Annotated in this window: 54 protein-coding genes (1 of these 54 running past the window's edge); 24 read left to right on the plus strand and 30 right to left on the minus strand. The window is 36.3% G+C overall.

What is annotated here, in order from left to right; genetic code table 11:
* The 4 genes from mrdA to VCM44_RS11360 form a co-directional block, all read left to right on the plus strand.
* A protein-coding gene (mrdA, locus tag VCM44_RS11345) for a penicillin-binding protein 2 (protein ID WP_334678831.1) crosses the window boundary here: on the plus strand, positions 1-122 show its final stretch. It extends 1,897 nt beyond the left edge of the window; only the last 122 of its 2,019 coding nucleotides appear in the window; the start codon falls outside the window, past its left edge; its stop codon occupies positions 120-122.
* Between the two features lie 2 nt (positions 123-124).
* The gene (gene rodA, locus VCM44_RS11350; protein WP_115361782.1) at positions 125-1,237 is read left to right on the plus strand and encodes a rod shape-determining protein RodA; all 1,113 of its coding nucleotides are present in this window, start codon (positions 125-127) and stop codon (positions 1,235-1,237) included.
* Between the two features lie 64 nt (positions 1,238-1,301).
* Positions 1,302-1,595 carry a hypothetical protein gene (locus VCM44_RS11355; protein WP_115361780.1) on the plus strand — a complete coding sequence of 98 codons (294 nt, stop codon included), beginning with the start codon at positions 1,302-1,304 and terminating at the stop codon, positions 1,593-1,595.
* 78 nt (positions 1,596-1,673) lie between these two features.
* Positions 1,674-2,159 (plus strand): MarR family winged helix-turn-helix transcriptional regulator, encoded by a 486-nt coding sequence (locus VCM44_RS11360; RefSeq protein WP_115361778.1) that lies wholly within the window; start codon positions 1,674-1,676, stop codon positions 2,157-2,159.
* A 6-nt stretch (positions 2,160-2,165) separates the two neighbouring features.
* Here VCM44_RS11360 and VCM44_RS11365 read toward each other — a convergent pair whose 3' ends face one another.
* The 7 genes from VCM44_RS11365 to VCM44_RS11395 all read right to left on the minus strand — a co-directional run bounded on the left by VCM44_RS11365 (position 2,166) and on the right by VCM44_RS11395 (position 9,825).
* Complete coding sequence (locus VCM44_RS11365; protein WP_115361776.1) at positions 2,166-2,672, minus strand: rhodanese-like domain-containing protein; 507 nt, start codon at positions 2,670-2,672, stop codon at positions 2,166-2,168.
* Between the two features lie 67 nt (positions 2,673-2,739).
* Complete coding sequence (locus tag VCM44_RS11370) at positions 2,740-3,645, minus strand: DUF350 domain-containing protein (RefSeq protein ID WP_115361774.1); 906 nt, start codon at positions 3,643-3,645, stop codon at positions 2,740-2,742.
* Complete coding sequence (locus VCM44_RS11375; protein ID WP_334678832.1) at positions 3,638-4,312, minus strand: hypothetical protein; 675 nt, start codon at positions 4,310-4,312, stop codon at positions 3,638-3,640. The genes VCM44_RS11370 and VCM44_RS11375 overlap by 8 nt, the downstream gene beginning before the upstream one ends.
* 50 nt (positions 4,313-4,362) lie before the next feature.
* Positions 4,363-5,673, minus strand: coding sequence for an HD domain-containing protein (locus VCM44_RS11380; protein ID WP_115361770.1), 1,311 nt, complete (start codon positions 5,671-5,673; stop codon positions 4,363-4,365).
* Between the two features lie 18 nt (positions 5,674-5,691).
* Complete coding sequence (locus VCM44_RS11385; RefSeq protein ID WP_158536864.1) at positions 5,692-5,934, minus strand: glutaredoxin family protein; 243 nt, start codon at positions 5,932-5,934, stop codon at positions 5,692-5,694.
* Between the two features lie 68 nt (positions 5,935-6,002).
* On the minus strand, positions 6,003-6,968 hold the full coding sequence (locus VCM44_RS11390; protein ID WP_334678833.1) for a histone protein: 966 nt from the start codon (positions 6,966-6,968) through the stop codon (positions 6,003-6,005).
* A gap of 124 nt (positions 6,969-7,092) precedes the next feature.
* Complete coding sequence (locus VCM44_RS11395) at positions 7,093-9,825, minus strand: Tad domain-containing protein (RefSeq protein ID WP_115361764.1); 2,733 nt, start codon at positions 9,823-9,825, stop codon at positions 7,093-7,095.
* A gap of 385 nt (positions 9,826-10,210) precedes the next feature.
* Between VCM44_RS11395 and VCM44_RS11400 the strand changes: the two genes are divergently transcribed.
* The 3 genes from VCM44_RS11400 (at position 10,211) to VCM44_RS11410 (ending at position 12,102) form a co-directional block, all read left to right on the plus strand.
* Positions 10,211-10,636, plus strand: coding sequence for a hypothetical protein (locus VCM44_RS11400; RefSeq protein ID WP_334678834.1), 426 nt, complete (start codon positions 10,211-10,213; stop codon positions 10,634-10,636).
* Positions 10,637-10,846: 210 nt separating this feature from the next.
* The gene (locus tag VCM44_RS11405; protein WP_115361760.1) at positions 10,847-11,317 is read left to right on the plus strand and encodes a single-stranded DNA-binding protein; all 471 of its coding nucleotides are present in this window, start codon (positions 10,847-10,849) and stop codon (positions 11,315-11,317) included.
* A 92-nt stretch (positions 11,318-11,409) separates the two neighbouring features.
* Entirely contained in the window at positions 11,410-12,102 is a 693-nt protein-coding gene (locus tag VCM44_RS11410) for an ankyrin repeat domain-containing protein (RefSeq protein WP_334678835.1), read from the plus strand.
* A gap of 49 nt (positions 12,103-12,151) precedes the next feature.
* Here the strand turns inward: VCM44_RS11410 and secG are convergent, their stop codons facing one another.
* Positions 12,152-12,496 carry a preprotein translocase subunit SecG gene (gene secG / locus VCM44_RS11415; protein ID WP_115361756.1) on the minus strand — a complete coding sequence of 115 codons (345 nt, stop codon included), beginning with the start codon at positions 12,494-12,496 and terminating at the stop codon, positions 12,152-12,154.
* 130 nt (positions 12,497-12,626) lie between these two features.
* Positions 12,627-14,066, minus strand: coding sequence for a phospholipase D-like domain-containing protein (locus tag VCM44_RS11420; RefSeq protein ID WP_334678836.1), 1,440 nt, complete (start codon positions 14,064-14,066; stop codon positions 12,627-12,629).
* Between the two features lie 161 nt (positions 14,067-14,227).
* On the opposite strand from VCM44_RS11420, the gene VCM44_RS11425 reads away from it, so the two are divergent.
* Together VCM44_RS11425 and VCM44_RS11430 are read left to right on the plus strand one after the other, a co-directional pair.
* The gene (locus VCM44_RS11425; RefSeq protein WP_115361752.1) at positions 14,228-15,115 is read left to right on the plus strand and encodes an endonuclease/exonuclease/phosphatase family protein; all 888 of its coding nucleotides are present in this window, start codon (positions 14,228-14,230) and stop codon (positions 15,113-15,115) included.
* Between the two features lie 90 nt (positions 15,116-15,205).
* On the plus strand, positions 15,206-16,312 hold the full coding sequence (locus tag VCM44_RS11430) for a hypothetical protein (RefSeq protein ID WP_334678837.1): 1,107 nt from the start codon (positions 15,206-15,208) through the stop codon (positions 16,310-16,312).
* Positions 16,313-16,324: 12 nt separating this feature from the next.
* On the opposite strand, the gene tpiA is transcribed toward VCM44_RS11430, so the two are convergent.
* Genes tpiA through gap form a run of 3 tightly spaced genes read right to left on the minus strand, consistent with a single transcriptional unit; the run spans position 16,325 to position 19,306 of the window.
* The gene (gene tpiA / locus VCM44_RS11435) at positions 16,325-17,050 is read right to left on the minus strand and encodes a triose-phosphate isomerase (RefSeq protein WP_120404195.1); all 726 of its coding nucleotides are present in this window, start codon (positions 17,048-17,050) and stop codon (positions 16,325-16,327) included.
* A gap of 24 nt (positions 17,051-17,074) precedes the next feature.
* On the minus strand, positions 17,075-18,271 hold the full coding sequence (locus tag VCM44_RS11440) for a phosphoglycerate kinase (protein ID WP_120404196.1): 1,197 nt from the start codon (positions 18,269-18,271) through the stop codon (positions 17,075-17,077).
* Between the two features lie 15 nt (positions 18,272-18,286).
* On the minus strand, positions 18,287-19,306 hold the full coding sequence (gap, locus tag VCM44_RS11445; RefSeq protein ID WP_115361743.1) for a type I glyceraldehyde-3-phosphate dehydrogenase: 1,020 nt from the start codon (positions 19,304-19,306) through the stop codon (positions 18,287-18,289).
* A 151-nt stretch (positions 19,307-19,457) separates the two neighbouring features.
* Here gap and VCM44_RS11450 point away from each other — a divergent pair, with 151 nt between their 5' ends.
* Complete coding sequence (locus VCM44_RS11450) at positions 19,458-20,366, plus strand: hypothetical protein (protein WP_115361741.1); 909 nt, start codon at positions 19,458-19,460, stop codon at positions 20,364-20,366.
* Between the two features lie 48 nt (positions 20,367-20,414).
* Positions 20,415-21,341, plus strand: a complete 927-nt coding sequence (locus VCM44_RS11455) for a S1 family peptidase (RefSeq protein WP_334678838.1) — start codon at positions 20,415-20,417, stop codon at positions 21,339-21,341.
* Here VCM44_RS11455 and VCM44_RS11460 read toward each other — a convergent pair.
* Genes VCM44_RS11460 through VCM44_RS11485 form a run of 6 tightly spaced genes read right to left on the minus strand, consistent with a single transcriptional unit; the run spans position 21,321 to position 26,474 of the window.
* Entirely contained in the window at positions 21,321-22,133 is an 813-nt protein-coding gene (locus tag VCM44_RS11460; protein ID WP_334678839.1) for a TatD family hydrolase, read from the minus strand. The genes VCM44_RS11455 and VCM44_RS11460 overlap by 21 nt on opposite strands.
* A gap of 2 nt (positions 22,134-22,135) precedes the next feature.
* Positions 22,136-23,281: a vitamin K epoxide reductase/DsbA family protein gene (locus tag VCM44_RS11465; protein ID WP_334678840.1), complete on the minus strand. Its 1,146-nt coding sequence runs from the start codon at positions 23,279-23,281 to the stop codon at positions 22,136-22,138.
* A gap of 3 nt (positions 23,282-23,284) precedes the next feature.
* Positions 23,285-23,869, minus strand: a complete 585-nt coding sequence (locus VCM44_RS11470; RefSeq protein ID WP_334678841.1) for a polyphenol oxidase family protein — start codon at positions 23,867-23,869, stop codon at positions 23,285-23,287.
* Positions 23,869-24,837 carry an RluA family pseudouridine synthase gene (locus tag VCM44_RS11475; protein ID WP_334678842.1) on the minus strand — a complete coding sequence of 323 codons (969 nt, stop codon included), beginning with the start codon at positions 24,835-24,837 and terminating at the stop codon, positions 23,869-23,871. Before VCM44_RS11475 ends, VCM44_RS11470 begins: the two co-directional genes overlap by 1 nt.
* A gap of 3 nt (positions 24,838-24,840) precedes the next feature.
* Positions 24,841-25,488: a helix-turn-helix domain-containing protein gene (locus tag VCM44_RS11480; protein WP_115361729.1), complete on the minus strand. Its 648-nt coding sequence runs from the start codon at positions 25,486-25,488 to the stop codon at positions 24,841-24,843.
* 2 nt (positions 25,489-25,490) lie between these two features.
* A complete protein-coding gene (locus VCM44_RS11485) occupies positions 25,491-26,474 on the minus strand; it encodes a P-loop NTPase (RefSeq protein ID WP_158536863.1) in 984 nt (327 codons plus the stop codon).
* 103 nt (positions 26,475-26,577) lie between these two features.
* On the opposite strand from VCM44_RS11485, the gene VCM44_RS11490 reads away from it, so the two are divergent.
* A complete protein-coding gene (locus VCM44_RS11490) occupies positions 26,578-27,219 on the plus strand; it encodes a diacylglycerol/polyprenol kinase family protein (RefSeq protein ID WP_115361725.1) in 642 nt (213 codons plus the stop codon).
* 10 nt (positions 27,220-27,229) lie between these two features.
* On the opposite strand, the gene VCM44_RS11495 is transcribed toward VCM44_RS11490, so the two are convergent.
* Positions 27,230-27,916: an LON peptidase substrate-binding domain-containing protein gene (locus VCM44_RS11495; RefSeq protein WP_120404201.1), complete on the minus strand. Its 687-nt coding sequence runs from the start codon at positions 27,914-27,916 to the stop codon at positions 27,230-27,232.
* Between the two features lie 97 nt (positions 27,917-28,013).
* On the opposite strand from VCM44_RS11495, the gene VCM44_RS11500 reads away from it, so the two are divergent.
* Positions 28,014-28,916, plus strand: a complete 903-nt coding sequence (locus VCM44_RS11500) for a type I phosphomannose isomerase catalytic subunit (RefSeq protein ID WP_115361721.1) — start codon at positions 28,014-28,016, stop codon at positions 28,914-28,916.
* Positions 28,917-28,920: 4 nt separating this feature from the next.
* Here the strand turns inward: VCM44_RS11500 and VCM44_RS11505 are convergent, their stop codons facing one another.
* Both VCM44_RS11505 and VCM44_RS11510 read right to left on the minus strand, forming a co-directional pair.
* Positions 28,921-29,262, minus strand: coding sequence for a hypothetical protein (locus VCM44_RS11505; RefSeq protein WP_120404202.1), 342 nt, complete (start codon positions 29,260-29,262; stop codon positions 28,921-28,923).
* A gap of 117 nt (positions 29,263-29,379) precedes the next feature.
* The gene (locus VCM44_RS11510; protein ID WP_334678844.1) at positions 29,380-29,637 is read right to left on the minus strand and encodes a DUF5522 domain-containing protein; all 258 of its coding nucleotides are present in this window, start codon (positions 29,635-29,637) and stop codon (positions 29,380-29,382) included.
* A 228-nt stretch (positions 29,638-29,865) separates the two neighbouring features.
* On the opposite strand from VCM44_RS11510, the gene VCM44_RS11515 reads away from it, so the two are divergent.
* Together VCM44_RS11515 and VCM44_RS11520 are read left to right on the plus strand one after the other, a co-directional pair.
* A complete protein-coding gene (locus VCM44_RS11515; RefSeq protein WP_334678845.1) occupies positions 29,866-31,527 on the plus strand; it encodes a long-chain-fatty-acid--CoA ligase in 1,662 nt (553 codons plus the stop codon).
* Positions 31,528-31,576: 49 nt separating this feature from the next.
* Entirely contained in the window at positions 31,577-32,986 is a 1,410-nt protein-coding gene (locus VCM44_RS11520; protein WP_334678846.1) for a sensor histidine kinase, read from the plus strand.
* On the opposite strand, the gene VCM44_RS11525 is transcribed toward VCM44_RS11520, so the two are convergent.
* On the minus strand, positions 32,981-33,499 hold the full coding sequence (locus VCM44_RS11525; protein WP_334678847.1) for a hypothetical protein: 519 nt from the start codon (positions 33,497-33,499) through the stop codon (positions 32,981-32,983). The genes VCM44_RS11520 and VCM44_RS11525 overlap by 6 nt on opposite strands.
* A 39-nt stretch (positions 33,500-33,538) precedes the next feature.
* On the opposite strand from VCM44_RS11525, the gene VCM44_RS11530 reads away from it, so the two are divergent.
* Both VCM44_RS11530 and VCM44_RS11535 read left to right on the plus strand, forming a co-directional pair.
* Positions 33,539-34,660, plus strand: a complete 1,122-nt coding sequence (locus VCM44_RS11530; RefSeq protein ID WP_334678848.1) for a BamA/TamA family outer membrane protein — start codon at positions 33,539-33,541, stop codon at positions 34,658-34,660.
* A gap of 102 nt (positions 34,661-34,762) precedes the next feature.
* On the plus strand, positions 34,763-39,367 hold the full coding sequence (locus VCM44_RS11535; RefSeq protein WP_334678849.1) for a hypothetical protein: 4,605 nt from the start codon (positions 34,763-34,765) through the stop codon (positions 39,365-39,367).
* A gap of 3 nt (positions 39,368-39,370) precedes the next feature.
* Here the strand turns inward: VCM44_RS11535 and VCM44_RS11540 are convergent, their stop codons facing one another.
* Entirely contained in the window at positions 39,371-40,327 is a 957-nt protein-coding gene (locus VCM44_RS11540; protein ID WP_120404206.1) for a hypothetical protein, read from the minus strand.
* A 189-nt stretch (positions 40,328-40,516) separates the two neighbouring features.
* On the opposite strand from VCM44_RS11540, the gene VCM44_RS11545 reads away from it, so the two are divergent.
* The 3 genes from VCM44_RS11545 to VCM44_RS11555 all read left to right on the plus strand — a co-directional run bounded on the left by VCM44_RS11545 (position 40,517) and on the right by VCM44_RS11555 (position 44,075).
* Positions 40,517-42,091, plus strand: coding sequence for a hypothetical protein (locus VCM44_RS11545; protein WP_115361704.1), 1,575 nt, complete (start codon positions 40,517-40,519; stop codon positions 42,089-42,091).
* Between the two features lie 166 nt (positions 42,092-42,257).
* Entirely contained in the window at positions 42,258-43,439 is a 1,182-nt protein-coding gene (locus VCM44_RS11550) for a trypsin-like serine peptidase (protein WP_334678850.1), read from the plus strand.
* 108 nt (positions 43,440-43,547) lie between these two features.
* Positions 43,548-44,075 (plus strand): hypothetical protein, encoded by a 528-nt coding sequence (locus VCM44_RS11555; protein WP_334678851.1) that lies wholly within the window; start codon positions 43,548-43,550, stop codon positions 44,073-44,075.
* A gap of 169 nt (positions 44,076-44,244) precedes the next feature.
* Here VCM44_RS11555 and metG read toward each other — a convergent pair whose 3' ends face one another.
* On the minus strand, positions 44,245-45,729 hold the full coding sequence (gene metG / locus VCM44_RS11560) for a methionine--tRNA ligase (RefSeq protein ID WP_120404209.1): 1,485 nt from the start codon (positions 45,727-45,729) through the stop codon (positions 44,245-44,247).
* Positions 45,730-45,732: 3 nt separating this feature from the next.
* Positions 45,733-48,141 (minus strand): leucine--tRNA ligase, encoded by a 2,409-nt coding sequence (gene leuS, locus VCM44_RS11565; RefSeq protein WP_334678852.1) that lies wholly within the window; start codon positions 48,139-48,141, stop codon positions 45,733-45,735.
* A gap of 200 nt (positions 48,142-48,341) precedes the next feature.
* On the opposite strand from leuS, the gene VCM44_RS11570 reads away from it, so the two are divergent.
* The 3 genes from VCM44_RS11570 to VCM44_RS11580 are packed head-to-tail and all read left to right on the plus strand — an operon-like array spanning position 48,342 to position 49,812.
* Positions 48,342-48,845 (plus strand): c-type cytochrome, encoded by a 504-nt coding sequence (locus VCM44_RS11570; RefSeq protein ID WP_115361693.1) that lies wholly within the window; start codon positions 48,342-48,344, stop codon positions 48,843-48,845.
* A 52-nt stretch (positions 48,846-48,897) separates the two neighbouring features.
* Positions 48,898-49,290 (plus strand): cell envelope biogenesis protein OmpA, encoded by a 393-nt coding sequence (locus tag VCM44_RS11575; protein WP_115361691.1) that lies wholly within the window; start codon positions 48,898-48,900, stop codon positions 49,288-49,290.
* Entirely contained in the window at positions 49,291-49,812 is a 522-nt protein-coding gene (locus tag VCM44_RS11580; protein ID WP_115361689.1) for a gamma carbonic anhydrase family protein, read from the plus strand.
* Here the strand turns inward: VCM44_RS11580 and VCM44_RS11585 are convergent.
* Genes VCM44_RS11585 through VCM44_RS11605 form a run of 5 tightly spaced genes read right to left on the minus strand, consistent with a single transcriptional unit; the run spans position 49,805 to position 54,642 of the window.
* Positions 49,805-50,215 carry a response regulator gene (locus tag VCM44_RS11585; protein WP_115361688.1) on the minus strand — a complete coding sequence of 137 codons (411 nt, stop codon included), beginning with the start codon at positions 50,213-50,215 and terminating at the stop codon, positions 49,805-49,807. The two genes, VCM44_RS11580 and VCM44_RS11585, sit on opposite strands and share 8 nt — an antisense overlap.
* Positions 50,215-51,687: a hybrid sensor histidine kinase/response regulator gene (locus tag VCM44_RS11590; protein ID WP_334678853.1), complete on the minus strand. Its 1,473-nt coding sequence runs from the start codon at positions 51,685-51,687 to the stop codon at positions 50,215-50,217. The genes VCM44_RS11585 and VCM44_RS11590 overlap by 1 nt, the downstream gene beginning before the upstream one ends.
* Before the next feature lies 1 nt (position 51,688).
* Complete coding sequence (locus tag VCM44_RS11595; RefSeq protein WP_115361683.1) at positions 51,689-52,150, minus strand: hypothetical protein; 462 nt, start codon at positions 52,148-52,150, stop codon at positions 51,689-51,691.
* A 4-nt stretch (positions 52,151-52,154) separates the two neighbouring features.
* Positions 52,155-52,910 carry a hypothetical protein gene (locus VCM44_RS11600; RefSeq protein ID WP_334678854.1) on the minus strand — a complete coding sequence of 252 codons (756 nt, stop codon included), beginning with the start codon at positions 52,908-52,910 and terminating at the stop codon, positions 52,155-52,157.
* A gap of 7 nt (positions 52,911-52,917) precedes the next feature.
* Positions 52,918-54,642 carry a SpoIIE family protein phosphatase gene (locus VCM44_RS11605; RefSeq protein ID WP_334678855.1) on the minus strand — a complete coding sequence of 575 codons (1,725 nt, stop codon included), beginning with the start codon at positions 54,640-54,642 and terminating at the stop codon, positions 52,918-52,920.
* Positions 54,643-54,712: 70 nt separating this feature from the next.
* Here VCM44_RS11605 and VCM44_RS11610 point away from each other — a divergent pair, with 70 nt between their 5' ends.
* Positions 54,713-57,622 (plus strand): FecR domain-containing protein, encoded by a 2,910-nt coding sequence (locus VCM44_RS11610; RefSeq protein WP_334678856.1) that lies wholly within the window; start codon positions 54,713-54,715, stop codon positions 57,620-57,622.
* Positions 57,623-57,671: the final 49 nt, after the last annotated feature.

The following is a 57,671-nucleotide window of genomic DNA, read 5'->3' on the forward strand; positions in this document are numbered from 1 at the left end:
TGAAGAAATACTTTGCAGAAAGAAGACGTAAGAGAGAAGAAGCTCAACGATTAAAAGAAGAGAAAGAAAAGAAAGAAGAACAAGCTTCAGAGTCTGAAGAAAATGGACGCGAAGAGGATTAATAATGGATTTATCTAATATCAAAGAATTTTTTAAAAGATATGACTTCTCATTTTTTCTTTTGAGTTTTGTAATCTTTTTCTTTGGAATTCTAAACCTCTATTCTGCAACTCATGCTTCGGCCAGTACAGCTCATGCAAACTTATTTAAGGTTCAATTAGGTTGGTATGCACTTTCAATTGTTGTTGCCTTTGTTATTAGCTTTATTAATCCACAAAACCTATATCGTTTCGCTTGGCCGATCTATTTATTTAATATTCTCTTATTAGTCTTAGTACTAGTTCTCGGTCATAAGGGAATGGGGGCAAGAAGATGGCTATTAATAGGGCCTATTAGAATTCAGCCTTCAGAATTTATGAAGATTTCAGTGATCTTTATTTTGGCCCGTTATTTTAGAAATTACGCTCCTGATATTGAACTTGGATTAAAGGATCTTATTAAACCTGCAATCCTTGCCATTATTCCGACAATTCTAATTGTTGTGGAGCCAGACCTTGGAACAGGACTTCTTGTTCTTCTTATATTTGCAACAATGGTTTTCTTTAGAAAACTCAAATGGAAAACACTTCTTATCTTGGGACTTGTTGGAGTTCTTAGTGGGGGAGTGATGTATCAATTTGGATTAAAAGAGTACCAGCGAAATCGTATTAGAACTTTCTTAAATCCTACGGCCGATGCTAAGGGGACAGGTTACAATGCGATCCAATCAAAAATTGCTATTGGTTCAGGAAAAATATTTGGTAAAGGTTTAAGAAAATCCTCTCAGGCTTCACTTAATTATCTTCCTGAAAACCATACTGACTTCGTTTTCTCAATCTATAATGAAGAACATGGCTTCTTTGGAGCGATACTTCTGATTGGTTTATACCTCTTTCTCTTTTTTCGATTTGTCTGGCTCTCCGTAAATGTCAGCAGGATCTTTGAATCCGTCACCATAATTGGAATTATGAGTATTTTCTTTTGGCACACCTTTATCAATATGGGGATGGTTATGGGATTACTACCGGTTGTAGGTTTACCGCTTCCTCTTATGTCATATGGTGGGTCTTCATTATTGACCTTTGGAATATGTATCGGTGTAGCGACTTCAATTTCCAATACGAGAAGGTTTTTCTAAGATCAGCTTCGATTTGGCATTAATCCTGCAACTATATTGAAGAAAGCAGCAATATGGAGCAAAAATGGCAAAGAAGTTGATCAAATTATTTACAGTTGTCTCATTACTTAGCATTTTATCGGGTTCTGTTATGGCCAATTCATTCGGTCATAATGAAGAATTTGAATTATTTGATCGATTGAAAACTGATATGTGGCAGATGGGCCTTGACTTTGAATATGTCCAAACGGCCGATCTTAACTCACCAACCCATGGAATGATGCAAGATGGTGAAATTCAGCAAGAAGTTGCTCAGCAAATGTCTGCTGTAAAATCAGTACCTTATGATCTTATCCATGCCTTTGAAAGATCGTTCTAAAAACGTATTTAAATTTAGTACTAATATTTGACTATGGAGAAATGATCTCGCTACAATATTGCTGTAGCGAGGTATGAAATGAAAAACGTTTCAGCAATTGGTAGTCTCCTTAAGAGAATCTATCGCATTTATAGTAATCATATTTTATCTTATCTTCAGGATAAGGGTTTTACTGATCTAAGACCTAGTTTCCTCGAGATTCTTATTTATACATGTGAAAATGAAGGCCCAACAATTAAAGAGATTGGTGCAGCTTGTGGTTTAAAGAAACAAACAATGACAAGCCATCTCAATGAATTACAAAAACGTGGCTACATTATTCGTAAGTCTTCAGAAGTTGATAAGCGTGAGCAAAGAGTTTATCTGACGGAGTATGGTGAGAAGTTTAAGTTTTCACTTTATGACGTATTAGAGCTAATCGAGAATAATTATTCAAGACGTATTGGTGAAGTTGAACTTGAGCGAATTTTATCGACTCTCGATAATATGCACGACAAGCTTAATAACGTGGAAAGAGATACACTTGAATCTCGTATCCAATTAAATCTTTCTCTCGATTTCTAGACGTATTTAGGCAACTTTCAAAACAACAGAACCCTGATTTGCTGGCCAAAACTTATAGCCACCAGAGATGTTATTAACGTTGAAGAATCCTTTCTTAACTAGCTTTTCACAAGCTTGTATAGACTTAAGGCCGTCTTCACTAATAACGAGAATTGGTGTTGTTTTGTTTGTGATCTCAACATAGCGGTGATCTAATTCTTCGTAAGGAATGTGAATTGCACCTTCTAATTCAATTGGTTTGTCATAACCTTTAGAAGTGATATCAAGAAGAATATAATCCATATCCTTATCTTCATAAATTTCAAGTGCGCGACGAGGTGAGAGATCGTTATATGGAAGTCCCATTAAGATCATATTATCATCAATGAATTCACCATTTTTGACACGAATTAAGTGATTTCTTTGTAATGCAACTGAGAAGTCTAGTTTCTCATCTACCTTTGCAAGGTTACGTTCAATATTAGTAAGCCTTGTATTGATAAAATCTAGCATTTGAAAGTATTTTAAATCCACGAAATCCTCCTCATTCTACCAACCATTTCGGTTAAAAAACCTTAAAGATGAGAGAATGAGGCCGCGGCTAGAAGAGCGGGTAAAAATTTCCGTAATAGATATTCCCAGTGATAACCGTTGTTAAGAAGCATGATGTGAAGAGAATCGCACCCTCATAAATACCATAACCGAGTTCAACATTCAGTTTTTTCTCTTCTGTTTCATCTTTCTTAACCTGAAGGTCATCTTGAATTGAGAAGACCCAAATAAGGCCCTTTCTAATAATTGGAATAATGATAATAGAAAGTAGAATTTTTAAGATTACCTGAATCGTATACCATTTAATATCTTGTAATGAATGGTCTAATGCTGAAGATATGATAATGCATAGACCTAAAATAAAGCCCATATAAGAAATTGCAACCGCCAAGCTTTTTTGAACTAGGAGTCGATTAAACGAGAGCTTGGATATGATCTGGAATGTCTTTGAACAAAAGCCGATGAGAACAATGGCAAATAGCCAGAGAAAAACGGTCATAATAAGAGAACTATTTGAAACCTTAATAACAGTCTTTAGAATATAAGCTAATGAAATAGAATGAGAAAAACAAATGATCGCATAAGCATAGTTCTTACGCCTTAAAACTTCATCTGCGTATTCAAAGTTGTACAAAACAATACTCTCTAAAATATATAGAGAAGCAAGGTAGAGAATGATGACCATAATCGATTCAAGAAATAATTGTCCAAGAGCGAAGTAAACTCCATCAGATACATTAATGACAATATTCGAATAGATAATTCCAATACCGATGATTCGACCAAAGAGATGTATAGTATCTGTTGAATTTTTAGATGGAGCAAATTTCTTAAGAATTTGATGCTTTATTGAAGGATAGAGAATAAGGTGCGCTTGCTTATAAATATAAACAATAAAGCAAATAAGGAGCGCAAATATAACTCGAATAATTAATTTATCATAAAGCTCATTCATTCTTGAGGTCCCATTTAGGTATTTTTGTATATTTCTTTAAAATATCTTTGAAGTCAGTTTCTCTTTTGACATTCTTCTTTAACTTGTAATTTTCTTGAGTCACTTTTCCATCTGTTCCAAACTCATCATTTAGTCCGTAGAAAGGAGTATCAAGTTTTTCTAAAGCTATCATTTTTCGATAGAAGCTGTAAGTTGGTGTAAAGTCTCCCCAGCGAAAGATCATTGGAAAGTTTTTGTATGTTCGATGAAAGCGCCATACTTTTTGACCAGAGCCTGAAGTTCTCCATGTACCATATGCAGGGGAACCAATGTAGATTGAACCAGGAGGTAGGGGAACTGTTGAGATTTCACCGTTTTCAAATCTTCTAAAAAGAGACATCCCAATATTTTTCTTATTCTCAAGATGAAAGTCTCTTGAGATTCTAATATTATATCTTTGAGGTGCTTTAAAGGCGTGAATGATTTGATATTGATGATAATAAGTTTTAATTAGTGCACCAGTAGAGAATTCTTTTTCAAGAATTACTGAAATAGGGGAGCCTTTAAAAATAGAGGCAAAAGCATTTGCATTCGGAATATAGATTGTCTTCTTCTCAGAGGGCGAGAAGCTCTTAGAGATTCCTAAATAGAGCAAAATTAATAGCACATAAAGTGAAAACTTATTCATATCCTCTTATTATAGACGAGGATGAAGAGTTAAGTAAAAACTTTCAAAGATTAATTTGCAGAAATTATTTTATTAATTTCGTCTAAATTAGCTTTGCTTAGCATCCCAAGGTCACAGTGGAGGCGATTAATAGCATGTGACTTTTGAAATTTGTGGAAAAGATCCGTCGCTTCATTGATATCGAAGTATTCTGTACGTCCACCCATTTTTGAATTTCTTACTACTTTCATCGTGTATTCGTTATTATTTGGCTTATCTGCTGCATAATACTTCGATAGACGGCCAGTTGAAGAAGAGCGGATGACTTCAATATTTAAGGATTCTAAGTACTTTTGAACTTCCTCTAATGTCTTTAGTTGTGAACTATTAAAGGATTCAAAAATCTTTTCTGGAGTTTGGTTGTTAACAATGGCCTTCGCGTAAGGATTGTTTGAATGACGAAGAACCTTCATTAGATGGTAATCATCGTGTTCAATATATTTTTCAATATCAGCAGGGATTAAATACTCATATGGTGAAGTTTTAAAATATCTTTGTAGAAGCTTTTCAAGACAAACAGCGCGGTAGTGGAAGTAAACCATAATAAACATATGGTAGCGGCTTAGTAAGAAGTCATCAAATGTGATAACTGCTCTTTCCGAAATACCTAAGCTTGCTTTTCCATCGATAATAGCTGGTTCGAGATTATCAAGTAACCAGTCAAGATCGTAGGAACCGTAGCTAACTCCGCAGAAGTAGCTATCTCTTAAAAGGTAGTCCATTCGGTCACAATCAAGTTCACTTGAAACAAGTTGATGTAGAAGTGGGAAGTAGCTAATACCATTTATTGTGAAATATTCGTGGTCGCTTGTTTCTCCGCGAATTAAGTCTGCTATATACTTTCTTTCAACGCCAAATGTTTTCTCAACTTCTCTTAGGCTATGAGCAAGAGAGCTATCAGCAATGGCCTTGATAGTGTAGTCTTCGTGTGTTGCTTGACGATCACTATTAAGGTCTCTTGCAACAAGGTATTCTTTTGGAATCTTTAGGTCTTTAAGCTTTGGCATCACAACTTCTGTTGAGTGACTTAAAGGTGCGTGTCCAATATCATGTAGAAGACATGCTAGCTTAAAAGTTTCTTTGATTCTTAAATGTTCTTTTGTGAGTTCAACACCTTTGAAAAGACGGTCAAATGACATCTCTCCAACTCTCATTACACCGATTGAGTGAATGAAGCGAGTATGAGTGGCACCTGGAAAAATATATTCAGAAAAGCCAAGTTGTTTAATATTGCGAAGACGTTGAAAAAAGTCTGCACGAATAATTGGTTCTTCTTCTTTTAAAATATGGATTGATCCATGTACCGGGTCTCTAACTTCCATTTGGATTTAACCTCAAGCTTATTTTAGTTTTTCTTTGTTTTGCGTTAACCAGTTGATGATATCTCGCGACTCAAACATTGGTTCTCCATCAATGTATAAGCAAGGAACTGTACGTCGTCCTGTAGTCTTAATATGCCTTTCTAGAGCTGATGTGTCATTCATTATATCGCAATAAGTTAGATTAATATCTAGTTCTTTCACTGCCTGAAGGACAATTTGGCAAAAAGGACATGAGTCGTAATAGTATAGTTCTAGTTTCATAATTTTATCCCAAACAGAAAAAGCGGCCGAAGCCGCTTTTATCATTTTATAATCGATGTAAATAAATCTTAATATAAATCGTCTTTATCTTCATCAGATGTTTCTAGGCCAAGTGCATAGCGCTCATCTTCATCTAGATCATCTGCTGATACTTCCTCTTCTGGAGAGTCAAAAGCATCGTTATAACCCCAACCAAAACTCATATCATCTTTTTCGTCTTGCTCATCATCTGGGTTATATTCTTCTTGAAGATTTGGGCCTGGATCGTTGTAATTTTCAGCCGCTTCAAGAGCAACGCTACCTTCTGCTTCTTCAATCGTTTCAACTTTTGCTTCTTCGGCTTCAGCTAGTTTATCTTCAATTTCATATTCTTTAAGTGAATCTGCTAATTGAGCTTCTAGTTCAGCTTTATGCTCAGCTTTGTATTTAGCAATGGCCTCTTCACGAGAAAGTGCTGCCGCCGCTTCTCTTTCTGCTTTTGTTTGTTTTTTCTTTGGAGAAGCTTTTGTTGCTTTTTTAGCAGTCTTTTTCTTCGTCGTTTTCTTCGTTGCTTTTTTTGCTACTTTTTTCTTAGCCGTTTTTTTCTTTGTTGCTTTCTTTGTCGTTTTTTTGGCAACTTTTTTCTTAGCTGTTTTTTTCTTTGCCGCTTTTTTAGCTACTTTTTTTGCAGTTTTTTTCTTAGTAGCTTTTTTAGCTACTTTCTTTGCAGTTTTTTTCTTAGTAGCTTTTTTGGCTACTTTCTTTGCAGTTTTTTTCTTAGTAGCTTTTTTGGCTACCTTTTTCTTGGCCGTTTTTTTCTTTGTTGCTTTCTTTGTAGTTTTTTTGGCAACTTTTTTCTTGGCCGTTTTTTTCTTCGTTGCTTTCTTTGTAGTTTTTTTGGCAACTTTTTTCTTAGCTGTTTTTTTCTTTGTCGCTTTCTTAGCTACTTTTTTTGCAGTTTTTTTCTTAGTAGCTTTTTTAGCTACTTTCTTTGCAGTTTTTTTCTTTGTAGCTTTTTTGGCTACCTTTTTCTTGGCCGCTTTCTTCTTTGCCATTATTTACCTCGCGATAAAGTTTTAGAATCGACCCTAGTATATAAAAGAAATTTAAATTTTCGCAAGCTATTTTTGTTGACTTTAGGTCAATAGAGGCCATTTTAAGGGCAAATAGGAAATTTTGTTAAAAGAATAAGTCACTACCAAATTCACTAAGCTGTTCTCTTGGCAGTAGATTGTAAATAGTATCTGCTCCTGTCTTGATATCTTCAGGAGTACGCGGTGTTTCACCTTCTGGTGAGAAGCCCCTTTGAGACTCCAAGTAATTTGAAACATTATTCCCATAGCCGACATCTGTGCTAGAAATCGAGTCGAGACTTATTAACTTTGTAGAGTAGGCATTACGTCGCTGGTTACGGTCACGTCCTGATAGGGGATTTGATGAACGGCCATTATTTTCTGAACCATAATCCTTTCCTGGTGAGTATCCAGTTCTCATTAAATTATTATTGAGGAGTGGTGTTGGACCCTGTGCGTTGTTGTTTTGTCTATATGACGTTATATAGAACAAGCTTGAGCTTCCTCGAAAATTGTTTAAGTACTCACCAATTGTTGTTATTAGAGGAGCGGTATTACAATTATCTTCTGATGGTGGCTGGTCTTCACCTAATATAAAATAGCTAAAGCGAGAGGCGATACTTTGTTTTTGGCAATTTCCAAAAGGTCCACCAATTGTTCCAGTTGAGACATCGCTAGGATCGCCATCTGTATCTTCATTGAAGATGGCCTTTGAAGCGGCAACATAGGCATCTGCTTCTTGAGCAGGAGTTTCTCTTACTTTTTGAGCATAGGCTTGTAGTGCCTTACGATAAACAATAACTGAATCCTTTAGGCCTTCAATATAGCTGTAAAGTACTCCCTTTACATTAGACTGGTCTTTAAAGAGAAGGTTTGCGTGAAATAGCGGAGCAAAATATCCTATCGTTTCATTATCACGGTTAAAGTAGCGATGTGTTGAGTAGTGTTCAGCATCATCATCTGTCTCAAGCTCAAGAAGTGTTGGAACCATATAATTTAGAACGTCATAATTGGTAGGAGATCTTACATTCTTATAACTCTCAATTAGATCCTGAGCTGAAACACCGGCCTGCATCCCAGTATAATTAGGTATATTTCTTCTTAGGTCTTCGTATTGTTGTCTTGTGAAAAGCCCTGCTGTTACTGGCGCTGGACTATTGAGATCTGTATTATATGGGAGGTTTTGAAGCCTTCCATCGTTTGTTGTTTCAGAGTTGAGATTATAAATCATATTGGGAAGAGTGAACTTCGTATCGACATTTGAAGGAACACCACCAATTGCAATATCGGAAGAGCTTACATCTAAGAAGAAATCATTTGAAGCGGGAAGTGGTAGCCCCTGAACCTTGGCCCCATCTTCAAGTCTTGGGTCATTTGTAGTACTAAAGCCCATAATATAATCGGTACTACGTGAGCCTCCGCTATTGTCACTTCTTGGAATATTGTAGCTGGACTCAGAATATTCAGAGCCTGGTGCAACTAGTGCTGGCCCTATTCTTCCACCAAAAGGCTTAGCAGCAGCATAAGCGGCCATCTCAATTGGTTTTCCAAATGGGTTTAAAAGACCTGTGTATTGAGCTTTTGCTTTTACTGCATAGTAAGTGACAACACGAGGGTTCTTGTAAAATCCTAGAATATAGCCAGGAACAGGAAAGGCCGTCTTAGTTGAAGCACATGAGGCTTCAGCGGCCGTTCCACTACTATCAGATACACCTAGAGTCGAAAGTGCTTCTGTCGTTGGTGCAAAAGTTGTAAAGAATGTTGAGAAATTCATCACCATTGGGATGAGGTCAAGATATCTCTTGGCCGAAACAACCGTTTCTCCATTCGTATACGATGCATCGTTTGGAATTAAGAAATTCGATAGGGATTGTGGAGAAGGGTTATAAGTATCTGGTGCTAACTCGTAGAGAACAAATGTATTGGCAAAAGCGGTATTATTTTTAAAAACTCCACCGGAGATATTTTTCATGGCGGCCATATATGCTTTTAGTGGCCGATCATTCATTGGAATCCCCATTGATTGATTTTCATTATTAAGTACTTCCGGGTTAAGACAGCCGGGGGCTCCGCCACCACCACAAATACCTTCTGTTACAGGAGGACGGTTAACAATCATTTCAAGATTTCTCATGCGAAGGGCCAGTTCCATCGATTGAATCCATGATCCCGTACGATCTGCTGCTGCTATAGGAATATCGTTTTGTGAAACACCCGCTGCAAAAGCATAATTCTTTGCTGCCGAGAAATTATAAGTTGAACGAACCATACAGTTCTTTGCTTTTAAATCAACAAAGGCACTCATTGTCGCTTCAAATTCTTCACTAACGTCAGGAATACCTGCAACATGAAATCGTGGAAGTCCTGGGATCTGATAAATAGTACAAAGGTTTTCATTATTTTCAGAACCGAAGTGAAGACATATTGATGGAATATTATAATGGTCGCCTTGAATACCACTACTGAATCCTGCTCCCGTCTCGTCAAATCGTTTAAGGGCAAAGTTCATCTGGTTTCCACCAGTAGTTTCATGAGTGTTCTCATTGGCCAGTTGACCGAGAACATAATACTTAAACATCCATTCCTTATAAGTATTTCTCATTTCCCAATTGAGGTAGGCGATATTGCTGAGCTGTCTTGCTTGAGCGGCCGCTCCTGACCATGCAGCAGAGTCAACTGCATTTTGCATATTGATCTTTGCTTTTACGAATAATCCAACATTAACCACAAAGGCTATAAATGAGAAAATTGCTACAAGGGTAACACCAAAGAAGACACTAATCTGTCCCTTCCTATTTTTAATTACTTGTGAATGATGCTTATTTTTTGCTTGTGTCATAATGCCTTAATTTTGCTGGTAACTTAATGCTACCGAAAGTGTCGTTTATGCGTCAATTCATATGAACACTTTCTATTTTCAGTTAGTTGCACTGAGTTATCTTGGCATTGAACTTGTATCTATTAAGGGTACCAAGGATATGGTGCCTGATCCCTGGATGTAGAACGTTGGTACAGGCAAGGCTAACCACCTTACTTTGGCCTTTCGGTCATTCTTTAAGTCCTTATTTCAGGGGCTTATCACTACCAGGCCTAGGCTTTGTTCGCTCATGGATGAATAAGGACAAGGCCTGGTACCTTTTTTACCTGCTTATAAATGCTCGTTTATATTGGTAAAATGGGGGAGTCGAAGTTTTTAACTTTGTCACTGCTTAGGAGGGCGACCATTGAAGACATTGAATTCTTTTAATCCATTAGAGTCGAGAACTTATAAGTTTAAGAAAGCTCATATTGAATTCTTCTGTCCTCTTTGTCGCACTCAAAGAGCGGTCGTTACCAATCCACATCTAGATGCAAAGAACTATCTACAGATTTTCATGCTGACAGTTGTGACAACTGCAATTCTTTATCCATTCATGAGTTTTGCTGGAGTCTTCTCTTTCTTTCTTTATTGGGCAGGATTTGAAGCAACTCTTCGTCTAACTTTTAAAAAAGAAATTCCATGCCCTCATTGTGGATTTGACGCTTCTTGGTATAAGAAAGATGTTCGCATTGCAAAGGCAAAGGTTAAAGAGTTTTGGCAGACAAAAGGTGGCCATGGGGAAATCTCTCCTGACAATGTTGACCAAGCTTTTGAAGACATGACTCAATAATATTTAGAATCTCCAATTTATTCGATATCTCATTTCGGGCTCTTGACGCAGCCGTAAGTAATTTTTTATTTGCATTAGCATTTATGACTTCTCAGATAGGTGAAAGTCGTATTATTCTAGTAATGTATTTTAACTAATACACAACCTTGCGGTTATAGCTGAATTCTAAAGGATTGTTTCGGTTATACGCGAAGAAATTGGAGGAACAAAATGAGTGTAAACAAGGTTATCTTAGTAGGACGTTTAGGACAAGATCCTGAGCTTAAGTACACGCCATCTGGAATGGCAGTTTGTAATTTCTCACTTGCAACAGGTGAGTCTTGGACAGACAAGAATGGACAAAAACAAGAAAGAACTGAATGGCACAGAGTTGTTGTTTGGGGAAAACTAGCTGAATTATGTGGTCAATACCTAGCAAAAGGTCGCCAAGCTTATCTTGAAGGTCAACTTCAAACAAGATCTTGGGAAGACAAAGATGGTAACAAGAGATACACAACTGAGATCAACGCTAGAACTGTACAATTCCTAGGTGGAAACGCAAGTGCAGGTCAAGGCGCTTCAATGGGTCAGCAAAATAATAACAACTCTTTTAACCAAGAGCCAAAGCAGCAAGATGATATGAACCAAGGTTATGATATCTCATCAAATGCTTCATTCACTGCTGATGACATCCCATTTTAGAAAATACTAAACATTTTCAATACTTAAGGCCTCCAATCGGAGGCCTTACTATTTTCTAAAGAAATTCTTAATTATTGGCGATAAGTGAGTTGATGAGTCAGTTAAGAATTTTAACATTACTTACTATTTTAGTGTCTTGCGGAAGTCTTGAGCAGTATGGAGACCTACTGCCTTTAAACAAGGCCGAAAGCAATGAGATGCTTTTATCAGAAACTGAAGAAGCAGAGTATCGCTATCTTGCAGACCTTTATGGGCTTTCCGAAGAAGAGCTCAGAATTAAAGATGATAAGCCAAAGAGAGTTGTTCAAACCGAAAAAGATTGGGACCTTGAGCAAGTTAATCTAAATGAAATTGAAAATACTTCATTTGTAATCAATGATTATGAAGTTACTTTTGTGGAAGATAAGTTTAAGCATGAGCGTCAGCTTGTTGAGGAAGCTAAGGCATCTGAAGCGAGAAAGTCTCGCGGCATCGCTTCGATTCCAGAAGTAAGCGAAGTTCATAAGAAGAGAAGGCCAGCAAGTCTATTTGCCATGGCCAAAAAATCAACACCAGAGTCGATTCGCTATATTGTGAAGAAGAAAGGTCTTGATGTTAATAAGAAAAATGGTCAAGGGGATACACCTCTTCACATTGCTTTAAAGAATAATCGCTTTGAAAATGTAAGAGCACTTCTTCGACTAAAAGCAGATCCAAATATTCCAGATGCTTCAGGTAAGAGCGTTGCTCAATATGCGCAAGAAATGGAATTAAACTCAATTTTAAAATTAATCAATCGCAGATAAAAAAAGCTCCCATCGGGAGCTTTTCTTTTATATGAATTTCTTTATGAAATTATTTTGTAGCTGGAGCTTGCTCAGTCTTTGTTTCTTCTGGAGCTGTCGCTGGTGCTTGAGCATCAGAGTTAAGAGGAGCTGCAACTGGCGCTGCTGAATCAAGAAGTGATTTTGTTTCTCCACCTGATTGAATCTTTGCTAGTAGAATACAATTACCTAGGAATAGGATCGTAAGAACAACAGTAACCTTACTTAAGATATTTCCTTGCTGGCTACCTGTGAAAACGGCTTCTGATGCACCACCTAGAAGTCCTGCCTCAGCACCTTTACCAAACTGAAGTAAAACAGTAACGATAAGAAGGATTGAAATAACACCGTGAAAAATCATTAATCCAGTAACCATAATCTATATTCCTTTAAATATTTTAGACAAATTAACAACAATTTATATCAACTCAACTTGGCCATGACAAGTACTGTCTATGACCAAGTGAGTTATGAAATGATAATTTATTAAAATGAATTAATTTCGACTAGCGAGGGCAACCAGAGAAGACTTGTTTCTCGATATCAAAGAAGTAACAATCTCTTTTACGGTAAGCATCACGGAAGAACATAGGTGCTGCTTGGTAGACAGCGCTACGAACTTCTTCAATTTCTGGCCAAGTCAGTGACACTGGCATTTTTGTATGAAGATAGATACGCCCATTATATGGTTTTGCTACACGGTCCCAAGCTTCTTTTGTTGGCCTATCGTTTTCGTCGCGGTTAAGTCCCCAAAGATTATCAAATTCACCTTTAAAGTCTTCAAAGAGATTTGAGAAAGTTTCTCCAGAGTAAGTGAACATATTGTCATACTGAGAATGCTCAGCAGTTTCAGATATATTATATGATCCACTCATTAATTTTGTCTTAGAGAAATCATCTTCGTTATAATCAAAGATCATATACTTGTGGTGGTTTAAGGCCCAATGCCTTGGAGAAGGAGCGTGAGAATAGTACTTAATTCTTACTGGTGGAACCTTACCTTCGTTACCTTCAAGCTCTAACCAATCATTGACAAAATTTGGAACCATCTCTTTTGAGCTTGTTCCACTTTTATATTCCTGGTTATCAGCGACAATCCTTACATCAACTCCACGCTTTACTGCTTCAATTAGAGCATCTGAAACTTCTTCAATGACAAGGTGGTTTACGTTTACAAGAATATTTTCTTGAGCTTCATTAATAAGCTTCAGCATAGCATCGCGAACAAACCACGTTCTTTTTTTATTAACCTTTCTTGAAGAGACACGGTAATAGCGTCCACTTTTGTAGCTCTTTGTTGTCTTGCTATATTCGCTATATTTAAAGTTCATAGAACTTGAAACAAAGCTAGGATTCTCCTGTGCATCAGGATTATTTGTTAGATCAACTAAATCAAGAGCTGGTTGATTGTCTTCCTTTGCATCTTTATTTGTATAAAGATCTTTTGAAGAGTTCCAAAGGAATTTGAATTCACGATTTAATGTTTTGATAACAAGGCGTCCTTCTGGACTTGTGTCATTATTGAAAATAAAGTTTTCAGAATAACGTGACTTGGCTCCACCTGAAAGATTGGCACTTGAGTTGAAGGCCCATACATCATCAACAATAGAAAACTTCTCATGCATATTTTTAACTGAAACTTTTACACCACAACCAGCATCTTCAATTGCCGTTGCGTAATCAATTACTCTCGACTTTCGTCTAAGGGCCGGATGGAGAACGACTTTTACATCAACACCAGAAAGACAAGCCACTTCTAGGTTTTTTGCAACAGTTGAGTCAGACCAACTATAGACTGTTAGCCAAACCTTACTCTTAGAGTTTTCAATGGCCTGATAAATTTGATTAAAGGCTTCTTCACCTTGATGAGGTGAGAAAAGTGCCCAGAAGCTTGTACCTGCAAAGATATTCGAGGCGAAAAGTGCAAGGATAATTAGCTTTTTCATGTATTCTCCCTAATTGGTTTCAGCTTTGTGTATCCTAGCTAATATAAGTTGAGAAGCACTCGAGAATATTTTTCAATAAATAAAATTACATAGACGTAAAATCAGCTACTTACTGTTAAAATTATTTTGACCATCGGTAATCTCTTATCTACCATTTTTATATGGGAAAACTTAAGAGAGTATGGCCATGGTTGGCCTGTGCGCTTGTTGGTTTAAATATAGCCGCAAGCAGTTTAAAAATCACGACCTTCAATATTCGTTGGTATGGTCTTGGAGGGGAGATTAGTGGTCACCGTGGTGATGAATATCGCGACCCCTTTATTAAAGAGTTTCTCACAACTAAATATATCAATACTGACATTTTTGTTTTTCAAGAAATTATTGATACGGCCCGCTTAGCAGATCTAATGGATGGGCTTGGACATCATTGTGTGACATATAATCACGAGCAATTTAATCATCAACATTTAATGATTTGTTTAAAGAAGACTCTCGATATTGTTCCGGTAAAGGGTGATGATGACTATATTTTTCCTCTTATTGAGAACCGTCCCTTCTTAAGGCCTGCGATTTATGGAAAGGTAATTGATCGCTATTCTAAGAAGCCGCTACTTCACTTAGTTGGCCTTCATTTAAAAGCTGGCCCATACAGTACAAATGTTCGTATGCATCAAGTTGAAACACTTATTAAAAGAATAAAAGAGTTTAAAAATGAAAGTATTCCACTTGTTATAGCAGGTGACTTAAACTCGTATCCAACTTATTCGACAGAGCTTGAAAAATCAGACCTTGAGTTAATTGGAAAGCAGCTCGACTCAATTGGACTTTCAAGAAGAACTAGTGATTACGATTGGACTTATCGTTCAAATACCTCAGGTCATTCATTTGATCACGCCTTTGTTTCAAATCGTTTTAACTCTCGCTATGTTGAAGTCTGGCGCACTTGTGGAAAGAGTATCCCAAATGCAAAGAGGCTAGAGAACCTCTCATGGTATAAGAGATTTATTTCAGATCACTGTCCTGTAAGTTTTCGATTAGACCTGAAATAGAGTAGAAGCTTAAAGGTTAAAAAATATTAACAATTGAAATTAAGTTTTCTTAGGCCTGTGCGTTCATATTTTTGTGATAATTTCTTGGCCATGAAAACTATATTAATTTTGTCACTCTCAGTTTTGACGTTTCTTTCTGCCCAGTTCACATATGCTCAGGAAGCAGTACCAAACGTCGTTTTATTAACTTCACTTGAAACCCCAAGAATTTGGTATCGTCCAAAAGATTGGAAAATCGATGGTAAACTAGAAAAGATTTTCAAAAAGCACTTTAGAAGATCTGGTTACAATATCGTCGTAAAACACGCTGTTGACTTTCATCAATTGCGAAGAGAACTTCACAATCCAAATAATATTGCTGTCTTTTGGGCATCTCATGCTGCTGGTACAAATCAGTACACGACGGGCTCAAATAATACGGGAGCAGTTTTAAGTATTAATGGAAAGGATGTTAAGGAGTTATTTAAATCAGTACATCCAAATTTAAGGTTTCTTGGACTTGTTGGTTGCGATGCAGATGGAATCCTTAGAGAAATTTATCGCCAGGGACATTACCGCTACAATCCAAACCTAATGACTCATTCATTTAAAGAAAAGATTGATGCTCGAAAGGGATTAAGGGAATCTCTAAAAGCTTCTGTTGGCTCTCTTGGCTATGCCAAGAAGCGCTTATTCTTCTTAAAAAAGAAGAAAGCTGATCGTTTGATAAACTCGATTCTATTTCGTAGTGACTTCTATGCTTCAGGAGAATACCTGACGGTTAATAAGTACTTTCGATGCGGTAAAGAAGATGGCTTCTATGTAAGCGGAGTGAGAACCTTAGAGAAGGACTCGGCTCCAGTTGCTATTAGAAACAATGAAAGAATTTTAAAAATTCTTCCAGGGGGAAAAGCTGGTGATCGTCAGGAGTTTAATTTCTATCTTCCATATCACCCAGATATTTCACGTCGTGATTTAAAACTACATGTTGATAGCATGATTCATTATTCAGATGATAAGCAATATTTAGGAGAATTTGATTTTAATTCTGAATGGGGAACTGATTGGCGAGTCTTTGCAAAACCTGATGGAGAAATCTTAGGTATAACAAAGAATCTATACTTACCAAGGGGAACAGTTCCAGGGCATGAAGACTTAGTAACTTATGATGAGCTAAGTTGTAATGATTCAGAAGAAATGAAAGTGAGAGTTTACTAAGCTTTTATCTTACTAAACGTGTAATCCTAAGTAGCTGTCTGCTTTTAAGGCAGCACCACCTACAAGGCCTCCATCAATATCTTTACAAGATAGGAGGTCTTCTACATTTGCTGGCTTAACAGATCCACCGTAGAGAATCGATGTTTTCTCTCCATCAAGAGAGAGGTTTTCATTAATATATTGGCGAATAAATGCATGGGCCTCTTGTGCCTGCTCTGGACTAGCAGTTACACCCGTTCCAATTGCCCAAACTGGCTCATATGCAATAATTATTTTTTCGCTTGAAACTCCAGCTAGACCTTGGGCAAGTTGTGTTGCAAGAACTTCTTCAACTTTTCCAGCTTCTCTTTCCTCTAGTGTTTCACCAATGCAGAAGATAACAAATAGGTCATTTTCAAGAGCTAGCTTTGTTTTCTTATTAAGTGTTTGATCATCTTCTTTGAAAATTGAGCGTCTTTCACTGTGGCCAATAATGACAAACTCTGCACCGATATCTTTTAGTGAAGCAGGTGAGATCTCACCTGTAAAAGCTCCACTATTTTCAGTGGCACAATTTTGAGCACCAATTTTGAAGTCATCTGTATTTTGAAGGCAAATAGGGATGTGGATTGCTTGTGGAGCAATCCATGCTTCGTGACGAAGTTTAGTACTGTCGATGGCATCAAAGAAGGCGATAACGTCTTCTGTATTTTGATTCATCTTCCAGTTTCCTACGATATACTTCGTTCTCTCAGTCATATTTCATCCCTTATTATTTCTTAGTTATTCAACACCAAATTTTAGAGCACTAATTCCTGGAAGGCTACCTTTCTCAATAAACTCAAGAGAAGCTCCGCCACCAGTTGAAACATGGCTCATCTTATCAGCAAGTCCTGACTTATTAACTGCGCTTACAGAATCACCACCGCCAACTAGTGTGTAGGCATCTGATTCACTTAAAGCTTTTGCAATGGAAAGTGTTCCACCAGCATAGTCTTCATTTTCGAAAATACCCATTGGGCCATTCCAAAGAATTGTCTTAGCACCTGAAAGTATTTGTGAATATTTAGCTGAAGTTTGCTCTCCGATATCAAGTCCCATAAGATCGTTTGGAATACCAACTTTATCGATTACTTGTGGCTTCCCACCAAATTCAGTTGATCCTAAATGGTCAATTGGTAGAACGATTTTATGTGCTGTTTTTTGTGACAGAATCTTCTTTGCTAGTCTTACGTCCTCATCTGAACAAAGAGATATACCTACTTCATTTCCTTTTGCTTTTAGGAAAGGGTAGGCCATGGCCCCACCAATAAGAAGGTTTGATACGTTAGAAAGTAGTCTTTCAATAATTTTAATCTTGTCACTAACTTTTGCACCACCAACGACTGCTACAAAAGGAGTCTCTGGTCTTTCTGTGATCTTTGTTAGGGCCTCGATTTCTTTTTTCATAAGAAGTCCTGCATATGCACGATTCTTAAAGAAAGCATTTATTCCATAAGTTGAAGCGTGTTTTCTGTGAGCAGCACCAAAGGCATCATTGACATAGACGTCTGCATATTCAGAAAGTTTACGTGCAAACTCACGGTCATTTTCAGTTTCTTCTTTATGGAAACGTAGGTTCTCAAGAAGAATAATCTTATTTGAATTAAGACTAAGTAGAGTTTTAATTCCGCGATCTAGGCAAGATTCAGTAAGAGTTACTTCTTCTCCGAGCTTATCAGCAAGGTAAGTTGCAACAGGCTCAAGAGAGAATTCTTCATTTCTTTCACCTTTTGGACGGCCTAGGTGAGACATCATAATTAATTTTGAAGCACCTTTTTCTAGGATGACCTTAATTGTTTCAAGAGCATAATCAATTCGAGTTGAATCAGTAATCTCTTTCGTTTCTTTATTCAATGGAACATTGAAGTCAAAACGGACTAGAACTCTTTTGTCTTTTATTTGTGACTCATCAATGCTGTCAATAAATTGTAATGCCATAGTTTTTCCTAATTCTTAAAGTTGGCTTCCGATGAAATTTGCAAGGTCGATAACACGATTAGAGAAACCAGCTTCGTTGTCATACCAAGTAACAACCTTAACGCTCTTTCCATCAATAACTTTCGTTAGTGAAGCATCAACACATGAAGACTCTCTCATTCCCATATAGTCTACTGATACAAGTGGGTCTGTTTCAAAACCTAGGATACCTTTCATTGAAGTTTCACTCGCTTCTTTTAGAGCAGCGTTTACTTCTTCTTCTGTCACTTCTGATTCTAGATTTACTGTTAAATCAACAAGAGAAACATTTGGAGTTGGAACGCGGATTGCGAAACCGTCTAGTTTTCCTTTTAGTTCTGGAATAACAAGACCAACAGCTTTTGCTGCACCTGTTGTTGTTGGAATCATTGAAACAGCTGCTGCACGTGCACGACGAAGGTCAGAGTGTGAAGCATCAAGAATATTTTGATCCCCAGTATATGAGTGAACAGTAGTCATGTGACCATTGATAACACTAAATTTATCGTTAAGAACTTTTGCTACTGGCGATAAGCAATTCGTTGTACAAGAAGCATTTGAAACAACTGTGTGCTTTTCTGGATCGTATGTATTCTCATTGATACCCATTACGATTGTGTTATCAACATCCTTACCTGGACAACATAGGATTACTTTTTTTACAGACCCAGTAACATGTTTCATTAGAGACTTTTGATCCTTAAAAACACCTGTAGCATCAATTACGATATCAACTTTGTCTTGAGTCCAAGGAATCTCACTTGGGTCTCTATATTTGTGAAAAGAAATTTCTTTTCCATTAACATGCATTTTATGTGCTTCATCGACACTTACTTCACCATCAAATCGACCAAAAACTGAGTCGTACTTAATTAAGTGAACGTAGTCGTTGATATCACCTGGAGAATTTACAGCAACGATTTCTAAGTTTTCAATGTTGCGATTAAAAATTTCTCTTAGAACTGTACGACCAATACGGCCCATACCATTGATACCAATTCTGATTTTTCCAGACATACCTGACTCCTGTACTTAATTATTAAAATAAAATTCCCCTGTAATATGCCACAATCAGGAGGGATTGCCTACTGAAAGCACATATTTCTAGGGATATGCGACGTTTTTGCTCACTGCCCAATAAAGTGGTGAGCGCTGTATAATTTTACTAATGCAGACCAATAATCAAAGCACATCAAAACTTATTCACTATAAATCCAAAGCGGATTACGACAAGGGTGTTAAGAACGTCGTCAAAGAAAAGGCCCCTGAGTTAAAAGAGGCCGCTAAGGAAGTGGCAAAGAAAGTAGGTGATATTGCTGAAACTGCTGCTAAGGCATCGATATCTGAGGATGCTGTTGCGTTGGCCTCGGCCGGAAAGAAGCTGGCCGTGGATGCTGTGGCGACGATTGCAAAGTCAGCAGCTGGTGCTCCAGTGAGTAATGGACCTAGTGAGGCCCAAGAACTTAAAGATGCTTTAGATGCAAAATTACCAATAAATAAGCCTGCTATCTATTTCCTAGAAGGGCTTCACCTTTCAACATTGAATTCAAAAGGTGGACTTGAGGATATCGCTAAGTCCTTTTCTGATTCTGAATTTGTTAGTTGGCAAGATGAAGATCAAGTCTTTGAGGAGATTATGAGACGAGGTGATAATGAGCCTATTGTCTTAGTTGGTCACTCACTTGGTGGAGATGCTGTTGTTAATTTAGCAAATCGCCTAAATAGTATTGAAGGTGGATTTCGAAAAGTTGATCTACTCGTGACTCTCGATTCTATAGGCTTTGATAATGATATCATTCCAAATAATGTTGATAAGAATTTAAACTATATCCTTGATCGCTCATTTATTTTTAACGATGGCCCAAATGTCGCGCGTGATCACCAAAAAACTGATGTTGTTAACATTCTTAGGTCAGAAGGCCATACAGAAATTGATGAGGCCAGTGATGTACACCGTGAGATCTATCAGGAAATCACATCGATTCTAGATCAAAATTTCATGAATAAGAGAAAACGGGAACTTATCTCATTATTTCAAGTATTTCGCTCTCCAGATGTGACTAAAGTCACAACATAACTCTTTTAATATCATAGCTTTTTACTCGGCCATATGCTATGAAGTGTCATGCTTATTCGCGTCGTTTTAACATATCTTATTTTTACTGCATCTAGCTTTGCCATTGTTGGTGGAGAGCTAGTTGGTGCAAAAGACTATGAAAGTGTAGTGGCCCTCGTTAGAAGAGGAAAAGCATTCTGTACTGGAGTAGCACTTTCTCAAAATCATATCCTTACAGCAGCTCATTGTTTAGAGAGTAAAAAGGCCCATACGATTAAGGTGTATACAGGAGCCGGTAAAGATTTATCTAATACAAGAGATTATAAATTAAATGCACAATACTCAGTTAAAAAAGCGTTTATCCATCCTTCTGTAAAATTTCAATTTCCAGGTGGCCCAATTGAAAACCTAGCAGATGTGCGAACTGTAGACCTTGCTATCTTAGAACTTTGGAACCCTCTTAGAATTCCTCGCTACTACTCGTTGCTTACAAATCCAGTGGATGTTTATAATTATCTTCGTCCTGGAAATTTAACAACAGCTGTTGGTTATGGATACACTGGAGAGTTGGGATTTCTTCCTTATGAAGAAATACATGATGATGTTAGCTACGGACAAAAGAGAAAGGCGCAAATTCCAGTATACGGAACTTCATTTAATTATTTAGATATGAGAAATAAAGAAACGGATACTTGCTATGTTGATAGTGGGGGACCAATCTTTGTTGATGTAAACGGTAAAAGAAAGATTGCTGCCATCGTATCGGCTTCTCTCGGCTTTTGTGCTGAAGGAAAGTATGCCACCTTATATGCATTAACTTATCATGCCGCATGTTGGATAAATGATGTAGCCGGTGTTGAGGATGAGTTTACTAATTCTTTATGTGACAGAGAGTATCGTATCGAAAGTAAGTGCTTCCATTTAAAAGATGAGGATGAAATTCTTCGTTGTGCAAATGGAATTTCAAATGATTTCTTAAGTCAATTTATAGAATAGTTCTTTGGCATTCTTATTTGCAATTTCAATTAATTCTTGAGCATCTATGTCTTTGTGTTTTGCAATGTAGTCAGCAACACAAGGTAAGTAGAATGGAGCATTCTCTCGTCCTCTAAATGGGACAGGAGTTAAATAAGGAGAGTCTGTTTCAAGAAGAAGTTTCTCTAGTGGAACAATATCTAATACATCTCTAACATTCTGAGCGTTCTTAAAAGTTACAATACCATTAAATCCAATGTTAAAACCTTCTGAGAGACAAAACTCAGCTAATTCTTTACTCGACGTAAAGGAGTGAATCACGCCCTTTCTTTTCAATGTTTGAGAAAAGTTTTTTAAAATGGCCTTTGTGTCTTCATCTGCTTCGCGAGTATGAATAACAACTGGCATGTCACTATCAACAGCAATTTGTAATTGTTTTTCAAATGCTTCTTTTTGAATTTTGGGATCTGAGAATTCGTAGTAGTAATCAAGTCCAATTTCACCAACTGCAACGATTTTCTCATGGGAGATATTTGCTTTTATTTCTTCGTATGTATCAGGTGTAATCTCTTTAGCCTCGTGTGGGTGGATCCCTTGAGTTCCAAAGACAATATTATTCTCTGTTAATTCTCTGACCTTACTTAAGTTGCTAGGAGAAACAGCAATCGTCACAATTTGGTCAACACCATATTCTTGGCACTTTTCTAATGTATCAATTAACTCTTGGCCTTTAAGGTAGTCGAGATGACAGTGGGTCTCAATTGGACCCACTGTATATTTAGGAATAATTTTTTCTTTTTTCTTTTTACTCATACTTAGTTTTTAGCTTTCTCTAAAAGGTGATCCATGATCGCAGTGTAGTCACTTAAAGGTCTAACACCTTCAATCTTTACACCATTAATTAACTGAGTTGGAGTTGATTGTACATTGAAAGTATTGGCCTGATTGATCATATCAACAACAAGTTGCTTAGTTTCAGGCTTTGCCATACATTCAGTAACACCAAGCTCTTTTGCTCTTTCATCAATCCATGTTTGAGAAAGGTTTTGTTGATTTTCAAAAATCTCATCATGAACTGACTTGAATTTCTCTTCTCCTGAACAACTTGCTAGGTAAGCGGCCTGACATGCTAATTGGTGAAGTGGTCCTTGCATTCCATCGTTACAGTTGTGGTCAAGTGGGTAGAAGAAGTATTGAATATTGATCTTACCGTGATACTTCTCTTCAATCTTAGGCAGTACTAAGTTTAGAGCGTTACATGCTGGACACTGAAAGTCTGAAAATACAGATAATTGAATAGGTGCATCTTCAAATTTCTCAGTTGCTGAAGCTAGGCGATATGGAGAAGGGTTAGTTGGATTTCCCATACTCTTTAGCGCTTTAAACATTGTTACAATTTGAGCACTTCTTGCTGAAGACTTCTTTGTTTTTGAGCTAGTAAAGCTATATGCAATAGCACCACTAATAACCATACATAGAATAGCTATTCCAAAGAATTTCACATCAAAGTCACGAGAAGCATCGTTCTTATACATCATATAGAGAGCTGCCCATGAGGCGATATAGTAAAGTGTACAGAATGGACATAAAGTTCCAAGCATTACAAGAGAGTAGATGAAGAGAACGAGACAACCAATTCCATTAAGTAGAAGAAGAATGAAGAGTCCACCTTCTGCTTGCTTCTTATTAACCATGTAAAAGAACATAATCATGGCACCGATAATGATACCGAAAATTGAAATTGGAACTCCTGCAATATTTGAAAGAGGAGAAAGAGTCGCAGCATCACAAGTTAAGAATGAATTGATATTACAAGCTGATGCGGCCCCAAACCCTGTTGGGAATTTTACTTGGTAGAAGTGGTTTGTCAGATAGATTGATAAGACAAACATAACAAGACCCGTTACAAAGAATAGGATCTTTTTATTAAAGCTTAATTTGTTTAAAAAACTGTCATTCATATTTTAATTCCTTTTTAAAATATTGTAATTTCTCTTAGTTGTTTGATTTCTTCTAAAACTATTATAGTTGAGATTTGCAAATGTGCATATATTGGCACAAATGACTTGAGCACTCATAAAGTTTTTTCTAATTTGATCCTCGACTTCTTGCTGCATATCAAAGCACAGGCTGCCTTCTATCATCTTAAAGGCATTTGAATTAGGAAAGTTTTGTTTAAATTCTTCACTAACTTCGTAATTCTTAGCACTTATATGAGGGCCAATGAGAAAAGTATGTGGCCTAAGTGCCTTGATTTCATCACTGATAACGATACCTTGGGCCAGCCCACGCCATCCGGCATGAAGATTTGCTACTCCCAGCTCACCAATAACGACAATAGGAAGGCAGTCGGCAGTTTTAATGGCCAAAGGAGTAACTAAGGTGAGTGAACTAATGAGGCCATCTGCTTCGATTTCTTCATTTGTTGGTGATTTTGCGATGATGGAAGAGTGAATCTGCTTTACTTCATCAAATTCAAATTCAGGTCTATCGTTATAGGTTTCAAAGAGATATTCACCGATTTGTTTTTGATAAAGTCGATTGGTCATTATGATTCAGACTCCAAAAAATCCAGCACTTCTTGGAAGACTGGAGGTGGTGGCTCTTCAAAGTAGAGCTTCTCTTTTGTGATTGGATGTACAAAGCCTAAGATTTTTGCGTGGAGGAATGGATGCTCGTAATCCTTAATAATTGCTCTAAGACGAGTATCAACTTTCTTTAAGTCGTTCTTTGGTACCCCATAAAGAGGGTCCATTAGAATATGACCGTTTAAAAGCTGACTTAAGTGAACGCGGATTTGATGTGTGCGTCCAGTTTCAAGCTTTAATTCCACATGACTTAGATTTTGGTAATATTTTAGTACTTTAAAATTTGTTACGGCCTTTTTTCCATTGCGAACATCAACGGCCATCTTAAGGCGATTATTAGGATGGCGACCAATAGTTGATTCAAGTTTTCCTTCAGGCGGAAGTTTCGTACTTATACTGATTGCCTCATAGTAGCGATCGATATCATGGGCCTGAAATAAATTAACCAGTCCTTCATGACACTTTTGTGTCTTTGCCACAACCATTACACCGCTTGTTCCCTTATCGAGACGATGAACGATTCCTGGGCGTTTTTCATCGCCGACACCTTGAATATCTTTGCAATGGTGGAGGATCGCATTAACAAGAGTTCCTGTATAATTTCCTGGGGCAGGGTGGGTAACCATTCCAACAGGTTTTACAACGATTGCCAGATGCTCATCTTCAAAGAGAATCTTTAATGGAATATCTTCTGCTTTTGCAGTTGATTCTCGAGGAGGTGGAACGTCTACGTAAACTTGCGTTCCAACAGGAGGCATCTTCTTTAACTCAATCTTTGTTTCAGATGTAATAGCGCCTTTCTTATATAGTTCTTTAAGAAAGCTTCTTGATTGCTCTAATTTTGATGCGAGAACTTGATCGAGACGACTAAACTCATCATGGTCTTCTTGTGTAACAGTTATAACAAAAGAATTGGCCTGATCACTCATAGATTACTTTGCTTCTTTGAGGGCCTTAATTCTTTGCAGATAAGAGTTGGCAACAAGGTCTGGGTTTAATTTTAAAACCTTAGCGTATTGATAAACAAAGCCTCTGACATAAACTATCGCTGGCATTTTCTCAACATCTTCATTTTCAATATATTGAAGGTAAGTTTTAGAAATCTTAGTCATATCTGCAAGACGAGCAATATCAACTTTCTTGTATTCTCTAACTCTTTTTAAGAATTCGCCGGTATATTCAGAACATTGCTCAATTTCTTTTTCAAATTCTGTATCTTGCTCGTATTCAAGACCGTAGCGCTTCTTTGCCACAAGCTTATTCATCTGACTCATGACCTGACTTTCAGTCTCTTTTTCTTCTTTTGGCTTTGATGTGGCCATGAAGTTTGTTTCATCTTCCACAACAATTCCTCGAGCTTGATTATATTTCTTTCTCTTTGTTGGATTACTTAGAATATTATAAGCCTCTTCGATAAGCTCAAGAACCTTATGGGCCTCTTCTTCAGATAGAAGTGAATAGAGTGCAATACTATCTCCACTATAAGCAGTTTTAGCGGTTGTGTAGGCTTTGAAAATCTCATCTGCTGAAGCATTTGGTGCTACTTCTAATACTTCATAGTAATTCTTTTCAGTTGTCATTTTTATACCATCTTCTTTGTCAGGTTAAGAATACGATTGATTACATGCTCAAAATTCTTAACAAGTGATGAGTTCGGGAACTCAAGTATAAGTGGCTTTTTCTTCTTAACACTTTGCCATACAGTCGCATCGTATTCAAGGAAGCCAACGTAATCTAAATTAATACCAAAATATTTTTTTGAGATAATTCTCATGGCAAACCCAATATCAATGTCTGCTTGGGTTCTAGCTTGGTTAATTATGAGCTTTGGAGTGATACTTTCTATCTCTCTTTTTAGCTTTAGGCCTTGTTGCTCATTGATTTGCATGGCTTTTTCTATAATCTCTGATGGCTTGCGATTTTCGCCAACTTTTCCGTTCATTACCTTATCAATCAATGGACCAAGCTCTAAGAAGTCATCAACTGATTGAAGTTTTCTATGGTAAATAGATTTTATAAAACGATAAGTATTCTCAATTGAAGTTGGCTCTGGCAGAGTCACAAGAATTCCTTCATCGGCCCCTAAGAAGAAGTCGAGAGTATTATTTGTCGTTCCAGCTCCAAGATCCAGTAGAATATAGTCTGCATCAAGTTCACGCAGGTCGTTAAGAACCTTTGACTTATGAGCGGCCTTTAGATTTGCCATACCAAGATTATCTTGTGCTCCACTGATTAGGCTTAAGTTTTCTAATGGAGTCGGTGTGATTAAATCAGATAATTTTGTATTTGGTTTTGTGAAATAGTCACTAAGAGTTTTGGATGGAACACTGACACCAAGGCAAGTGTGGAGGTTTGCTCCTCCGAGATCCATATCAATGGCAATGACTTTCATCCCCATTAGTGCAAGGCAAATTGAAAGGTTTGACGTCACAAGACTTTTACCTACGCCACCTTTACCACCACCAATGGCCCAAATCTTCTTTCCGTTATTTGATGCACCTAAATACTTACCAGCATCTGCTAGGTGAGAATTAGAATTATTATGTGTATTATTTAAGTTGTTCAAAATACATCCTTGTATCGCTACTTAAGTTTTCTTCATTATAGCCAAAATTAAAAAGCCTCGAAAAGGTCTTTATTTTATTTTTCTAAAATTATATATTTAATGAATGGAAAGTATTTATCGGTTCCCAAGTAAGTTTGAACCACATATATTAAGAAAATTAGTCCACATCATTTCAGGACTAGGAATAGTCCTTATTTATCTTCTGACAAATATTGATTCTCTTTTATTTTCTTATATTGTTTTGGGAGCAAGTGCTCTTTTCACTTTGATCGAAATATTGCGTCTGAAATTTGACGGTCTTAATCAGGTATTTGTGAATGCATGTCGCAGTGTTTTAAGAGATTCTGAAGTTAACGGCTTTACTGGAACACCACTATTTCTGTTGGGAATAGGTCTTTCGTTTCTTGCTTTTGATGAACAGATTGCTTTATTGGCAACGATTATTCTTTCTCTAGCTGATCCTGCCTCTTCATTTGTAGGAATACGTTATGGAAAGAGAAAGGTTTTAGAAGATCGTACATTTGAGGGATCGTATGCGTGTTTTATTATGACGTTCTTAGTTGTGGCAACATATGGCATGCTCTATTTTCCTCTCAGTCTAAAAATTGTCATCTTTGCTTTCTTTACGGGAGTAGCTACCGCTATTATTGAATTACTTTCAACTAAGATCGATGATAATTTTACTCTCTCATTCTTTACAGCAAGTGCGATGGCCTTATTAAATATTCTTTTAGTTCTAGTTTAAGAAAGATAATTTAATTTGCCTGTTTGAGTTGAAGTTTTTCACTAATAAATTCTTTATATGCTTGGGCCACGATAGGGTCTTCTTGAAAGCTATGTTCATCAGTAATTAATGAATTTAGGATTTTGATCTGATCATTAATGCTTTTTTGTTCAAGTAACATCTGCCTGAGAATTCGACTTTTTATTATAAACGTTGAAACGTAGTTAATGATTTGGTGTGGGGTTTTAAGAGTCTCAATAAAGTGGTCGCGGTCTCGATCATCAGTGATATTAACATCAAGCCAGCTAAAGAGAATATTTTCAAGGCGATAAAAGTCGTCAATATTTCCCATAATAGAATGCTCATCCTCTAATACTGTTACATTGTAGACAGGGTAGGGACTAGATTGGGTGGGATAATTAACTTGGCATTTTCCCGTACATCGCATTAATACTTTTAAGGTATTACCATCGACTCTCTCAATCATAAGAGGTTTTCCGTAACCTAGAATTTCACAAGGATAAGAGAAGTATGTTTCAAAATCCTTCTCCATTGCAAGGGAGATTCCAATCGGATTTCCAGCACAAGTTGCCTCTTCAAATATATCCTGAAAGATTTCATCTACAACATATAGAGGAAGGGATGTCCCCGGAAAAAACACAATATTGGGAAGAGTTATAATTGGAATTTCCATACGGTTTGAGTGCTTTTTTGCCATGATTTATCATATCGACAAAAAGTCTGACGCGTATATTTAAACCTTATTAATAAAGGTAAAGCTAGCATAGTTAAGGTAGTGTTGGTAGGATATCTATATGATTTTAAAGCAGCTTCCACATTTAGTGACCACTGTTTGGGGTGGTGAAAAATTAAAAAAGTTTAAGCTTCAAGAAGGCGAGTCCTTTGATGGCCCATTAGGTGAGACTTGGGAAGTCTCGACTCTTGAAAATGGACTTTCTCATTGTGAATCAGGTCGTAGTTTAAAAGATGATCTGGAAGGCAAAGAATTAACTTATCTTATTAAATTTATCGACACTGCTCAGAATTTATCTATTCAAGTACATCCTGATAATGAATATGCTCACATCCATGAAGATGCGCTAGGAAAAGATGAGTGTTGGTATATCTTAGAGGCACAAGATGATGCTGGGATTTATCTCGGCTTAAAAGACGGTGTCACTAAAGAAAGATTACAAACGGCCATTGAAAATAATGAAGACGTTAATGAACTTTTAAATTTTCATAATGTTAGAAAAGGTGACTTCTTTAATATCCCTGCTGGATCAATCCATGCTATTGGAAGTGGTGTAACCCTTGTTGAGGTTCAACAAAACTCTGGAGTCACTTATCGAGTGTGGGATTGGAATCGAGTAGGACTTGATGGAAATCCAAGAGAGCTTCATGTGAAAAAGGCCATGGATGTTATTAATTTTGAACTTGAAAAGAATATCCCAGAGCACTTCCAATATAAAAACCTAGAGGAAAGTGGACTACTTACAAGTAATAAATATTTTAATGCCCGTTTAAAAATCTTAAAGGCCAATGATGAAAGTGTTCTTTCGTTAAATGGAATTAGTTCTGTTGTGGTTTTAGATGGAGAGTGTGAGATTGATGGAACCTCATTGTCGAAATATCAGACTGCCGTATTAAAAGATATTGAGTCTGCCATCTTGAAGGCAACGACAGACTCACAAGTATTAGTTGTTAAGCAGGTTTAATCTTTTATAAAGCCTCACAATTTAGTGGATAAGTTACTTCGTGACCTTTATCAGTTCTAATTGAAATATAAGTATTCATTTCGTTTGAATCAGTGATGTCATCAAAGTGAATTTGAAACTTCTGACCACCCATCGAGTAGTGATTCGTAACAGAGTTTCCAACCTTGCTAGTGCGACCAGTAATTGATTGGGCCGGCATACGACCTTCAGTCTTAATAAGGTTGTTCTTAATTTGAAATTCAATATTCTTGCGTTTTGAAGAACACTTAAAGTTAATCTCTGGCTTTGCTGCCATTGTAGACTGAGCTAGAATTAGTGTAAGTGCGAGAATGCTTAGTAATTTCATTTTTCCTCCAAGTTTTAAACACTATTTATAATGCACAGAGGATGCCAAGATGAATGTCTATAATTTCAGATGTTTAGCTAGGTGAGTTTGTGATTTTTTCAGACATCTGTCTAAAGTTTATTCAGCTTCTTCAATTTTTTCGATGCTATTTAGATAGTATTCGGCCATCTCTTCATCTGAGACTTCTATGATCTCTGTCTGGCGACGAAGCTCGTGAGGGACGTCACTTTTAGCGCTATCATGCTTGTCATTAAAGCCATAAGGGCAGTGAAGGCAGCCACTTTCACAGCAGTAGCCACGACGTAAGTGAAACTCTTCAGTAAAGACAGTGTTTCCGTCTTTATTTATATAGAAATCTTTCTTTCCGTCATTCATAGGCTTGGTTTAAAGATAAGGCCCCTAATTCAGGGGGCCTAATGTGTGTGTGGTGTTTTGCAAAACGGTCATTCTTATATCGAATAAAATTTATTACTTCAAGAACTTTTGTGAATATGTATGAGATGATGCAACGCGCGCACAGAATGCTTATTGTAAGTAGCTAAAAATTAAAATACAATAAAATGTACTTTAAAATTATTAATTATTAACAAATGGAGTTTTGCTGTGACAAAGCCTTGGTTAAAACACTATCAAGATGGTGTAGCTGAAGAAATTAATCCTGAATCGTACGCTTCAATTCCTTCTTTATTAGAAGAGAGTTTTGAGAAGTTTGCTTCGAAGCCATCATTTCATTGTATGGGTAAAACTCTTACGTATGGTGAAATTGATCACTTATCAAAGAAGTTTGCTTCATACCTACAAAATGATCTTGGTCTTCAAAAGGGTGATCGCGTTGCCATCATGATGCCAAATATTCTTCAATATCCAGTTGCTCTATTTGGTATTCTTCGTGCAGGTATGGTTTGTGTAAATGTAAACCCACTTTATACAGCAAGAGAACTTGAGCATCAGTTAACTGATTCACAATCAAAAGTGATTATTATATTTGAAAACTCAGCATCTGTACTTGCAGAAGTTGTTAAGAATACTCCAATTGAGCACGTACTTGTAACTCAAATTGGTGATATGCTTAAATTTCCAAAATCACTTCTAGTTAATTTTGTTATTAAGCATGTTAAGAAAATGGTTCCATCTTGGGATCTTCCAGGTGCTAAGTCATTTCTTGAGGCCCTTGATAAAGGTGACGAGTCTAAGTACAAAAGACCTGAGATCATTAATTCTGATCTAGCTTTCCTACAATATACAGGTGGAACGACTGGTGTTTCAAAAGGTGCAGAACTAACTCACAGAAATATTGTGGCAAACCTTTGCCAAGCAGGTGAGTGGATTTCTCCAGTAGTTGAAGAAGGAAAAGAGATTATTATTACACCTCTTCCGCTTTATCATATCTTCTCATTAACAGCTAACTGCTTCACTTTCTCAAAGATTGGAGCATTAAATATTTTAATTACTAACCCAAGAGATATTCCTGGTTTTGTAAAAGAATTAAAGAAGTGGAACTTCACTGCACTTACTGGAGTAAATACTCTTTTTAACGGACTTTTAAATAATGAAGACTTTAAAACAGTCGACTTCTCTCACCTAAAGTTAACTCTTGGTGGTGGTATGGCCGTTCAACGTGCAGTTGCTGAAAGATGGAAGGAAGTTACTAAGACTCCTCTAATCGAAGCTTATGGACTAACTGAAACTTCTCCAGCAGCATGTATTAATCCGATGGACCTTAAAGATTACAATGGGATGATTGGTCTTCCTGTTTCATCAACTGATGCATGTATTAAAGATGACGATGGAAATACTTTAAATGCAGGTGAAGTTGGTGAGATCTGTATTAAAGGTCCACAAGTTATGAAAGGTTACTGGGGACGTCCAGAAGAGACAGCTAAAGTTATGACTACTGATGGATACTTTAAGACAGGTGACATTGGTGTTATGAATGAAGAAGGTTTCTTCAAAATTGTTGATCGTAAAAAAGATATGATTCTTGTTTCAGGATTCAATGTTTATCCAAATGAAGTAGAAGAAATTATCGTTACTCATCCTAAAGTATTTGAATGTGCAGCTGTTGGTGTACCAAATGAAAAGTCGGGTGAGGTTGTTAAACTCTTTGTTGTTAAAAACGATCAGTCTCTTACTGAGGAAGAGTTAATGGCATTCTGTAAAGAGAACTTAACGGGTTACAAGAGACCAAAGTTCATTGAGTTTAGAGATGAACTTCCAAAATCAAATGTTGGAAAAATTTTAAGAAAAGACCTAAGAGGTCAATAGTAAAGAAAGGGAGCTTCCAGCTCCCTTTTTTATTCAATAAGAGAATTAAATGACATTAGAGCTCTATACTTCATTGTTGAGATATCTTACAACGGCCGCAGGCTCGTTTTTCATTTATCAATTACTTCTTGCAGTTATCAATTATCAAAAACTCAAAGAAAGACGAGTCTTATGGCATGCGTTCATGTGCTTATCGACATCAATCTATTGTATCCTTTTGGCCATAAATACTCATGTCTCTAATGTCGCGACATCAAATCTGATAATAGGGATGACGTGGGGAGTGGCATTCCTTGCATATTTCTTCTACCTAAATTCTCTGGAAGCTTATTTTGGTGAAAAAATTAGACTTCTTTCTTTTATGAAAGTTTATTGTGTCCTCTATACTTTAATGCAGACTCTTTGTAGTTTTATCTACTTCTTCTTCGACTATAATTTTCTTTTTAATATTTCTAATAATATCGGAAGTAGTCTCTTTTACAGTGCAATGAATCTTTCAATTACTCCTAATTATATTGGGCAATCAAGTGGAATCATAGGTGCCATAGGTGTTGTTTTTACAAGTGCTGTTATTTGGCATTATATAAATAGACATGACAAGAGAGAGCTATTTTTAAAAGTAGGGATCATCGTCTCTCTATTAGTTTCATTCAATGATAGTGCAATTGGCATAAATGCGACAGGGGCAATTCTACCTTTATTCTTTTTAGGTAATGTATTTGAGTCAGTACGTTTTAATATTTACTATAGTAAGCTTTCTATTGAAAAAGTTCTTTGTCTTGAAAAAGAGGTTATAAACTTATCTAAGGCTGCCCAATTCGGCTTTGCTGCGGCCAGTATTGCTCATGATATAAAAAACCATATCTTTGTTGTGAGCTTAGCTGCAAATAAAATTCTAAAAAATACTAAAGAAGAAGATTTAAACTTTGTTCCGATAAATACTATAAATAAGCATAATTCAAGAATCTTAGAAATCACTGATCTCTATATGAATGTCTTTAAAGATAATTTCTCAAGTGAGCTTAAAAGAGTTCCTATACGAAAGATTGTAGAAGAATCTGTTGAATTAATTCAAGAAAAAGTTAAAGAAAGTAATATCGATTTAATTTTGGAGATCGATGACTTTGAGATTAGTTGTAATCAGGCAGAGATTACAATGTGTATCGTGAACTTAATCAAAAATTCAATGGAAGCGATTACTTCTGATGAAGAAGTTAATAGGCCATGGATCAAGCTCAAGACTTCATCAAAAGCTCAATCAATTGAAGTTATCGATAGTGGAAGCGGTGTAAAGAAGGAACATCTTGATTCTATATTTGAATTAGGATTTTCAACAAAGCCGACAACTGGTGGTAATGGAATTGGTTTGGCCATAACAAAAGAGCTTCTTACGAGGTCAGGTTTTAATTTAGTACTAGATTCAAATGCTACAAATACTACATTTCGAATTAGTCTATAATTTCAGCTGCTTTAGTTGAGAAATAGTATCCTGATTGTAAGTGTTAATTCTTAAAGTGGAATAAGCGGCCTCTTTTACGACGGCATCAACATATTGTGGCTTTGTTGCTCCTGTTAGAGCATCTGTCATATCTGTTGGATGCTTAACAGTCTTGAAAATTGGTGGATTGATTCCAAGTAATAGGTGGAGGCGATTAATATCATCTTCTGTCATTGGCCTATGGAGTTTCTTTGTTAAACCAGCTTTAGATTTTAATTTTAAAAACTCATACTTAGTATTGTAAAATAGTGTGAAAATAACAGGAAGGCATGCGCTATTACATCCTGTTGTTGTATTTACTTCTCTTATGAAACCAAGTTTTTTACCCTCTTTATTAAAAGCGACCTGAATAGTCGTATTAATAGGGTTCTCACTGATTTTATCTTCAACTTTAATTTTCTTAACTTTAGAAATCTTAGGAAAGATGCTTTTGTAAAAACTGATATCATTTCCATAGATAGAAGTGCTCGTCATAAGAAATAAAGATATTATTTTCAACATAGGTCTACTCACATGAAATTACAGTATTGTATTTTCTTTTTACTTATTCTCAATTCTATGACTTTTGCTCAAGAATCGCAACGTGCACAAAAGGTCATTGAAAAAGTGAGCAATGATTCACAAAAAGGAAATTTTGTACTTGTTCCTGGCCCTTCATATATGCCTAGCACCAAGCTAGGACTCAGCTTAATCGGAATGTATCTCTTTGATGCCAATAGTGGAAAATATAAAAATCAAGATGTGAACGTACCTCCCTCTATACTTGGTGCATTCGCAAAAGTAACATCAAATGATTCGGCCATGGGTGCGGTTGGTACACAATTATTTCTAGGCCCTGATTTATGGAGAATATCGGGGGGATACTTTGAGGGTGATATTCTAAGCGAGATGTTCCAAGTTCAATTAGATCGATTTATTGATACTTCAAATGAAATTCGGGCCGTTCTTGTAAACGTAAATAGAAGGGTTTGGAAGAAATTATTTATAGGCTTTGGAGCAGTTTGGAATGAGGTCATTTTTACATCTGAAGGAAGTGCTCCTCTAGGTACTTCAAATACTGGCTTCAAGTTTAACTTATTCTATGACACTAGAGATAATACTTTCTCTCCTACAGATGGTTTCTTCTTAAATACAAGAACTAGTTTTTATCGCAAGGATCTAGGAGGAGATGATAACATAACAACGATCGACGCTTCTTTTTCTCAATACTTCTCTCTCACAGACAATGGGCATTTATTCTCATGGATATATGACTCAAGCTTCAATCTTGGTGATACGAATCCTAATTACAATTATAATTTTGGTTCCCGTGGCCCAAGAGGATACACAGGTAAGGTGTTTGAAGGTGCAAATATGTTACGTTTTGAAGGAGAGTATAAATATTATTTTAAAAGTATTTTATCCTCTCGCTTTGGATTAGCAGGATTTGCTGGAGTTGGCTTTGTTTTTGGGGGCCGCTCTCGTGTTGGAAATGATATTTCTTCAGACCTATTTGATTCTGATCCTCTTGCTCATATTGGAGGGGGGATTCGCTATAAGGTTCTACCAAAACAAAATCTAAATATGCGAATTGACATGGCCTATGGGCGTGAAGATGTCTTTACGATGTACTTTGCACTCAATGAAGCAATATAGCTACACAGTGTTCAGAGTTTGAACACTTCTTCAGTCGTATCTACTTGAAATCATGTCGACTCACTAAAGAGATTTTGGCACTCATATTGCTCTTATATACCCATGGTATTTAAAAAACTTGTGACATTCCTTATTATTTCTCTTTGTTCATTTCAGATGGCATTTGCTCAAACTATTGAAAATACGAGACAAATTGCTAGCTATATCGATTTAAAAGATCTTAAAGCGCAGCTTGCCCAGGTAAAGAAAGAACTGAGAGGGAATATCTCGTCTGAACTTTCTGAAGAAGAGCTATCGGCCTATGAGCAAGCCTTTAGAATGCAAAATGATAATGAGTCACAAGGTGAGACTGGTGAAGAGAATGACTTCATTACGTTTCTTGGTTCTTTAAAGAAGAATTCTTGTGGAGTAAGGGATTATATCCAAGAAGAAAGACCTGAAGAGAAAAAAGAAGATGAGGGAAGAGGTAAGAGCCTTTTTACTGATATCTCAAAAGTAATTTCTGAAATCGAAGTTGGTGATTCTCCAAATCGTAGCCAAAAACGTTATATTCAAGGATATGCAAGAAAAGCAATTCAATATTTTGAAAGAGCAAAGTCTTTTAAAGCAAAGGTAGAAGACTTTATTAATGAAACGAATGAAGCTTATGCTGATAAAGAAGAATTACTTCTTGCTTACAACGATTCATTTGTAAAAGGTCTACATGATGTAAAGGTTTCATTAACTCCTTTTATCAATATGAGTAGTATTGATATCAATACTATCCTACCAAAGTTGACGACAGACTTCATTGAAGAAGAGACAGAACTATATAGTTTTCTTGTTAATGGAGAAATGAAAGATAAGATCTTTTTTAAAGTAAATTTTGAAGGAAGTGATGTAACTTTAGAACTTGATACTTTTCAAAACTTTAAAAGAGATATCGTAATTATTAATGAATCTCCAAGTGGTAAGAACTATCTTAGAGCACTTCGTATTTTAACAATTCAAATGATGGCAACACAAATTAGAAATTATGACATCATGATTGAGTCAAAAGAGAATCATGTTGTTATTCCAAAGAGTTGTCGTAATAAGGTTAACGGTGATTGGCCTCATCTACTAGAGCTAAAAGTAGATGAATCTGTAGCTAAGACATACCTTGATAATCTAATTAAGAATTCTGGACTTGCATATGATGAGATGAATCTTGAACTAATGAGTGTTAAAGAAGCTCAGCAGCTAAATCCAATGGCCGAAACAATGGTTTCATCTACATCTATTGAGAACTTTTTAAGAGCAGCTAAAGGTAAGGAAGCTAAGGACTTCTATCGTAGAAGCTTAAAAGCTGGTTTTGATGAAGCTCTAGCATATGAGAAATTTATGAAAATGAAGATGCCTGAAGTATCTTCTGTATATATGAAAAAGGTTTATTCTCATAAGGGAAGAGCACGTACTTCAAAAGATGTTACAACTAAAGATATCGCTTTATTTAAGGATATTACGGGATCTGTTCCAGAAAATAAGACCATTGAGGTTGATATTTTTGAAGGAGATCAAAAGTATGTTGAGCAGATTTATCCATCAGCAATTAATGCATCTCCATATATCGCTTCGAAAATGGCCCAGGCCAGAACTGAGAAAATTGAAGACATCATAAGTGAGAATGTAAAGTCTCAGCTAAAGTCTAATACAATCATTGTAGACTTCCCATCACTTTACGCAAATGAGGGATATAGAAACTGGGGATTAAATACTCTTCATGATAAAGCAGTAGAGCTCTTAGATGATAAAAACTTCGAAATAGGATCACGCCATAATATGATGATGGTTGGTTACTGCTACAGAAAACCAGGAAATCTATGTAAAGGTGTTTCAAGACAGACTAATATCTTAAAAAGAGTTGCTGAATATATTGAAACTCTTAAGATTGATGGTAAGTATATTCCAGTTTCACGTCTAGATCAGTCAAAGACAAAAGAAAGCTATCAGGTTTTAGCCAAGATCTTTAACTATCTAAGATCGACTGCCAGAGTATTTCCTGAACTTATAACTAATGAATACGATTATCTTATTGCTCAAATGCAGGCCCTTAATCCACTTGCAAAAGTACGTTTAGGTTACTTAATTGCAAGAGAGGAACTTGAGAGTATTAAGAATGGTCGAGTTAAGACAATGAGAAAAACATCACGTGGGATGCGTGTTGATTATGATTATAGATGTTTTAACAATAACATGAAGAAGTATATCGAAAACCTAGATGAGGCAGCTAAAGTACTTATGGCCGATAAGGTGATAACACCAAACTTCTTAACGAGAAATCTAGACAAAGATGAGTATAAGAAATTATGGAATGATATCTTTGATGAATATAATAAAGATACAACTCAGATTATGACTGCTGAATTACACTCAGGTAAGAAAGCATATGAAGCAATTGAAGGACTATCAAACAAAGTTACAATAGAGCGTTCTCAAATTGAAGATGCTGCACATAAGGCAGTTGAGGGTCGCTTACTATATCAAACACAAGAAGATATCGATAATCGTCTTTTAGAAGAAGATGTTGAAAAAGTCGCATTCTTTAAAGAAATTCTTGCAGCAAAGTCTCACGAGGAAAGAAAAGCTATATTTGAATCTCGTCCACATACTATCGATATCTTTGATGACTACGAATTAGTACATAGTTTTTTAAAACTAAATATGGATCTAAAGACTCCAGTTTATAAAGATATTTTGAAAAGATCGGCACTTGAGCGTCAACAAGAGACATATCGTAAGCTTAATCGTTTCTGTCAAATCGAAGAAGATGATGTTGATAGTTTAAAAGAAAATTTTTATGCGACAGTTAAAGTTCAAGATCAGCTTAATCAGCTTCTTGGAATCCCAGCAGTACCTAAAGAACTAATGGATCGTATGGGAGACTGGAATAGTGATGAAAAATGGGCAATGTTTAATGGTGTTTTTGGATTCCTTCTTGGAATGGGGGCCGTTCTAGCAGCTGGATCATGTACTGTTTTAACTGGTGGACTATGTGGAATTGCTATTGCAGGAGTTGGTACTGTTGGTTTTGGAATGCAGGCAAATGCAATTAGACTAGAAACAAAAGCAAAGCGTAGAGCAGATCGTAGTGAGGACTATGTTGGTGAGATGGCCGACCTAGGATTCACTGATTCAAATGCTGCTGAAAATGTAGCAAAAGGATGGATGGCCGTTGCATTTGAAGTAATTGGTACAATTTCAATGATCTCAATTCTAACAAGAAGTATATCTGTAGGATCGAAGATTTTTAAAGAGTCTTTAAAATCAATCGTTAGAAACCGTTCAAAGTTAGGGATTAAAGAATCACTAAAGCAATCAGGTAAAGACGCTTCAGTTATCGTAAATGAATCAGAAGTTGAGTTTGCTAAGCTTGTTTTAGGCCTTAAGAAATATCGTGATGTATTTAAGAATATGCTTTCTGCAAAGACAATGGATGATGTTGCATACAACTTAAAGAATTTAGATCTAGATGAAGAATTTGTTGAAGCAACACTTAAGAAGATGAATAAAATTGAAGAAAGCTATAAAGCAGGAAGATTATCAAAGTCTACTTATAATAAAGGTATTCGCAATATCGTAAATAGTGTTGAAGAGGCCATTACAAAATCTAATGGTGGAATCTATCGTTACACAAGTGATGTTGTTGTCGATCTAGGCTATGCTGATGTGGATAGAGCTCTTGGACAAACTGTTGCAAAACTATTTAACGGAAGTCCTCTTGAATTGAGACATTACATGAGTAGCTATGTAAAAAGGCTGAATAAGTCGATGTTTAGAAATTCTTCAAAAGCAGCTAGAGCAAGACTTCGCTTAAGAAAAGCAGCTGAAGGTAAGTATCTAAAAGGGACTAACTGGATTGTGCATGCATGGAATGAAAATACAGCTAACCTTGCAAAAAGCCGTCGAGAGTTTTTAAGAATTTATGATGAGTTACAAAGATTACCAGAAGGTGAGCTAGTAGAATATATCTCTAAGAATGCAGACACTCTTACTGATATCTTTATTAAAATACCTCTTAGAAAGAGAGACTTTCCATATCTCTTAGTTCAAGGGGCACCTCATACTGGTGGGTTCTTTGGAAGAAGAGTTCCAGTAATCTCTGCAATCGGTGAAGGTGTTTTAATGAGAAAGATCTTTACAGCTAGAGCTAGGCTTACTTCTGAAGTGGCAAGAAGAACTGCAAGAGAAACACTTGGTCTTAAAAGAGTTCTAATGGCCGAGACAGTAGGTGATTTATATCGTGGACTTGAAGTTTCAGTACTAGAGGCTCTTCCTAAGATGAGTAAGAAGGAAGTAGCTGAAGTGGAAAAGATGATTGCTAAAGTTAAAGAAAAGGCAATCTCTGGAATCTATAATAACCTCGAAAGTGATCGCGCTATTATTCAATTTATGAATAAGCATGGTGTTAGCTTTGACGGACTTAGTCCTGAGCAAATCTTTTCTGAACTTAATAGAATTCTATATTCTCCAAGTGGAGAAGTTGAGAATGCATTATCTCGCTACCTATGGGCAAGTGCTGATGTTGAAGGATTATTCAAGTCACCAGAGTTCACAGGATTAGCTTATAAAGTTATGAGAGATACGATTGAAGAGAGTAATATTGGAAGTTTACAACGCTACCTTAATGCCCTCAAAATCCTACAAATTAAAGATAATGGAGCTTTAGGTAGCGTCGAGTTATTTTAGAAATTACTTTTTAAAACATTTTGCATCATCGCGTAAATATTCAAGTAACGCTAGCTTCTTTTGACGAGCTGCTGGCGTTCTTGCTTCATCAGCTTCTTTTTGAAGAACATCATAGAAAGCATCCATAGTACCTTTTTTAGACTCTTTCATCTCTTCTGCTGTCGCTTTTAGAATACGAGCTAATTCTGTCATTTCGTTATCATTAAAACCACTTGATAGAAATGAATAGAACTTATGTCCGTTAAAATTACTAAAAAGATCTACCTTTCCATTACTAACTGATACTTCTTTGATTGCTGAGATCAGCTCCTTTTGTGCAGACGAACCATACTTTTGGGCCGTTAAGAAATATAATAGGGCCTCTTCATCTGTAGGGTTAAGCATTGGCACACGGGCAGACCATCCTTCATTTTTTACTTGAGAATATAACTGTCTTTGAACCTTTGCAGGTGAGTTATATCGAGACATAACTTTAAAGATTCTCGCCGAACTTTCATCTTTCATTTCAGAAAGAACAAAGTCGAAGCCATTATCAGATAGATTCTTATTCACACATGGTGCACATGATAGAATAGCGCTTTTTTTGTATCCATATCTTTGAGAGAGATAGACAAAGCTATTAATAGCTTCTTTTAGTTCTTTTGCTTCTGGGTTTTCTTTGGCAAAGACTTCACTAACTTTTTGTAGTCTGGCTTTATCTTGAGAGCCTTTAACCATCATCTTTAAAGTATTAAAGCTAAAGTCCTCTTTTTTCCCTGTATGAGATAGGTCTTTCATTGCAAGATCGAGATTTTTAGTTACGACACTTCTAACTTCAGAGTCTAAAACACCGCTTTTTAAAAGTAGTTGATTTAGTCCTTCGCCAGTCGCTTCAATTAGACTAAAAACAGAAGCGTAAGCCGAAGTGCTCGTGAGCATTAGGGCCATAATAAGCGTGTAAATTCTTGTTGATACTTTCATCAATTCCCCCATCAAGATATATCTAAGATCTTTATCGGTTATTTTTACTCAGATATTTAGCTTGACGCACGTGCTAAGACGAAAAAAATGATAAAAAACACTTTAGTTTCGGTGCCTTACAAGGCTTCACAAGGCTTGAATTAAGAAAATGACTTGGGTACAATGCTAGCTCACTCGGGGGAGAGTATTATGGTAAACTTATTTAGGGTATTAGTTTTATCTACTTTTTTATTGCCAAATCTTGTTCATGCAGAGCTTGATGGTGCAACTGAATCGGAAATTGAAACTTGTCGCCAATTAAAGGTCTTTCTTGATGGAAATGTTGGTGAAGTAGAGTGTCAATCTGAATACCAGATCTACTCTAAATTTGTTGGTAAATACAGCCGCTCAAAAGTTAAATCTAAATATAATCAAGTAAGAATTGCAGCCTTTAACCTTTTCAAGCCAGGTGCTACTCAAACTGAATACAAAGACCACCAACTTGTTGCTCAAATTATTGACCACTGGGATGTTGTTGCAGCAGTTGAATTAACTTCTAATAATGGCCTAAGTAAGAGGCATAATGAAGGTATCGTTGAGTACTATACTTCTCGTCTTGCTCAGATGACTGAGCAAGGAGCTGATCTTTCTGCAAGTGTAACGAGAAATGAACTTGCTCTTATTCGTGAACAATTTGATTTTCCTGGATATATTGAAGTTTTAAAAGAGCTACAAAAGCTTGATGCGTCTTGGTCTCTTGTACTTTCTGGAAAGCAGGAAGGAAGCGAGAACTCGACTGTTAAAGAATTAACAGGGTTCTACTATCGTAGTAGTGTTGTTGATTTAAAGGCTACACAATATTGTCGTGATAAGTATGGAAGAAACGGAAAGTACGGCTGTCTACCAGTCTTAGATGAAAAGACTTTTGGCCGTGATGTCGATGGACTTTTCTCAAGAAGGCCATTTCTTGCAACGTTTGAATCAGGTGAATTTGACTTCACTCTTTTATCAACTCACGTTATTCACAACACGCCTTCAGATGAAGATCTTCAAAAGAAAATTCTACGAAATGTTTATGGTGTAGAAGATTATAAAGATATTGGTCCAGGGGTAACTCAGTTAAAATTTGCACGCTTTGCTGAAGTTAGACTTATGGCCGAACTAGTTGAGTATTTAAAGAAGAGTTACTATGAGCAAGATTATATTATTCTTGGTGACTTTAATCTTGAGAGTACAAATGATTACTGGGAAACTTTCTTTAATGACTTTAGAGGGTTGGAGCTAAAAATTGAAGGTGCAACTTCAATGGCCTTAGGTAAGTCATTATCTGATGGAACAATCACTCATGGAACAAAAAGTAATTATGATCACTTTCTTTTTGATCCTAATGAAACAAGAAATTGCAAAGGTAGCAATACTGCAAAGATCTTTAACTTTATTGAAGGTGACTTCTCAAAGTTAATTAATCGACGCTACCTTGTACGCTCAAATGCAAAATACCAATCTCAAACAAGAGATGTCGAAATGTACCGCCTTAAAGCAGGTGGCCGCGAGAAGGTTGAAAATCTTGTGGATAATTACACTCGCTCAATTCAAAATAAGCTAACGGTAAAAAATAATAAGCTAGTTCCAAGATTTGACATGGAAGAAAGTCAAAAAGAGTTTTACGATCGAGTTATTGATTCACAGCTCTTTGATAAGACTTATTATAATTACTTAAAAGAAGTTATTAGTGACCATTTACCAATCTATATGAATTGCTCAAATCAATACGATAATGATTAATATGAGAAGGCTTCCATAGGAAGCCTTTCTTCTAAGTTGCTGAAAACACAAGCTTTTCAAGCTGTACATGAAATAAACATCCTCTATAAAACTTCCAATTAAAAGGATAGAAACACTCTTTTTTATTAAAATAAATATATTGATTTATTAGAATAGAGAGGAGCGAATGTTTACTGGAAAGCAGTTAATTTATACGTCATTGATCTTATTTAATTTCATCTCATGCCAAAATAGCGAGGTCGCTTCTAGTAAAGAAGTGAATGTAGAAAGCTCTAATCAAATTATTGGTAGTGATGATCGCGCTCAAACAACTGGTCGCTTAAATAAAGAAATTGTTAAAAAAGTTGGGCAAATTAGGACTGAAATTGTTAATCCAAGTACAGGTGTTGCGACAGTAAATACGTGTTCAGGGACTCTAATTAATGATAGCTATATTATAACTGCCGCTCATTGTGCCTTTAAAGCAGAGACAGAAGATCTTTTACAAAACTCATTTTTCTACCCTGGTCTAACAAATAAAAATAAACCAAAGTACGGTCGATTTCCAATTGAGAGAGTTTATTATCCAAAAGATTACTCAAATATTTCACATTATCCAGATGAAGATATTGCTATTATGAAGCTAGGTCTAGATTCTCAGGGAAGAAGTGCCGGAAAAAGAGTTGGTACTGCCGGTTATTGGGGTAGGTCTAGTTTACCAGATGGAAAAACTCTAACGATAGGTTATCCAGGTGATAAGCCTGATGGTCAACAATACTTCCAAGAAAATTGTGAAATTGATCAAGCAAGTGACAAACGTCTTGATATTTATTGTGATGTAATAAGTGGCCAAAGTGGTTCACCAATTCTTGTCTACTCTGAAAAGTATGGCAACTCATATGTACATGGTGTGATAACTGGAGAAGATAGATATAAGAGCGTAAATTACGGATCATTTCTAACAGATGAAAGAGGGGAAATTGCACAGGCCATTTTCTCCGGATCATTTAGTGAAGATAATGACTTTATCGAAAAATGGGTTTCAAAAGAAATGAAACATGAAAGTATCATTAATGTTTTGATTAAAAATAATTGTTCATCAAAAGAGACTTTAATTGCATTTGATTATAAAAATCACAAAACCGACAGCTGGGAAGCGAAAGGTTTCTATACGCTTAAAGCAGGTGAAACCATAAGATTTTTTCAAACGAAGAATGGAGTGCTCTATTTACATGCACGGGATAGAAATAGAAATGTGATTATTGATGGCGAACATACGAGAAATGTTCCAGGCTCTGGCCGATTTGACATGAAGAGATATCGAATAAAGAAATGGGGTGACTTTAATATTGAAGTTCCTTGTTATTAGATTAGGCATTTTAGAGAGTTGATGCTTTCTTAAGGCGTTCTTAATAAACATCTTTTATTAACGCTTTAAACGTTCTACAATTTAGTAAACTAAATTATGGAGCGTTTTTTGAAGAGTGTTATTTCTTTAAGTCTACTGGTACTAATTTTATTTTCATGCGGTGAAAATGACTATGTTGTAGGAACAAAGTTAAATCCACTAGAGAATCTTTCTGTTGAAGAAGCTTTTCATATGGAGTCTGTTGGCAAATGCTCTGCTAATACTCGTAAGCATAAGGCCATGTCCTTCACAGGTTTAATTACAGAGGATGTTGCTGGAGATCGTTTTGTTGCCCAAGTTCTTATTACATTATATCGCCAAACTAAAACCTATGACTTAAGTTATAGCGAATATCCTTTTCCTTCAAATATTGATCAAAGTATATATTCAACTTCTTTTACTCAGACCTATGATGTTGTGGATAATGAGCTTATCTTAAATAACTTTGGAACAATTAGAGCAACAGTTGAAAATGATAAAATTTCTCCGCATATTAAGATTACTAACGTTGTCAGAAATGTGATTGAGACGAGCACAAAAATAGGTCGTGCGGTTTATTATTCAGATGATGATGTTGTGAACGAGTGCACTCCGTAACTTTATTTATATTTTATTTGCTGATTTTCTTTTTTTATATACTTTGACTTTCCCATTGCTCCTGAGGCAACTAAGCCTGCATAAACGCAGGCTTGTTGAAATTGTTTTCTAGCTAAAGTGTAGGGGAGCTATAACAGCGTCAAATCTTAGCTTCGCTAAGATGCCGCTGTTATTTAAGTTCTACTTTTGGAAATAAAGCTTCCGGTGGCTGAGGCGTATAAGTCGCGGCACCAAATTCCATAAGTTCAGTTCCAAGAGCACTTGAACCAATATATTCAAGAGCTGTTTTCGTACACTCTGGAAGGAAGGCCTGAAGCATATATGATGCTGCTGCCATACCGTAGAAACAGTTATAAGCGATTGGAGCAAATGCTGCTTCATCTTTCTTATGCTTCCAAGGCTCTTTATCATTTACGTATTGATTAAGGCTAACGATAAGGTCCCAAATCGCATCAATGGCCTTGTTGTGCTCACGCTTATCCATGAACTCCTTAGCACGCTCAAAATATGGAAGAGCATCGATTTCTTGGGCCACACCTTCTGGCGTGTAGACTTTATCAGGAAAGCTCTTTAGACCTAGTTTGATAACTCTCATTAAAAGATTTCCATAGTCATTTGCAAGCTCAGTATTGTGCTTATCAACTAATTCTTGTTCAGAGAATTTTCCATCACCAGATGATGAAATATTTTTTAGCATATAGTAGCGGAAAGTATCCGTTGGATATTTTTCAAGCATCTCAAATGGATCAACAACATTACCAAGAGACTTACTCATTTTCTTTCCATCTTCAGCAAGAACCATTCCGTGAACATATACTTGTTTTGGAAGTGGAAGGTCTGCGGCCTTTAGCATACATGGCCAAATTACTGAATGGAACCAAAGGATATCTTTACCTATAACGTGCATATCTGCTGGCCAGAACTTTTCTTTTTGATCTGAATCAAGAGCAGAGTAGTAATTGATAAGAGCATCAAACCAAGTATACATAACAAAGTTATCATTACCTGGAACCTTTACACCCCATCCTTGGCTTGGACGAGAAATAGCAAGGTCTCTTAGATCGTCATTTTCAAGGCGAGAAAGAATTTCTTTATAGCGTGCACCTGGAACAATAAAGTCCGGGTTCGCTTTTAGGTGATCGATAATCCATTTTTGGTATTCACTCAGTTTAAAGAAGAAGCCTTCTTCTTCTTTGAGTTCAAGTGGCTTGTGGTGCTCAGGGCAGTTTCCATCAGGTGCTTGTGCTTCAGTATAGAAAGACTCACAAGAAAGACAGTAATTACCAGAGTAGTGCCCGTGGTAAATTAATCCCTTCTCTTCAAGTTTCTTCCAAAGTTCAACACATGAATCTTCATGACGCTTCTCAGTTGTTCTGATGAAGTCGTCATGACTAATATTTGCTCTTGTACAAAGGTCTTTAAAAACTTCGACATTCTTATTAACGAATTCAAGTGTATCAAGACCTGCATCCTTGGCCGACTCAATAAGCTTTTGTCCGTTTTCATCTGTTCCAGTTAGGAAGTATACATCTTTTCCAAGGAGTCGATTCCAACGTGCGTATGAGTCAGTTACGATCTTCTCATAAGCATGTCCAATATGAGGACGCCCATTTGGGTAGTCGATAGCTGTTGTTGCATAGAATGTATTTTTCATAGTTTATCCTTTAACTACAATGTTACAAATTCTTCCCGGAACGTAGATCTCTTTAACAATTGTTCCCGTGATAAACTTTGCTACTTTCTCATCGGCCTTGGCCTGTGCAAGAAAGTCTTCTTTTGAGATATCAGCAGGTACATCAATTGTAGATCTCGTTTTACCATTTACTTGGATGGCCATTGTGATTAGGTCATCTTTAGCAAGCTCAGGATCAAAGGTCGGCCACGGAGCAAGTGAACAAGAAGTTGTTTCACCTAAATTTGCCCACATCTCTTCAGCAGCGTGTGGAGCAAATGGAGAAAGAAGTCTTGTAAATGCTTTGGCCGTCTCAACTGAAACCTGACCAAGTTTAATAACTTCGTTATTCATTACCATCATTGCTGAGATCGCTGTGTTAAAGCGAAGGTTTTCTACATCTTCAGTAACTTTTTTAATTGTCTTGTGTAGGTGCTTTAGAACATCTTGATTCTTCTCTTCACCTTCGTAAGTATTTTCTGGGTTTCCATAGAAAGTGAATGATTTTCTAAGGAAGTTAAATACTCCTTTTACACCTTTTGTTTGCCACGGCTTAACTTTTTCAAGTGGCCCCATGAACATTTCATAAAGTCTAAGAGCATCTGCACCGTATTCTTTGATGATATCATCTGGGTTTACAGTATTTCCTTTTGACTTACTCATCTTCTCTCCATGCTCATCTAGGATAAGACCTTGGTTGAAAAGTTTCTGGAATGGCTCTTTTGTGGAAACAAGTCCAAGATCAAATAGAACCTTGTGCCAGAAGCGAGCGTAGAGTAGGTGAAGAACAGCGTGCTCAACTCCACCAACATAGAGATCGACTGGCATCCAGTATTCTTCTAATTGCTTATCCCATGCAACTTCAGAGTTCTTTGGATCAATGAAGCGTAGGTAGTACCAACAAGACCCTGCCCACTGAGGCATTGTATTTGTTTCACGTCTTGCTTTCTTTCCAGTCTTTGGATCAGTTAGATATAGCCACTCATCAATACGAGCGAGTGGAGATTCACCAGTTCCAGATGGCTCATACTTCTCAACTTCTGGAAGACCAACTGGAAGTTCATCTTCATCTAGACATCTTACCGTTCCATCTTCAAATTTTAAAATTGGGAATGGTTCTCCCCAGTATCTTTGACGAGAAAATAACCAGTCGCGAAGCTTGTAGTTAATTTCTTTCTTTCCGATATTTTTTTCTTCAAGGTGAGCGATAACTTTTGAAATCGCATCTTCTTTATTTAGCCCATCTAGGAAGTCTGAATTAATATGGGTACCATCTCCAGTGAAGGCCGCTTCATTAACGTCTCCACCTTCAAGGACTGGAAGGATTTCAAGGTCGTATTTCTTAGCAAATTCCCAGTCTCTTTCGTCATGAGCTGGAACTGCCATGATCGCTCCTGTTCCGTACGAGATTAGGACATAATCAGCAATCCAAATTGGAATCTCTTTTCCATTAAGAGGGTTGATTGCATAAGCGCCAGTGAAAACACCGGACTTATTCTTATTTAGATCCGTTCGATCAAGATCAGACTTAAGGGCCGCTTCTTTGATATAGGCTTCAATATCTGCTTTTTGATCTTCAGTGGTAATTTTTGCAACTAGGTCGTGTTCAGGAGCTAGGACCATGTACGTTGCACCAAAAAGAGTATCGGGACGAGTTGTGAAAACATCAATTTTCGAATCTGCACCTTTTACTTCAAAAGAAACCTGTGCACCTTCAGAGCGACCAATCCAATTTCTTTGTAACTCTTTTAGAGACTCTGGCCAATCAAGATCATCAAGATCTTCGAGAAGACGGTCTGCGTATTCAGTGATCTTTAACATCCACTGCTTCATTGGTTTTCTAACAACTGGGTGACCACCAACTTCAGATTTTCCATCGATTACTTCTTCGTTAGCTAGAACTGTCTTAAGTTCAGGACACCAGTTAACAGAGATCTCATCTTCAAAAGCTAGGCCTTTATTATAAAGTTGAGTAAAGATCCATTGAGTCCACTTATAGTAATCAATACTTGAAGTTGCGATCTCACGATCCCAATCATATGAGAATCCACAAGCCTTTAGTTGTCTTGTGAAGTTTCCAATATTTTCTTTTGTAATTACATTTGGGTGAGTTCCGGTTTTGATGGCGTAGTTCTCAGCAGGAAGTCCAAATGAATCCCAACCCATTGGGTGAAGAACATTGTGTCCATTCATTCTTTTAAAACGAGCTAAGATATCTGTTGCTGTGTATCCTTCTACGTGACCGACGTGAAGTCCTGCACCTGATGGATAAGGAAACATATCCAATACATAGTATTTAGGTTTCGTTTTGTCTGTTGAGTCGGTTCTAAAAGTTTTGTTGTCTTCCCAAAACTTTTGCCATTTTGGTTCAATCTCACCAAAGTTGTACTGCATTAAAAGCTCCTGAATTTACTTAAGTTTTTGTGGCCGAATTATAAACCCTATAATGTAGAACGTCCATGTATTAGCCGTGCGTTATTGATGACGCGCAAGGTAGTAAGATTTGAGCTTGATACCTTTACGATTGCCAAAATCAGTCAGGACAATTATACTTAAGCCATTAAAAGTAGATTAATTTTTGGAATGGAGAAACGATGTATCGTTTAGTGCTATTTTCCCTCACTTTAGTAGGGCTAGTTCTTGTTATGAACTTATCAAGTTACCAGAGCGTTGAAGTCAACAATGAGAAATATAATTTTGAAGCAGCTGAAAAAGCTCATATTGCTCACTTAAAAGAAGTTGAAGAACTTGCAAAAATACACGCTGAAGTTACAGCTCCACCAGTTATCACTGATGAAGTAATCGAAGAAAAGACAATTATCCCTTTAGATACTCCACAACTTGAAAGAGCAGATAAGCTTTATAAGCAATGTATTGCATGTCACGCTAAAGATGGTTCAGGGAAAGCCGCTAATAAGGCACCTCGTATTGGTGGACAAATGGAATGGTATATTGAGAAGCAACTTCTTGATATGAAAAACGGAGTACGTGTTAACCAGCAAATGTTAACTATTGTTAAAAAACTTTCCCCAGAGGATATTGCTGATTTAGCAGCCTATCTTTCAAAGATTCCATGGGGTGGAGTTAAAGAAGAATAAAATTCAAATCTAAATAAGGCCGCTTTAAGCGGCTTTTTTTTTGGGAGCAATCATGAAGATATTTTCACTATCGCTTTTAATTGTCTTAGTTGCCTGCGCTTCTAAACCTAAACTCTACCCCAATAAAGCCTATCAAAAATATGGAAAGGAACAAGCTGATCGAGATATCTCTCTTTGCATGGATAAGGCCGATGAGTTTTTAGAAAGTGAGCGTGGAAGGCAGATGATTCGTGAAGGTGGAAAAGGTGCTGCATGGGGTGCTATCGTTGGTGCTGTAGCAAGTGCTGTCTTTGGTGGAAATGCTGGACGAGGAGCCGCTCAGGGCGCAGCTATTGGCGGAGCGAGTGGTGCCGCATCAGCAGGTCTAAGTGAAGATGAAGTAAAACAGCGCTTTGTTAATCGCTGTCTTGCAGAAAAAGGTTATGAAGTAATTGGGTGGAGATAGATGACGCTATATCGTTATAAAGGAATTGAACCAAGTCTTGGTGAGGGATGTTTTGTCGCCGACTCAGCAGATGTCATAGGAAAGGTCTTTCTTGGAAAGAATGTTTCTCTATGGTTTCAAGTTGTTGCTCGTGGTGATGTGAACGAAATACACATAGGTGATAATTGTAATATTCAAGATCTGACAATGCTTCATGTTGTTGAAGATATTCCGTTAATTATCAAAGAGAATGTTAGTGTGGGCCATAGTGTAACTCTACACGCGTGTACAATTGAAGAAGGCTGTCTTATTGGAATGGGGGCCACTGTTCTTGATGGTGCTGTCATTGGAAAAAACTCTATTGTAGCAGGGGGAAGTGTTGTTCCTCCTGGAAAAGTTTATCCCCCTGAGAGCTTTATTATAGGTACTCCTGCTGTTGCCAAAAGAAAGCTCACACCAGAAGAGGTGAATACATATAGTAATCATTATAAGTCTTATCTTTTAACAAAAGATGAGTTTTTAAATGAAGTCGAGCCTATTTAATCTTTAGGAGAGAGTAGACCTTATCGATGAGATCATCTCTTGAAAATGGCTTTACTAAAACATTTGTTACACCAGAATTAATAACACTAACCATTGAGCGATTATCTAAAAATCCTGAAATAAGAAGATACTTCATTTTCTGATACTTCATTGATTTACTTGCAACATCGATAAAATAAGTTCCATCCTTATCAGGTAATTTATAATCAATAATAACAAGATCAAAGTCTTCATTTCTAAGTTTTAAAAGTGCCACACTTACCGTATCAGCAGTAACAATATTTTTAAATGCACCAGTTTGTTCTAAAAATGTTTTGATAAGAAAGCAGATTTTTTCCTCATCATCAACAATGAGAACAGAAGGTTTTTTTGCTAATGGTGGACTTGCCGGAGACATTGCCATTAGTTATTCTCCTCACTCTTAATTCCAAGTAAATCTAGAATATCTTCTTTTTCAAAAGGCTTCTCAAGGAAACCCTTTATTTCCTGATAACCTGCTATCAAGTTCTTTTGAGCTACACCTGACATTATAAACACAGGTGTCTCATCTCCTTGACTAGCAAGCTCTTTTGCAAACTCAACACCATTCTTCTCAGGCATATCATAGTCTGTGATGATGGCATCTACATTTGTACCCAATAGAAGTCTTTGAGCTTCAATTGCATCGGAAGCAAAGATAAGATTTACTGGCCCATCTTTAAAATACTTTGCAAATAAGTTTAATATTTGTGGTTCATTATCAATTACTAGAACTCTTTTGAAATCTAAATTGATACTAAGTTCACTATCTGTAAATGAAGTCGTCTCCATTTTTGGAAGAGTGATTTCAAAATTACATCCGCTATCAGAATCCACAAGCTTTAAACTACCTGAATATGAATCGATAATTTTAGAAGAAATAGCAAGGCCAAGCCCTGTACCTTCTCCAACTTCTTTTGTAGTAAAGAAAGACTCAAATATTTGTTCTTTATTTTCTGTATTAATTCCCGGTCCATTATCAATAACATTGATAATGTGGCAAACATCATCTTTTGTAATTGTTATTGTAATAGTAGGAGAGGCTACCTTAGCGTCTACAAGGGCGTGGATTGCATTAGTTACTAAGTTAATAATAACTTGCTCCATTTCAATTGGGTTTGCCAAAATAATTGAAGACGATTTGCAGTCAAATTCAACTTTAATTCCATCTTGTTCGAGTGGAACTTTCAAAAGGCTAAGAGATCTTTCAACTACTTTTTCAACAGAAATAAATTTCTTATTACTATCTTTATTGTGTAGGAAGCTCTTTAAGCCTTTTATGATTTTTGTAATACGATCAATAGAGTCTTTAGTATCGTGAATACTTCCAGTGATTAGATCTTTTGATTCAATATTCTCATTACTAATTAGAGCATCCACTAATTCAAGGTTTCCAGATGCGATCGTAAGAGGATTTGAAATCTCATGTGAGATCGTAGCAGTAATCTCTCCGATAGTACTTAGTTTATCGGCTTGAATAATTTGGTTGTGTATCTCTTTGAGTTCTTCAATTTGATATCGATATTTTGTATAAAGATTCTTTTCAATACTAATATCATTAAAGCAGACAATCTTTTCATCATTTGCTTCAATCGCTTTAATAATAACGTGGTAAAAAGTTTGATCGTCAAGATAGATCTCTACTTCTGGACCGACTTTTACACCTTGAATATCATAGAGAAAACTTTCAATTTCAAAACCTGTAAATAAGCTTCTAAGTTTTGGTCCTTTCTTTAAAATTCGTGGTGACTTCTTAAAGAATGAAGCAAAGTAGTGATTATAATAAACAATTTCATTGCTCTTGTTTACAACACAGATAGGTTCGAAAATTGAATCGTAGAGATTGTAGTTGCTCATATTAGCTCATCTGTTTAATGAATTGAAAGTATTGTGCTTCGATAGCATCAAACTCAAGTTCTTCTCCTGCATCATTTTTCATAACAGGTGCTTTATTATCAACAACGTCACTTGTATTAATTAGAATCATTTTTACTTCGTCAGTTGATTCTTCGTAATATGGAGCATAGAAGCTCTCAACATCAATACCAGGCTTGATAAAGCCGTGGACCATATTAATTTGTTCGATGACACTTTGTGGACAATGAGAGTAGGTGATCTTGCCAGATAATTCACCTAGCATATTGATCCATTCTCTAATTCCACATGAGTTTATCATTTCAACATTGTTAAAGTTGATATGTAACTTTTTATCTTTCAAATCGAGAATAGGCTTTAGATCAGCATCCTCGTCAATTCTTCCTGTTAGATTAACAATGGTTGTGTCATTTTCTGTTTTGACTTCAACACTTAAGTTACTCATAGTTTTATTCCTTTAAATTATATAAGTTTATTGAAGGTATTCTTTTACTAATATCTTTGTATCTTTTGTTCTTCTCAATATAGACATAGAAGTCTGTTGATTCAGGATTTTGAACAACTTGCAAGCGATCACAATTTTGCAAGATGAAGTATAGTCCTAGTCCTGCTCCACGGCCCTCTTGCCTTGGTTTCTTCTCTTTAGCTGCTCGGTAAAGGGATGAAACAATTGAGGATTTCTTCACTTTAGTATAACTCTTGTAGTGGATAATAATCTTGCAATCATCTTGAGAAACGCGTATTTCTCCCTTTTTTTGGGTACTTGTCCTATGAAATATATCATTTGTGTAGAACTCGTTGGTAACTAGATTTAGTTTACTTGAGATACTCTCGTGATAACCATCGAAGTCAATATCTTGAAGAAGCTGTTGAAGGCTTTTATCAAACCCATCTTCACTTTCAATAATTACTTTATTTTGCACCTTGGGAGCGATACGACTTTCGAGATTATTTTTTCGTTCATCATTTATAAAGTCCACGACAGATTTAATTTCATCTTTTAGGCTAGGGGAGTTTGCAATAATATGATTTGCACCATTATCAACTAGATACTTTAAGTTAATAAGAGTGTCATAGCGGCTGATAAAAATATCACTGGCCTTTTGAAGCTCATCTCCAATTGCAATATTTTGATTTGGAGAATGGAGATTGAGATTTTCAATTTCTTCAAATTCTGAATGTTGGATATTTAACTTTATTCCCATAATTACATCACTTTACTTCAAGACAAATTAGCGTTAGATCATCATCAAATGAGTCAGACCCTCTGTGGTCGTATACAACAGAAACTATTGTATCACGAATTTCTTTACTTGTGTTTTGTCCATAGGTCATAAGGATCTTAAGAAGTTTTCTAAGTCCCCATTGTTTACCCTCAGTATTTTCAGCTTCAGTAATTCCATCCGTCATATAAACAAGAAGCTCACCGGCCTCTAGTTTGATCGTTTCATAAGAGTATGAAGATTCGTTACTTTCACCAAGTCGAGGTCCTTTAGCATCAATTAGTGGAATAATATCTGCTTTAGTGATCTCATTCTTCTTTGGAACTTTTAATACTTCCAAGTGACTGGCGTTTGTATATGAATACTCTCTTGTCTTGGTGTTGTAGACCGAAACAAATGCTGTAAGAAGAATTTTATTATTTGAAAGATCGATGACTTTATTTAAGTACTGAGTGATTTCAGCTGGAGAAATAAGAGATGTCTCTTCTTCTAGTCTTATTTTAATACTATTAAAAGCCGAATTAATGGCAGATGTTAGAAGCGCTGCTGGTAGGCCATGTCCTGTAGCATCTGCGATAATTGTTATGATAAAGTCACCAAATTCATGATGTCCCCACCAGTCACCACCACATTCACTTGCTGGTGCTGCATAAGAGCTAATACGGACAGCGTTGGTTTCAATATCCTTAGGTGGAAAGAACTCTTCTTGGACAAGTTTTGCAACTTTTACTTCCTCGTCTAAACGGGCCTTCTCCTTCATCTTTTCAATATAGTCTAAAATATCGCGAGACATCTGGTTGAATGAATCGCCGAGAGTTCCTAGTTCATCTTTTGTTTTAATTTCTACTGTTGACTCAAAGTCTCCTTGTCCAATACTTAGTGCACGTCTGTAAAGTTTTTCAATAGGCTTTGAAATTGTTCTCGATAATAAGACGATAATAATTGTAGAAAGTGCGATAATGAAAATGGCAAAATATAAAGCTCTTTGAGTTAAAAACTTTGTTACTGAAAGAGCATCTGATTCAGAGATAGTGGAAACAACAGAAAGCTCAAAGGCCTTTGTTTGTGCTGTTGATATAAGGTAGTCATCATTGTTGAATCGAACCTTTTTAACAATATTATTTCCTTTGAATTCATTCTTATCATACTCACTTAGCCCAATAAGATCATTTCCTAGGACTAGCTTTCCATTTTGAAAGACGAGAGTATTATAGGTGCGGTTTTGTGAGAGTAGGTTATTTAAAATATTGGCCTTAATAACTATGGAAGCAAGATTGTCTTTAAACTTTTTAGTGAGAATAACAAATTTTTCATCTTCAAAAGTAAATGATGCAATTGAATCATTCCTTTGATTCTTTGGTATGGCCAATTTGAATTGGTTCTCATCTTTATCAAAGTCGCGATTAATGATGAATTCGCCTTTTTCAAGGTAGGCCAGAATATACTTTGTTTCACTAATTGCTTTTGATTTAAGCTTTTTGTTTTTAATAAGTGATAAGTTTTGAAGATCAGAAGTAATTCGATTAAGAGTATAATTGAATTCTTTTGCTACACTCGTAACGTTAAAGAGCGAGTTCTCGTAGAGATATGCTTTCTTATCTTTTTCAAATAAGTGCGTCGCATACTTTGTCAGAAAAGCAATAACAACAATCAGCAATGCAGTATTTAAAGTAATCAGTTTAAACTTGATCGGAAAGATCGGTTTCTTGCCCATTATTTACCTACGTAGAAGTCTCTTAAATATTTAGATACAATGATATTAACGATTTGCGTCATGCGCAAGAATGAGAAAAGAGTACCAGTATGGAAAGAGGATAGTGGGACGAGTTAATTCACTATTAGATACATTCGTTATCTTAGTATGTATTTGTGTTGCCGCCTTTGCTGGCAATCAAGTTTTTAATACTTCATATTATCCACCGATAATTGGTGGAGAGCGCATTACTTTAGGCCAAGTCTTTGAACTTCGAAATGATGTCCGTCGCAGAAGTTTCGATAATTTCTCATGGCATGATCTTGGAAGTAACGAAGCCTTATATCATAATGACCGAATCTTTACGGACAAGGACTCCACAGCTGAGCTTGAATTTAGTTCTGGAAATCGACTGAAAGTTTCTGAAGAAAGTCTTTTTAAAATTACGCAAGATACTGATGGAATTAATCTTAATATTGAGCAAGGTGTAGTCTTTGCTACATTAAGTAATTCTAGTGAAGCATTTGTTGTAAAAGTAGGTGATCAGATTTATGAAATCAAGTCAGATAGTTCAAAGATTAAGATTTCAACAGATGGTAAGAATAAAGAACTTTCAGTATTAGAAGGACAGGCCAAAGTTCGCCTTGGAAATCGTGAGGAAACAATTGAAAAAGGTGTTCGTGTACTTTTAACGAATGACTCTTATACGGTAAAGAAAAGTTGGCCAAGCGAGTTTACTCCTACTGATGGTAAGCTTTTCTACCTTGTTGAAAATAATCAAGTGAAATTCAATTTCAATGAAGATGTAGAAAAACTACATCTTTCAAAAACTAAGTCTGCATTTGAAAATGGGGAAGTCTTTGACGTAACAAATAATCAAATCGCAATAAAGGACTTAGGGCAGGGGATTTATTACTGGCAGGTTTCCAATGATAAAGAGGTTTCGACTGAGAAGTCATTTGAAATAATATTTGAAGAGATTCCAACATTTGAGAATTTAGAAAATGAATCAAGATTACTTGTTGGGCAAGAAAAGACAATTTATACACAGTCTTTTGATTCAATCGATTTTTTCATTAATGATGAAATTATTGAAGATGTCGATTATGATGATGGCGTTTTAAAAGTTAATTTCGATGAAGTTGGCTCTTATAAATTAAGCTATCGTAATAAGTCCATTGAACACCCATTTGCTTTAAAATCAAAAAGTCATTTAATTGAAGTTATTAAGGCACCTGAGAAGATTGTTCTTAAAAGACCATTTAATGGTGAAGAATATTATTTCTACCAGAAAGATCTCGTTGAGTTTAATTGGGAAACAGCAGATCTTCCTGAGGGACTTGAGACTTATCTCGTTTTAAATGGAAAGAGACACCTGGTGGCCGGTCAGTCTTATAAGATTCCTATTGAAGAAAGTGGCGATTATGAATGGTCCCTAGAGTATTACTTTAATGGCGAAAAAGTATCAGCATCTGATGAGAATGAGTTTAGTGTAACATTTGATAATGATAACTCCGCTCTTGAAAATGGACGAAAGGTAGTCGTTAAAAAGCCAGGAGATATGATTGACTTAACTTGGGCAAATAAAGCTGCTCCAGGAGAGCGCTCTTTTCAGGTAGAGATTTCAAAAGATCGTAGCTTTAAAAATATTGTTCAAGAGATTGAAACAACTGAGGCCAATACAAAATTACTTATTAAAGAGCTTGGTGTTCATTATTGGCGAGTGAAAAATGAGTCTGGAAAATTTGTTCCTCCAGTAAAGATTATAATTGTTCCTCCACCGCCACCGCCAGCACCGAAGATTAAAAAGATAGAAAAGCGTGTTGAGATTAATCAGTTAGGGCCAATTGTTGGAAGAGTTTTGAATTGGCTTATTCCTGTTGCTCATGCAAAAGACGATATTGTACTTAAGTGGGAAGCTGTTAATGATGTAAAAGAATATCGTGTACAAATCCTTGATGGAGATGACATTGTCGTCGATGAGAAGGTGAAAATAAATCGCTATGAATGGAAGGATTATTCAGTTGGACATTTTCAATGGCGTGTATCTGCTATTGATTATTGGAACCAAGAGAGTGAATTCTCGTCTAAAGAAGACTTAATTGTTACAAAGAAGTTTGGTGGTGCTCAAGGCATTAATTTATTATCACCTAGACATGGTAAGAGATTTAAGAAAGACGATGTCATTGAACTTCAATTTGAACAAGTAAGAGGTGATAGGTTCTATATCGAATTCTCTAAAGATCGCTTTTTTAGAAATATTAAAGAAGTTAGTTTGGGGAAGGCGACGTCTTATCGATTTAAAAATCAGCTTGAAGAAAGCTTTTACTGGAGAGTTAAAGCAATTGAAAAAGGTGATGTCATTTACTCAAAGAAACGTCGAATCGATATTAAAAAAGAGATTAAAGAAAATAGAATTTCTAAATCAAAGCCTAAACTAGAAAAGAGTGAAAGAGATACCCATTGGTTTGTAGGGTTTAGTCCTGAATTATTAACTTACGATATTATTAGTAATTCAAAGAAACTAGAAGTCGATGACATGAATCTAATTTCTATCATTGGTGGTTATAAAACAAAGATTAAGGACTATGATGCTAAGTTTTCTCTCAAGCATTCAAGTGGAGTTGTTTTTGAAGATCTAGCTTTTAATCGTACACGTCTAGGGGCCCAAGTATTAAGTCCTTTAAAGTCTGTCGCTGGGCTTAAGTATGGAGTCGTCACTCAAGTTGAATATCGAAATGAACTAAGTGTTCTAAGCGAAAATTCTATTGAATCAAATGCAGAGTTTTACCTTAACCTCGCTCCATCTCTTAATTACAAAATAGGTAAGGTTTCAGCTGAGCTAAATTACTTTATTCTAAATTATTCTGGCCTAAACTTTGAAGTTTCTTACGAAATAAGTGATATGTATCAAGCATCTTTTAGCTATGAAGACTTTAGCAATAGCGACATCGAATCCAATCAGCAAAGTATGGCCTTTAATCTTCAATACAACTTCTAGGAAATGTAATTTATTGAATGGCCATAATACTGGTCAGTTTATAAGGGCA

Source organism: Halobacteriovorax sp. DPLXC-1, assembly GCF_036903125.1.
Taxonomy (GTDB): Bacteria; Bdellovibrionota; Bacteriovoracia; order Bacteriovoracales; family Bacteriovoracaceae; genus Halobacteriovorax_A; species Halobacteriovorax_A vibrionivorans.

Coding starts and splice junctions, on each gene's coding strand:
- secG (WP_115361756.1), bottom strand. CDS start 12,496: ATGGTTACTGGATTAATGATTTTTCACGGTGTTATTTCAATCCTTCTT.
- VCM44_RS11470 (WP_334678841.1), bottom strand. CDS start 23,869: ATGACCAATCGACTTTATCAAAAACAAATCGGTGAATATCTCTTTGAA.
- VCM44_RS11460 (WP_334678839.1), bottom strand. CDS start 22,133: ATGAGTAAAAAGAAAAAAGAAAAAATTATTCCTAAATATACAGTGGGT.
- VCM44_RS11465 (WP_334678840.1), bottom strand. CDS start 23,281: ATGAATGACAGTTTTTTAAACAAATTAAGCTTTAATAAAAAGATCCTA.
- VCM44_RS11450 (WP_115361741.1), top strand. CDS start 19,458: ATGCAGACCAATAATCAAAGCACATCAAAACTTATTCACTATAAATCC.
- VCM44_RS11490 (WP_115361725.1), top strand. CDS start 26,578: ATGGAAAGTATTTATCGGTTCCCAAGTAAGTTTGAACCACATATATTA.
- VCM44_RS11570 (WP_115361693.1), top strand. CDS start 48,342: ATGTATCGTTTAGTGCTATTTTCCCTCACTTTAGTAGGGCTAGTTCTT.
- VCM44_RS11480 (WP_115361729.1), bottom strand. CDS start 25,488: ATGACAACTGAAAAGAATTACTATGAAGTATTAGAAGTAGCACCAAAT.
- VCM44_RS11590 (WP_334678853.1), bottom strand. CDS start 51,687: ATGAGCAACTACAATCTCTACGATTCAATTTTCGAACCTATCTGTGTT.
- rodA (WP_115361782.1), top strand. CDS start 125: ATGGATTTATCTAATATCAAAGAATTTTTTAAAAGATATGACTTCTCA.
- VCM44_RS11420 (WP_334678836.1), bottom strand. CDS start 14,066: ATGAAAAAGCTAATTATCCTTGCACTTTTCGCCTCGAATATCTTTGCA.
- metG (WP_120404209.1), bottom strand. CDS start 45,729: ATGAAAAATACATTCTATGCAACAACAGCTATCGACTACCCAAATGGG.
- VCM44_RS11545 (WP_115361704.1), top strand. CDS start 40,517: ATGGTAAACTTATTTAGGGTATTAGTTTTATCTACTTTTTTATTGCCA.
- VCM44_RS11550 (WP_334678850.1), top strand. CDS start 42,258: ATGTTTACTGGAAAGCAGTTAATTTATACGTCATTGATCTTATTTAAT.
- VCM44_RS11475 (WP_334678842.1), bottom strand. CDS start 24,837: ATGAGTGATCAGGCCAATTCTTTTGTTATAACTGTTACACAAGAAGAC.
- VCM44_RS11510 (WP_334678844.1), bottom strand. CDS start 29,637: ATGAATGACGGAAAGAAAGATTTCTATATAAATAAAGACGGAAACACT.
- VCM44_RS11610 (WP_334678856.1), top strand. CDS start 54,713: ATGAGAAAAGAGTACCAGTATGGAAAGAGGATAGTGGGACGAGTTAAT.
- VCM44_RS11430 (WP_334678837.1), top strand. CDS start 15,206: ATGAAAACTATATTAATTTTGTCACTCTCAGTTTTGACGTTTCTTTCT.
- VCM44_RS11495 (WP_120404201.1), bottom strand. CDS start 27,916: ATGGCAAAAAAGCACTCAAACCGTATGGAAATTCCAATTATAACTCTT.
- VCM44_RS11530 (WP_334678848.1), top strand. CDS start 33,539: ATGAAATTACAGTATTGTATTTTCTTTTTACTTATTCTCAATTCTATG.
- VCM44_RS11520 (WP_334678846.1), top strand. CDS start 31,577: ATGACATTAGAGCTCTATACTTCATTGTTGAGATATCTTACAACGGCC.
- VCM44_RS11425 (WP_115361752.1), top strand. CDS start 14,228: ATGGGAAAACTTAAGAGAGTATGGCCATGGTTGGCCTGTGCGCTTGTT.
- VCM44_RS11525 (WP_334678847.1), bottom strand. CDS start 33,499: ATGACGAGCACTTCTATCTATGGAAATGATATCAGTTTTTACAAAAGC.
- VCM44_RS11395 (WP_115361764.1), bottom strand. CDS start 9,825: ATGACACAAGCAAAAAATAAGCATCATTCACAAGTAATTAAAAATAGG.
- VCM44_RS11585 (WP_115361688.1), bottom strand. CDS start 50,215: ATGGCAATGTCTCCGGCAAGTCCACCATTAGCAAAAAAACCTTCTGTT.
- VCM44_RS11355 (WP_115361780.1), top strand. CDS start 1,302: ATGGCAAAGAAGTTGATCAAATTATTTACAGTTGTCTCATTACTTAGC.
- VCM44_RS11605 (WP_334678855.1), bottom strand. CDS start 54,642: ATGGGCAAGAAACCGATCTTTCCGATCAAGTTTAAACTGATTACTTTA.
- VCM44_RS11360 (WP_115361778.1), top strand. CDS start 1,674: ATGAAAAACGTTTCAGCAATTGGTAGTCTCCTTAAGAGAATCTATCGC.
- gap (WP_115361743.1), bottom strand. CDS start 19,306: ATGTCTGGAAAAATCAGAATTGGTATCAATGGTATGGGCCGTATTGGT.
- VCM44_RS11535 (WP_334678849.1), top strand. CDS start 34,763: ATGGTATTTAAAAAACTTGTGACATTCCTTATTATTTCTCTTTGTTCA.
- VCM44_RS11440 (WP_120404196.1), bottom strand. CDS start 18,271: ATGGCATTACAATTTATTGACAGCATTGATGAGTCACAAATAAAAGAC.
- VCM44_RS11505 (WP_120404202.1), bottom strand. CDS start 29,262: ATGAAATTACTAAGCATTCTCGCACTTACACTAATTCTAGCTCAGTCT.
- VCM44_RS11500 (WP_115361721.1), top strand. CDS start 28,014: ATGATTTTAAAGCAGCTTCCACATTTAGTGACCACTGTTTGGGGTGGT.
- VCM44_RS11540 (WP_120404206.1), bottom strand. CDS start 40,327: ATGAAAGTATCAACAAGAATTTACACGCTTATTATGGCCCTAATGCTC.
- VCM44_RS11390 (WP_334678833.1), bottom strand. CDS start 6,968: ATGGCAAAGAAGAAAGCGGCCAAGAAAAAGGTAGCCAAAAAAGCTACA.
- VCM44_RS11385 (WP_158536864.1), bottom strand. CDS start 5,934: ATGAAACTAGAACTATACTATTACGACTCATGTCCTTTTTGCCAAATT.
- VCM44_RS11575 (WP_115361691.1), top strand. CDS start 48,898: ATGAAGATATTTTCACTATCGCTTTTAATTGTCTTAGTTGCCTGCGCT.
- tpiA (WP_120404195.1), bottom strand. CDS start 17,050: ATGACTGAGAGAACGAAGTATATCGTAGGAAACTGGAAGATGAATCAA.
- VCM44_RS11405 (WP_115361760.1), top strand. CDS start 10,847: ATGAGTGTAAACAAGGTTATCTTAGTAGGACGTTTAGGACAAGATCCT.
- VCM44_RS11375 (WP_334678832.1), bottom strand. CDS start 4,312: ATGAATAAGTTTTCACTTTATGTGCTATTAATTTTGCTCTATTTAGGA.
- VCM44_RS11455 (WP_334678838.1), top strand. CDS start 20,415: ATGCTTATTCGCGTCGTTTTAACATATCTTATTTTTACTGCATCTAGC.
- VCM44_RS11580 (WP_115361689.1), top strand. CDS start 49,291: ATGACGCTATATCGTTATAAAGGAATTGAACCAAGTCTTGGTGAGGGA.
- VCM44_RS11380 (WP_115361770.1), bottom strand. CDS start 5,673: ATGGAAGTTAGAGACCCGGTACATGGATCAATCCATATTTTAAAAGAA.
- VCM44_RS11370 (WP_115361774.1), bottom strand. CDS start 3,645: ATGAATGAGCTTTATGATAAATTAATTATTCGAGTTATATTTGCGCTC.
- VCM44_RS11595 (WP_115361683.1), bottom strand. CDS start 52,150: ATGAGTAACTTAAGTGTTGAAGTCAAAACAGAAAATGACACAACCATT.
- leuS (WP_334678852.1), bottom strand. CDS start 48,141: ATGCAGTACAACTTTGGTGAGATTGAACCAAAATGGCAAAAGTTTTGG.
- VCM44_RS11600 (WP_334678854.1), bottom strand. CDS start 52,910: ATGGGAATAAAGTTAAATATCCAACATTCAGAATTTGAAGAAATTGAA.
- VCM44_RS11410 (WP_334678835.1), top strand. CDS start 11,410: ATGAGTCAGTTAAGAATTTTAACATTACTTACTATTTTAGTGTCTTGC.